Origin of the sequence: Streptomyces sp. NPDC058401 (genome assembly GCF_042722885.1) — a bacterium.
Lineage (GTDB): Bacteria > Actinomycetota > Actinomycetes > Streptomycetales > Streptomycetaceae > Streptomyces.
Genome location: NZ_JBHXKA010000004.1, coordinates 1 through 51,451, shown reverse-complemented (window position 1 = coordinate 51,451; position 51,451 = coordinate 1). Strand labels below are relative to the sequence as shown.

Here is a 51,451-nt window from a genome sequence, read left to right as displayed (position 1 = left end):
CCGGGCTCCGCCCCAGACCCCGCGCCTCCAACGCCGGCGGGGCTGGATGTGCCGCCGGCTGCGGCCCCGGCTGTCGGGCTGCGGTGGTCGTCGTCCGGCGGGAGGATGGCCGCATGTTGCTGGCCGAGGTTGCGCGCGTGTCCCGGGAGGTTGCCGACACCTCTGCCCGGTCGGGGAAGACCGCCCTGCTCGCGGAGCTGTTCGCCGCCGCGCCGCCCGAGGAGGCGGCCCTGGTCGTCTCCTACCTCGCGGGGCGGCTCCCGCAGGGCCGGCCGGGGATCGGCTGGCGCGCGCTCGCCGCGGAGAGCGCACCGGCCGCCGGGCCCACCCTGACCGTGACCGCCGTGGACGAGGCCGTGACCCGGCTCGCCGCCGTCGCCGGGGCCGGCGCCCAGGCCGAACGGCGCCGGATCCTGGACGCGCTGCTCGGCGCCGCCACCGAGGCCGAGCAGCGGTTCCTGCGCAGCCTGCTCGGCGGGGAGGTGCGCCAGGGCGCGCTCGACGCCGTGGCCCTGGACGGGGTGGCCGCCGCGGCCGGCGTGCCCGCCGCCGCCCTGCGCCGGGCCGCCATGCTCGACGGCTCCCTGCCCCGGGTGGCGGCGGCCGTGCTCGCCGACGGGGAGGCGGCCCTGCGCGGGGTCACCCTGCGCGTGGGGAGGCCCGTACAGCCGATGCTGGCGAACACCGCCAAGTCGGTGGCGGAGGCGCTGGGCGCGCTCGGGCCGTGTGCGGTGGAGGAGAAGCTCGACGGGATCCGGGTGCAGGTCCACCGCGAGGGGGACGAGGTACGGGTGTACACGCGCTCCCTCGACGAGATCACCGGCCGGCTGCCGGAGGTGGCGGACCTGGCCCGGTCCTTTCCGGGCGACCGGTTCATCCTCGACGGGGAGGTCATCGGACGTTCCGCCGCGGACGGGCGGCCGGTGCCGTTCCAGGAGGTGGCGAGCCGGGTCGGCTCCCGCGCCGACGTCGAGGCCGCCCGGCGGACCCTCCCGGTCGTCCCCTACTTCTTCGACGTGCTGGTCGCGGGCGGCCGGGTCCTCCTCGACCTGCCGGTGCGCGAGCGGTACGCGGAGCTCACCGCCCTGGTACCGGAGGAGTTCCGGGTCGGCCGGCTCGTGGTCGAGGACCCGGCGGCGCAGGCCGCCGAGGCGGCGGAGTTCTGGACGCGGACCCTGGGCCGGGGACACGAGGGCGTGATGCTGAAGGCCCTCGACTCCGCCTACGCGGCCGGCCGGCGCGGCAAGCACTGGCTGAAGGTGAAACCGGTGCACACCCTCGACCTGGTCGTGCTCGCCGTCGAGCGGGGCCACGGCCGGCGCACCGGCCTGCTGTCCAATCTGCACCTGGGCGCCCGGACCGCCGACGGCGGCTACGCGATGCTCGGCAAGACCTTCAAGGGGCTCACCGACGAGATGCTGCGCTGGCAGACCGAGCGGCTCGGCGAGCTCGCCGTCGAGGACGACGGCCACACGGTCCGGGTGCGCCCCGAACTGGTGGTGGAGATCGCCTACGACGGCCTGCAGCGCTCCCCGCGCTACCCGGCCGGGGTCGCCCTGCGCTTCGCGCGCGTCCTGCGCCACCGCCCCGACAAGCGGGCGCAGGACGCGGATACCGTGGAGACCGTGCTCGGCGGTCCGGCGGCATCGGCCCCCGGGCCCGGTCCGGGCGCGGCCCCGTAGGACGGATTTACCTCAGAGGCAAAGCGGATTGCCAGAGAGGTAAGTATCTGGCTCAATCGGGGCATGACAACCGGTCCTGCCCCCGGCGACACCACCCCCGACGCCGAGCTGCCCACCGTGGCCCCGCAGCTGCGCGATCTGCGCCGCCGGGCCGGGCTCACCCTGGAGGCCGCCGCCGCCCGGGCCCGGCTCTCGCCGGCGCACCTGTCGCGGCTGGAGACCGGCCGCCGCCAGCCCTCGCTGCCGCTGCTGCTCGGGCTCGCCCGCACGTACGGCACGACGGTCTCGGAGCTGCTCGGGGAGACCCCGGCCGTAGCCGATCCCATCGTACGGGCCGGCGGCCCGGGCGCCCGCGAGGCGGACGGCTGGACGTACTGGCAGGCGGGCGGCTCCGGCCGCGGGATGCAGGCGCTGCGCGTGCACGTCCCCTACGGGCGCAGCCAGGGCGAGCTGGTCCGCGTACATCCCGGGGAGGAGTGGCTGTACGTGCTCCAGGGGCGCCTGCGGCTGCACCTGGGGGAGACCGAGCACCTGCTGGAGCCCGGGGACAGCGCCCACTTCGACTCGCTCACCGCGCACCGGATCGGCGCGGCCTCGGCGGCCGGGGCGGACCTGCTGTTCGTCCACACCCTGCTGCAGAGCAGCCTCGCCGGCCTGTGCCTCGGCGGCGGCGCCGGTACGACCACACACGACCGATAGGCGAGGAGCCGTACGCCATGCCCGATACGCAGCAGACCCAGCAGGCTCAGCCGACCGACCAGGCCCAGCCGACCGAGCAGGCTCAGCCGACCGACCAGGCTCAGCAGCCCGAGCGGACCCAGCAGAAGCAGCAGTCGAAGTTTCCGCGCGGTCTCATCATCCGGCTCATCGCCTATTTGTTCGTGGGCCACTTGTTCGCGTTCTTCGTCTACCTGCTCTTCGTGCTGGGTGCGCAAAACCAGTGACAGCGGGCCGGAATTTCCGTACACGGCTCTAGGAACCTACAGGTCCTGAAGCTACCCTCCGCGCATGATTTCCACGGTTGTCTGGGGTACCGGCAACGTCGGCCGTTTGGCCATCCGTGCCGTAGAGGCCCATCCGGCGCTGAAGTTGGCCGCCGTCATCGTCCACAATCCAGAAAAGGTCGGCCGCGACGCCGGTGAACTCGGCGAACTCGACTACGAGACGGGCGTCGCGGCCACCGACGACATCGAAGCGGTCCTCGCGGCCCGTCCGCAGGCGGTCGTCTACGCGGCGTCCGGCGACATCCGCCCCGACGACGCCCTCGCCGACATCACCCGGGCGATCCGCTCCGGTGCCGTCGTCGTGAGCCCCGCCCTCTATCCGCTCTACGACTACCGCAGCGCGCCACCGGAGTTCCTCGACCCGGTCACCGCCGCGGTCGCGGAGGGCGGCGGTTCGCTCTTCGCCTCCGGCGTCGACCCCGGCTGGGGCAACGACGTGCTCCCGCTGCTGCTCAGCGGGCTCGGCACCCGGATCGACGTGATCCGCTGCCAGGAGATCTTCGACTACTCCACCTACGACCAGCCGGACTCCGTCCGCTACCTCATCGGCATGGGCCAGCCCATGGACTACGAGCCGATGATGCTCATGCCGTCCATCCCGACCATGGTGTGGGGCGGGCAGATCCGGATGATGGCCCGGGCGCTGGGCGTCGAACTCGACGACATCCGCGAGACCGTGGAGCGCCGCGCCCTCGACACCACCGTCACCACGCGCACGATGGGGGAGTTCGAGGGCGGCACCCAGGGCGCCATCCGCTTCGAGGTCCAGGGGATCGTCGAGGGCGAAGCGCGCATCGTCATCGAGCACGTCACCCGCATCCACGCCTCCTGCGCCCCCGACTGGCCGTCCCCGCCCGACGGCGGCGACGGCGCCCACCGGGTGATCATCGAGGGCCGCCCGCACATCGAGGTCACCATCGAGGCCACCGACGAGGGCGAGAACCGCTCCGCCGGCGGCAACGCCACCGCCGTCGGACGCCTCGTCGGAGCCATCGACTGGCTGGTGGAGGCCGAGCCGGGCCTCTACGACGCCCTGGACGTCCCGCTGCGCCCCGCCGTCGGCAAACTCGGAAGGAAACTGTCATGAGGATCGACATACCCGAAGGCCAGCACCCCATCGAGTACGTGTGGGGCGACCTGGTCCCCGGCATCGGGATGGCCGCCGCCAACTTCTCCCTGTCGGTGTACGCCCACACCACCCTGGGACTGCGGGAGTTCGAGGCGGCCCGGCTGCGCGTCGCGCAGATCAACGGCTGCATCTTCTGCCTGGACTGGCGCACCGACCGGGACGGGGAGAAGGTCGAGGACGAGTTCCCCGACGCCGTCACCGACTGGCGCACCACGGACCGGTTCGACGAGCGGACCCGGCTCGCGGCGGAGTACGCGGAGCGGTACTGCCTGGACCACCACGGCCTGGACGAGGAGTTCTGGGACCGGATGACGGCCCGCTACAGCCAGGTGGAGATCGTGGAGCTGACGATGAGCATCGGCTCCTGGCTGGCCTTCGGCCGGCTCAACCACGTGCTCGGCCTCGACAGCGTCTGCGTGCTGCCGGGCCACTGAGTGCGGGCCACCGAGCGCGCGGCGCGTGCGGTGCGCACACGGGGCCGGGGCCGTCGGAGGATCCGACGGCCCCGGCCTTCGTGCTGTCCGCGCCAGGAACGACCTAGAGGTCGGTGGCGATGATCTTCTCGATGTTGCGCTCGGCGAGCGCCGTGATGGTGACGAACGGGTTGACGCTGGTGTTGCCGGGGATCAGCGCCCCGTCGATGACGTACAGGCCCGTGTAGCCGTGCAGTCGGCCGTAGTTGTCGGTGGCCTTGCCCAGGATCGCGCCGCCGAGGGGGTGGTAGGTGAGGTGGTCGCCCCAGATCTTGTTGGTGCCGAAGAGGTCGGTCCGGTAGATCGTCCCCTCCTTCTTGTTGATCTTGTCGAAGATGGTCTTCGCCATGTCGATCGACGGCTGCTTCCACGCCGTCTGCCAGTTCAGCTCGACCCCGCCCGTGGAGGCGTTGTACGTGAACTCCGCGCGGTTCGGGTTCTTCGTGATGGACAGGTAGAACGAGGCGTAGGTCTCGATGCCGGTGGGCAGCGGGGCCACCTCGGCGAACGCGCCGCCCGCGTCCCAGTTGTCGATGCCGCCACAGGGGATGGAGGCCTGCACCTTGCCGGTCGCGTCCCACATGTGGTTGGCGCGGCCGACCATGACGTTGCCGTTGTCGCCCCAGCCCTTGCCGATCTCGCCGTTCAGGTTGGGCAGGGCGCCGGTGGCCTTGAGCCGGACGAGCAGCTTGCTGGTGCCGACGCTGCCGGCCGCGAAGAACACCTTGTCCGCGACGACGGTCTTGGTGCCCACGGTGTCGCCGGTGGTGTTGATCTGGTCGATGACGACCGTGAACCCGCCGCCGGAGGCGGGGGAGACCGAAGTCACCTTGTGCAGGGGCGAGATGGTGACCTTGCCGGTGGCCTTGGCCTGGGCGATGTAGGTCTTCTGGAGGGACTTCTTGCCGGCGTTGTTGCCGTAGAGGATCTCCCCGGCGACCGCGGACTTCGGGACGGTCCCGGCCGATTCCTGCTTCATGTAGTCCCAGTCGTACACGTCCGGGACGAAGACGAACGGGAACCCGGCGCGCTGGGCGTGCTTGCGGCCGACACGGGCGAACTGGTAGCAGTCGACGGTGTCGAACCAGGCCGGGTCGATCAGGCCGACGCCGAGGCCCGCGTTGGCGCGCGGGTAGTAGGTGCTGTACATCTCCTCCGCGTCCACGGTCGGCAGGACGGCGCCGAAGTTCTCGCGCTTCGGGGTGACCGCCATGCCGCCGTTGACCAGCGAGCCGCCGCCGACGCCGCGGCCCTGGTAGACGATGATCCCGCCCATCTCCTCGGCGTCCAGGATGCCGGTGTAGCGCGGGACGGCGGAGTCGATGGGGAAGCCCAGGAAGTTGCTCAGGGGCGCCTTGGTCTTGGTGCGGAGCCAGTAGGCGCGGTAGTCCGGCTTGGTCGTGTTACAGAAGATCTTGCCGTCCGAGCCGGGGGTGTCCCAGGCCATGCCCATTTCGATCATGTGGACGTCGACACCGGCCTGGGCGAGCCGCAGGGCGGCAACGGAGCCGCCGTACCCGGTACCGATCACGAGGGCCGGTACGTGCGCTCCGTTGTCGATCGGGCCGGCGGCGGCCGCGCCGGCCGTGGCGGCCTGGGCCTGGGACGGGGCGATCTGACCCGCAAGGGCCATTGCTCCCAGGATGGAACCCGTTCTACCGAGAAATCCTCGACGCGAGACGCCGTTCTGGCTCGTTTTGTGCAGGCCTTTGTCGCTCATGTGAGCTTCCTCACTCTAGGCGGAATGAGAACGAGTTCTACTGCCGAGTGCTTGCGAAGTCACTAGATACGTCAAGGCGTATTTCGTCGGCGGTGGTCGTGGGCGGCCCTCGTTCACGGCCCGCGGAAAGGGCTCGAAGGTCCCATCGGACGCTGGGAACGACCACCCGCTGTGGAGGGATGGTGATCCCGGAGTGACCGTGGAGCCCCGGGCGAGGCGGCTCGCGGGGGAGCCGCATCCGCGCGAATCCACCACGTCAGAAGTCGAACGCGTTACGGGACGCCGCGCCGGGCCGGGCCGCCCGGGCCCTCGGCGCACGCCGCCACTCCGTCGTGGCTGCATCCCGCGGGCCCCGAGGCCGAAAAGCGACAAACCGCAAGGTGGGCCCGTGGCCGGCGCCCGAATCTTTTTACCTTCGCCGCACGTTCCTGTTCCGGACCCCGACCGGTGTTACAGGTCCGGCGCACCCCGTCCCGCGCCCTCGCGTACAGAAGGGGAACGCGCGCGGTCGCCGGTCCAGACCAGGATCAGCGTCGAGGCGGCCGCCGCGAAGGCGCACCAGGTGGAGGCGAACTCCAGCCGCCACAGCGCGGCGCAGACGAGCGCCCCGGCCCCCATGAGGAGGCCGAGCAGGCGCAGCCGGCGGTCCCCCGCGAGGAGCAGGGCGCCGAGCGTGGCGAACAGGTAGCCCGCCAGGGCCAGGGGCATCCACGGAACGTTCACGCCGTAGCCGAGGGTGTGGCCGCGGACCTCGGCGCTCACCGGGCGGGTCGCCAGGCAGTACGCGAGGTACGCGCCGGTGGCGAGCCCGACGGCGGCCGGCGGGCGCAGCCGGGCTCTGACCTCGGGCGCGGCGGCGAGCAGCACCGCGAGCGGCACCCATACGGGCAGCAGCGGGAGCGCGATCACCGCCCAGGCGGTGGTGGCCGGGCCGCAGCCGCCGCCGGAGCGCCAGACGGCGGCTTCGATCAGCTGGTGCGCGCCCAGGATCAGCGGGAGCGCCGCGACGGGCAGGTCCCGGGCGCGGCGGGTCCGGGCGAGGCAGGCGATCCCGACGGCGGTGATGACCGTCCCCGCTGTCAGATCGGCCGTCGCGCTCCAGCACATGGGGCCCTCCCGGTCTCACGGTAAACCGAGGTGCGGACGTCTGCCACACCACGGATCATTGGAAAAACTCGACAAGATGCAGAAGAATCCTGCACGAGTCTTGCCGTGTTTCCGTGCGGGGTCCTACTGTCCCGGCCATGCCCCCAAGAAGAGCCGCACGAAGAGCCGCAAGCCGAGCCGCAAGCCGAGAAGCAGGCCGCTCCGCAGCCGGCGCAGCGAGCAGAAGAGCCGTTCCCGCACGGGCCGCCGCCGTCCTGGCGGTGTTCACCGCCTCCGCCCTCGGCCTCGGCGCCCTGGGCGCGGGCGCGGCCGAAGCCCGGCCCGCCGCTGCGGACCCCGCGGCGCCCACGGCCGTCACCCGGGCCGCCCTCGACCCCGCACTGGCCGAGGGTCGGGGAGCCAGGGTGGACTTCGCCGAGCAGGAGGCGGAGAACGCCGCCACCTCCGGCACGCTCATCGGCCCCGACCGCACCGCGTACTCCCTGCCCGCCGAGGCCTCCGGCCGCAAGGCGGTGAAGCTGGCGCCGGGCCAGTACGTGGAGTTCACCCTGCCCGCGGCGGCCGACGCCCTCACCGTCCGCTACAGCCTCCCCGACGCCCCCGCCGGCGGCGGCATCACCGCCCCGCTCGACGTCACCGTCAACGGCAAGAACCGCCGCTCCATGACGCTGACCTCGCAGTACTCCTGGCTGTACAACCAGTACCCCTTCAGCAACGACCCGCAGGCCGGCCTCCTGCACCCCGACTGGTGGATCACCGAGTGCGCCTGCGTCCCGGCGGCCACCACCCCGGCCCCGGTCATCGCCAAGCCCTTCCGCCCCACCCACATGTACGACGAGCAGCGCCTGCTCCTGGGCCGCACCTACCGGGCGGGCGACAAGGTCCGGCTCACCGTCCCGGCCGGCAGCCCCGCCGCCTGGACGGTCATCGACCTGCTCGACTCGCAGCGCGTCGGCGCCCCGCACGTGGAGGCGGTCGCCGCCAACGCCCTCCTGTTCGGCGCCGACCCGACGGGCCGACGGGACTCCGCCGACGCCATCGACCGGGCCATCGCCTTCGCCAAGCGCCACCGGCTCCCGGTCTACCTGCCGCCGGGCACCTACCAGGTCAACCGGCACATCATCGTGGACGACGTCACCGTCACCGGCGCCGGCAGCTGGTACACCACCGTGAAGGGCAAGGGCGTCGGCTTCTACGGCAAGGAGGCCGCCGACGGCGGCAGCCGGAACGTCCACCTCTCCCGCTTCGCCATCGAGGGCGACGTCCGCGAACGCGTGGACACCGACCAGGTCAACGGGGTCGGCGGCGCGATGAGCGACTCCACCGTCGACTCCCTCTACATCCACCACACCAAGGTCGGCCTCTGGTTCGACGGGCCGATGCGCAACGTGAAGGTCACCCGCAACGTCATCACCGACCAGATCGCCGACGGCCTGAACTTCCACACCGGAGTCACCGACTCCCTCGTCCAGGACAACTTCGTGCGCAACACCGGCGACGACGGCCTCGCCATGTGGGCGGAGAAGACCACGAACACCCGCAACACCTTCGACCACAACACCGTGCAGAGCCCCACGCTGGCCAACGGCATCGCGATCTACGGCGGCGCCGACACCACCGTCACCGCCAACCTTGTGGCCGACCCGGTCCGAGAGGGCAGCGCCCTGCACGTCGGCTCCCGCTTCGGCGCCGAACCCTTCACCGGCAGCCTGCGGATCGACGGCAACACCACGGTGCGCGCAGGCACGTACGAGCTGAACTGGAACATCGGGCTCGGCGCGATCTGGTTCTACGCCCTGGACCGCAGCATCGACCAGGCCGACATCCAGGTCACCGGCAACTCCTTCCTCGACAGCACCTACAACGCGATCATGCTGGTCAGCGACTGGCCGGTGAAGGACAAGGTCCGCATCGAGAACGTCCACTTCAAGGACGTCCGCGTCGACGGCACCGGCACCTCCGTGGTCAGCGCGCGCGTGGCCGGGTCGGCGAGCTTCGAGAACGTCGACGCCCGGGGCGTCGGGGCCGTCGGCGTCAACAACTGCGGCTCCTTCAACTTCCCCGCCACCGGCTCGGAGTTCACCCTCGCCGACCGCGGCGGCAACGACGGCGGCGGCACCACGGGTCCCTGGCTGGCCGGCTGGGAACTGCCCAACACCATCACCTGCGACGACCGCCCGCCGGTCGTCGCCCCGCCGGCGCCGAGCCCCTGGTGAACGCCGGTTGATCACCGCTCCGCCGCTCCCGGGGGTTCGAGCGGCGGAGCGGTCACCGCGCAGTTCGTGCGGCACTGCGGGTGACAGGCCCCGGGCGCGGGGGAGCGTACGGTCGTCCAGGCCAGGGCCGCCCCGGCCACCAGCACCCCGGCGCACCAGAACATCGCCCGCCCGAAGGACGCGTCGAAGGCCCCGGCCGAGAGGTACGCGTCCGGCCCCATCCCGGCCAGCAGCGGCAGCGCGGCCACCGCGAGGAGCCCGGCGGCGCGCGCGGCCGCGTTGTTGATGCCGCTGGCCAGGCCCGCCCGGCCGGGGTCCACCGAGGACAGGACGGTCGCCGTCAGCGGGGCCACCAGGGCCGCCATGCCCAGGCCCATCACGAGCAGCGCCGGCAGCACGTCCCGTACGTACGAGGCCTCCGGGCCCACCCGCACCATCAGCAGCATCCCGGCCGCGCACAGCAGCGGCCCCGCGGTCAGCGGGATCCGCGGCCCGATCCGCTCCCCGAGCTGCGCGGAGCGGGCCGACAGCAGCAGCATCAGGGCCGTGGTGGGCAGCAGGGCGGCGCCGGCGGCCAGCGCCGAGTATCCGGAGACCACCTGGAGCTGGAGCACCACGAGGAAGAAGAAGCCGCCGAAGGCCGCGTACACGCACAGGGTGACCAGATTGACGGCCGTGAACCGGCGCGAGGCGAAGATGTCCGGGGGCACCATCGGATCGGCCCGCCGCCGCTCGACCACCACGAACGCCCCGGCCAGCAGTACGCCGCCCACGGCGGCGACCGCCACCAGCGCGGTGCCGGAACGGGCCTCGATGAGCGCGTAGGTCAGCAGCGCGAGCGAGGCCGCCCCGAGGACCGCCCCGGCCACGTCGAACCGGCCGTGCGCCACCGGATCGCGCGACTCCGGTACGTGCCGCAGCGCGACCGGGACGCAGAGCGCGGCCACCGGCACGTTCAGCAGGAAGACCCAGCGCCAGCCGGGCCCGTCCACCAGCCAGCCGCCCAGGAACGGCCCCACCGCGGCGCCCACCCCGCCGAACCCCGACCACAGGCCCACCGCGCGGGCCCGGTCGTCCGCATGGATGGACCCCTGGATCAGCGCGAGCGATCCGGGTGTCAGCAGCGCCCCGCCGACGCCCTGAAGGGCTCGGGCGGCGATGAGTACCCCGGCGTTCGGGGCGATCCCGCACAGCAGGGAACCCACCGCGAACCACACCACCCCGAGCACGAAGATCCGGCGGCGCCCGAACCGGTCCCCGAGCGCCCCGCCGACCAGGATCAGGCCCGCGAGGGTCAGCAGGTAGGCGTTGACCGTCCACTGGAGCACCGCCAGGTCGGCGCCGAGATCCCGTCCGATGGCGGGCAGGGCCACATTGACCACGGTCGAGTCGAGCAGCGCCATGGCGGACCCGAGCACGGTGGTCAGCACGATCCACCGGCCCTGGGCGGTACCGAGCCGTACCCCGGGGGCGGGCGGCGGGACGGGGGCGGTCATTCCCCCAGGCTGGACCGCGGCGCCGGGAACAGCCACCCGGCGGGGCCGGGAACAGCCACCCGGCGGGGCCGGGAACAGCCACCCGGCGGGGCCGGTACGGCTCAATAGGCCCTCTTGTACGGAGCATGACACCTCCCGCACCATGGCCCGCGCACGTCACGCACACCCTTTCCGCACGACCTGCACACGGCGTACGAGGAGACCACACGTGGCACGAAGCGACACCCGACGAACCTCCGGCTCACGATTACGACTGCTGCGCACAGGGCTCGCCGCCCTCACCGCGGCCCTGCTGCTGCCCCTGGGCGCGGGAGTGGCCGCAGCCGCACCGGACCCCGGACCCACCCCGGGCGCGGCCGAGCGCAAGATCGAACCGAGCCTGCGCACCCAGCTCGACGGCTCCGGGAAGGCCGTCTTCTGGGTCTACCTCGACAGCGCCGCCGACCTCACCTCCGCGGCCCGGCAGCAGACCCGCACGGCCAAGGCAGAAACGGTTCTGCGGCTGAAGAAGGACCACGCCGCGCGCAGCCAGGCCGAGCTGATCAAGGCCCTGGACGGCGCGAAGGCCGAGTACACCTCGTACTGGATCGTGAACGCGGTCCGCGTCGTCGGCACCGAGAAGCTCGCCGGGGCACTGGCCCAGCGCCCCGAGGTCGCCCGGATCGACGCCGACGACAAGGTCGACCTCCCCAAGCCCGCGGAGGGCAAGCGGGAGAAGATCGCGGCCGACGCCGTCGAATGGAACATCGACCGCATCAAGGCGCCGCAGGTCTGGGACCAGCTGGGCGTGCGCGGCGAGGGCATCGTCGTCGCCAACATCGACAGCGGCGTCGACTACACGCACCCGGCGGTGGCCAACCAGTACCGCGGCAAGAACGCGGACGGGACCTACGACCACAACTACAGCTGGTTCGACCCGGCGGGGGTCTGCCCCACCGCGGCCCCCTGCGACAACAACGACCACGGCACCCACACCATGGGCACCATGGTCGGCGACGACGGCGGCGCCAACAAGATCGGTGTCGCCCCGGGAGCGAAGTGGATCGCCGCCAAGGGCTGCGAGACCACCTCCTGCTCCGAGGCCTCGCTGCTGGCCGCCGGCCAGTGGATCGTCGCGCCCACCGACCTCAACGGCCAGAACCCGCGCCCCGACCTGGCCCCGCACATCGTCAACAACTCCTGGGGCGGCACGGGCGGCGACACCTGGTACCAGCAGATCGTCGACACCTGGCGCGCGGCCGGCATCTTCCCGGCCTTCTCCAACGGCAACTCCGGCCCGGGCTGCGCCACCAGCGGCTCGCCCGGCGACTACGACAGCTCCTACAGCTCCGGCGCCTTCGACATCAACGGCGCGATCGCCTCGTTCTCCTCGCGCGGCGCGGGCCCCGGCGGCATCGTCAAGCCGAACATCTCGGCTCCCGGTGTGAACGTGCGCTCCTCCGTCCCCGGCGGCTACGCGTCCTTCTCGGGCACCTCCATGGCCTCGCCGCACACGGCCGCCGCCGTGGCCCTGCTCTGGTCCGCCGCGCCCGCCCTCGAAGGCGACATCGCGCAGACCACGGCCCTGCTGGACGGCACCGCGCTGGACACCGACAGCAGCCAGTGCGGCGGCACCGCCGCCGACAACAACGTCTTCGGCGAGGGCAAGCTCGACGTGCTCGCCGCCGTCAACGCCGCCCCGCGCGGCGCGATCGGCGCCCTCGGCGGCACCGTGCGCTCCGGCGGGCAGCCCGTCGCCGGTGTGAAGATCGTCGCCGACGGCCCGATCGACCGTACGACGACCACCGCGGCCGACGGCACGTACGGCTTCGCCTCCCTGTCCGTGGGCGACTACGCGGTGACCGCGTCGAAGTTCGGCTACGGGCAGCAGGCCGCGACCGTGTCGGTGACCGAGAACGCCACCGCGACGGGCGACATCGACCTCGTCCAGGCCGAATCCGGCAAGCTCACCGGCACCGTCTCCTCGGCCGCGGGCCCCGTCGCCGGCGCCGCGGTGAGCATCGCGGACACCCCGGTGACCGCGACCACCGACGCGCAGGGCCGCTTCGAGGTCACCCTGCCGCACGGCACGTACGACGTGAACGCCACCCACGCCTCGCGCTGCCTCACCGGCGGCACGGCCAAGGTCACCCTCACCGGGGACGCCACCGTCGCGGTGAACCTCCCCGAACGCACCGACACCTACGGCTACGCCTGCGCCACCTCGAACACCGGCCCGTACCAGCCGGGCGACCGGCGGCTCGCGCTGACCGGCGACAACACCACCGAGCGCGTCGACCTGCCCTTCCCGCTGCCGCTCTACGGAAAGACGTACGGGCAGGCCTGGATCGGCACGAACGGCACGGTCAGCCTCGGCGGGAACAACACCGGCGACATCAACGGGGACATCCCGAGCACGGCCACGCCCAACGCGGCGCTGTACCCGTTCTGGGACGACCTGGTCGTCGGCGCCGACGGCAGCGGATCCGGAGTCTTCACCGCGGTCACCGGCACGGCGCCGCACCGCAGTTACGTCATCGAATGGCGCCAGGTGTCGCACTGGTCGGCGCAGTCCGACACGTTCTCCTTCTCGGCCGCGATCGGCGAGGACGGCACCGTCCGGTACACCTACAAGGGCACCGGCGGCACCGGCATCAAGGGCGGCTCCACCGCCACGGTCGGCGTGGAGAACGCCACCGGCACCGACGCCTACAAGTACTCCTTCAACACCCCCGTGATCACGGACGGCCTGTCCGTCTCCTTCCGCACCACCAAGAGCGGCGTGGTCGCGGGCCGGGTGCTCGACGCGAACGACGGCAACGGGGTCGCCGGAGCCACCGTGACCCTCGGCACGGGCGCCACCGCGGTCTCCGCCACCACGGCGGCCGACGGCGGGTACGTGGTCCAGAGCCCCTCGGGAGTACGGGAACTCGCCCTGACCGCCGCCCAGTACGAGCCGGTGGCGGCCACCGTGGACGTCAAGGCGGCCGACGTCACCCAGGTGACCCGGTCCCTGCGCACCGGCAAGGTGACCCCGTCGAAGCCGGCGGTGGAGATCGTCCTGCCGCCCGGCCAGAAGCGGACGCGGACCCTCGACCTCACCAACCCCGGTCTCGGCACGGCCTTCACGGCGGCCGAGGACGCGGCCTGGCTGACCGCGACCCCGGGCACCGGTGACCTGCCGACGGGCGGGAAGGCCCCGCTCACCCTGTCCGTGGACACCACGGGCCTGACCCCGGGCACCGTCCTCACCGCCGACCTGAAGATCACCTCGGCCAGCGGCCGGACCCCGGTGCTCACCGTCCCCGTCAAGCTCGTCGTCCCGCGCTACCAGGTCGCCCTGGACGCCGGCGCCACGGCCGCGAGCACCGACTCGCTGGGCGACGGCTGGTCCCCGGACCGCAAGTACACGACGGGCTCGTACGGCTACCAGGGCAACGCCTCGGCCCAGTCCACCAGCCGCACGATCGCGGGCACGGACGACCAGAAGCTCTTCCGCAACGCCCGTGAGGGCATGTACGAATACCGCTTCGACAACGTCCCCAACGGCACCTACACCGTGGAACTGGGCTTCGCGGAGCTCTCCTCCACCAAACCGAACAAGCGCGTCTTCGACGTCCTGGCGGAGGGCGCCCAAGTACTGCCCTCCCTGGACATCGCCCTGGAGGCGGGCTCCTACACGGCCCTGACCCGCACCTACACGGTCACGGTCACGGACGGCACCCTCAACGTCCGCTTCGTCACCCACACCGGCTTCGGCAAACCCCTGCTGAACTCCCTGCGCGTGACGGACCGCCCCGACAAGACCTGACCGACAGCACGACCGACAGCACGACGGGCGGGGCGCCTCCGGGCGTCCCGCCCCCTGCTTTTCAGCCTCTGGGCCCGGCAGGCGGGAGCCGTCGGCGTGGACGAGTGCCGGGATGTCCTTGTCGTTCGGCGGCTTCACGAAGACGGGCCTGCGCAGCCCGTACGGCGTCATCCGGTTTCGGATCCGGCCGGGGCGTCAGCCGCGGCGGTACTGGTCCACCAGGATCGTGACGGATTCGCCGGCCGGGGCCTCGACCAGTCTGACGATCGCGACCTCGCTCCGGTCCGGGCTGCGCACGCAGAACGGCCGGGTCTTCGCGAGGGCGGCGAACGGCAGGGCGGCGGCCGGGCGGGTCCCGATGCCCTGGAGACAGGCGGCCACGGACAGTTCCCCGGAGTCGGAGACGAAGGAGTCCGACTCCTCGGAGGGCAGCAGGGACCGGCCGTCGTGCGCCAGGTACCAGGCGGCCGACTCCGCGGGCACCACCTTCCCGGCCCTCAGGTCGAACTCGTATCCGGAGTCGGGGGCGGTGAGCCGGGCCTTCGCGTAGCCGGGCAGGTACGCGGCGGCCGGGTCGGCGGGGTCGGCCGGGGTGGCGCCGGCCGTGGGCGTGGCGGAGGTAGGCGCGGAGGCCTTGGGGTCGGCGGGCGGGACGCTGGTGACGGGGCCGGGGCCGGGGCCGGTGCTCGGGGCCTCGCCCGTGGGGCCGTCCAGGTAGTACACGGTTCCGGCGGCGGCCAGCAGGGCGCCGGCCACCAGGAGGGCGGGCAGTACGGGAAATCGGCGTCCGCGGCCCGGCACGGGGGTGGACGGCGGTGCGGGGGCGGGGACGAAAGCAGCTGCCGGGGCCGGGGCCGGGGTCTGTCCGGTGGGCCGGGCACCGGCGTCCGGCCCCGGTCCGGGGGAGGCCGGGGCAAGGCCCGCCCGGCCCGGGGCCGCGGTGGCCGTTCTGGTCGCCTGGAACGGCGCGGGCGCCGGCGCGGGCCGGACGGTGTTGCCCCCGGCCCCGCCGCCCCCGCCGGCCCCGCCGCCCCCGAGCTCCTCCCGGACCGGCCGGGGCAGCCAGCCGTCGGTGAACTCCGGCTGCCCGCACACCAGCGGGTGGGCCCGTACGGAGGCGATCACCTCGGCCGGCTGCGGACGGTCCTCGGGGTGCTTCGCGAGGCACCACGAGACGAGGCCGTACAGCTCGTGCGGCACCCGGGTGAGGTCGGGGTGCTCGTGGACGACCCGGTAGAGGGCGCTGGACTCCGGCCCGTTCCCGAAGGGGGCGATCCCGCACGCGACGTACGCGGCCAGCGTCCCGAGCGCGAAGACGTCGGTCGCCGGCGTCGCCAGATGGCCGAGCGCCTGCTCCGGCGCCATGAACGCCGCCGTGCCGATGCGCAGCCCCGTACCGGTCAGCGCGGCGGCGTCGGCCGCCCGGGCGATGCCGAAGTCGATCACGCGGGGGCCGTCCCCGGCGAGGAGCACGTTCGCCGGCTTCAGGTCGCGGTGGACCACGCCCGCTCCGTGGATGGCCTGGAGCGCCTCGGCTATGCCCGCGAGGAGCAGCAGGACCGTGCGGGCCGGCAGCGGCCCGTGCCGCCGTACGACCTCGTGGAGCGAGGGGCCGGCCACGTACGCGGTGGCGAGCCACGGCGTGGGGTCCTCGACCCCCGAGTCGATGACCTGGGCCGTGAACAGGCCGTGGATCCTGCGGGCGCTGGCCACCTCCCGGGCGAACCGCCGGCGGAACTCGGGGTCGGAGGCGAGCTCCCTGCGGACGGCCTTCAGTGCGATGGGGCGGCCGCCGGGGGTGTGGGCCAGGTAGACCACGCCCATGCCGCCGGAGCCGAGCCGGGCGTGCAGGCGGTAGCCGCCGATCTCCCGGGGGTCGTCGGCGGACAGTGCCGTCGGGGCCGGCTCTGCGCCGGGGTGTTGCTCGGACATGCGGTGGCTCTTTCGACGAGGCGGGACGCGCCGCGCCGCGATTCGCCGCGCTGTGCCGCGATGCGATGCGATGCGCCGCGATGCGGCAGGGGCCTGCGCGCATCGTGCCATGAATTGACTGAATTTTCAGTCAGTGCCAGAGTGGGCGACACGTGCCCGCACCATCCGCCCGCGTGACGGCCCTTCGCGGACGGAGGGCGCACCCTTGTCTCAGGGGCCCGGGACGGTCGGCCCGTGCCGTGCCTCCCGCGCCCGTCCTGGCCGGATGCAGTGCGTCCCGTCAGCCCTTGATCGGAGCCCTCCCGTGTCCCACCTGCCCCCCACGCGCCGGACCGCCCTCCGCACCTTCGCCGGGATCGGCGCCCTCGCCTTCGGAGCCGCCGCCTGCGGCCCCTCCCAGAGCGCCCCGCGCTCCAACGCCCCCGAGGGCTCCACCCAGCCGTCCCCGGCCGGCGCCCAGCGCAGGCTCGGAGCCGAGTGGGAGAGCCACACCCGCACCTTCATGGCCTGGCCCGCCCTGGACGCGGTCTGGATGGAGGACCTGCGCTACGTGCGCGAGGACATCGCGCGGATCGCCCGGGCCGTCGGAGGGTTCGAGGAGGTCATCATGATGGCCCGCCCGGAGCAGGTGGCCGCGGCGCAGAAGGCCTGCGGTTCCGAGGTCGAGGTGATCCCGCTGGCCGTGGACGACCTGTGGGCCCGTGACACCGTCCCCGTCTTCGTCGAGGAGGGCGGCAAGGTCGTCGGCGTCGACTTCAACTTCAGCGGCTGGGGCAACAAGCAGGAGCACAAGAACGACGCCCAGGTCGGGCGGCTCCTGCTCCAGAAGTACGGGATCCCCCGGGTGCAAGCCCCCCTGGTGGCCGAGGGCGGCTCCTTCGAGACCGACGGCGAGGGCACCCTGCTGATCACCGAGAGCTCGATCGTCAACGACAACCGCAACCGCGGCAAGAACCGGGACCGGATCGAGGCCGAGCTCAAGCAGACCCTCGGCGTGGAGACGGTGGTCTGGCTGGCCGGCGTACGCGGCGAGGACATCACCGACGCCCACGTGGACAGCCTCGTACGGTTCACCGCCCCCGGCGTCGTCCTGCTGGACCGCGCACACCCGAACACCCCGAAGGACTCCTGGTCGCGCTCGGCGGACCAGGCGAAGTCGGTCCTGTCGAAGGCCACCGACGCCCGCGGCCGGAAGTTCGAGATCATCGACCTGCCGCAGCCCGACCTGGACAAGATCACGGGCCGGGGCGACGACTTCGTGTCGACCTACGCCAACTTCTACGTGGCCAACGACGCCGTCTTCATGCCGAAGTTCGGCGACCGCCAGGCCGACGACCGGGCCCGCGGCATCCTGCAGGAGCACTTCCCCAAGCGGGACGTCGTCCCCGTCGCGATCGACACGATCGCCTCGGGCGGCGGCGGCATCCACTGCTCGACCCACGACCAGCCCGGCAAGCCCGCCGCGTGAGCGCAGTGCGACGCCGCCCCTCCGGGCGGCGCCTCCCGCTGCTGCCCGGCCTGCTCCTGCTCGCGATCGTGGCGGCGGTCGGGGTGGGCGCCTGGCTGCAGTTCGGCGAACGCCAGGCCCAGGACACCGTCCACGCCACGGGACCGGCCGATCCGGACCGGGTGGACGTCGAAGCGACCGTCCAGCGCGTCGACGCAGCCGGGCGCGAGCTGGTGCTGCGGGTCCTGGTCACCCCGCGCGGGGCGCTGGCCGAGGCCGGCGGGATCGCACCCGCCGACGACCTCACGCTCCAGACCTCGACGGCCACCCGCGGCGACCTGGCCTTCAAGGCCCACCAGCGCATCTCCACCCTGGACGTGCCGGTGGCCCTGACGGGCGGGTCCATCACGGACTACCCCTTCGACGCCTACGGGGCGGACGTGGAGTTCGCGGCCGTACTGGGCCACGAGAAGGTTCCGGTGCGGGTCCGGTTCTCCAACAACGACGTGCTCTTCTCGTCCACGGTGGAGGCCACGACGACGAAGGACGGCACGGCCGTCCTCGACATCGGGCTGGCCCGCTCCAACAGCGTGCTCGTGTTCGCGGTGTTCATGATGATCGCGATGTGGGCGCTCGCCGTGTCCGTCCTGATCGGCGCGTGGTACCTCGTCACCCGCCGCAAGGGACTCACCTGGCCCGCCCTCGGCTGGATGGCTGCCACCCTGTTCGCCCTGGCCGCCTTCCGCAACACCGCCCCGGGCACACCGCCGATCGGCTGCCTGCTCGACTACCTCGCCTTCCTCTGGGCGGAGATCCTCATCGCGTTCTGCCTGATCACCGTGGTCGTCACGGGCATCCGCGCGGAGCCTCCGGCGGACACGGCGGAAGCACCGGCGACGGCCTGAACGGGCGTACGGGGCCCAGCGCCGGCCCGCCGTGTCCCGTGCGGGGCCAAGCCCCGCCCCGCCCCGTACGGCGCCGCGCGCCCGCCCGGTACGGCGGGGGCATTCGGGTGGCTCGGCGCGCCCTGACCGCGCGACGCGCGGAGCGGGTGCGGAGCGCGCCGTACCGTGGCTGACCATGACGCTCCAGAGCGACCGGGCCGGGCAGGCCGACGAGACCGGGTCCGCCGGGCAGCGCGGGCCGTGCGAACCGGTCACGCGGCAGGCTCCTGACGGGGGCGTCGACCGGATCGTGGCAGTCGTACGGGACGCGGACCCCGGGGCCGGCTGGGCCGTCGGCGGCGCGGACGGCCCGGAGGTGGTGGTGGAGGCCGCGACCGGTTTCCTGGACCGAGCCGGCGCCGAGGCCTCGGAGCCCGCCCTGGAGGGAGCCCGGACCTGGCCCGGAGCCGGAGCCGCAGCCGGAGTCGGCCCCCGGGCCGGAGCGCGGGGCGCCGCCGGTGCCTCCGACGGCGGTGGTCTCGTGGCCGTGCTGGCCGTCTGGCCCGTCATCGGGATGCTCGTGGACGCGGGGGAGCTGGCCCTGCACACCCCGCTCACCGCCTACGGGGCGGGCGACGGCCTGCCCGCCGGAACCACCGCGCACCATCTGCTCACCCACGGCTCCGGGGTGTCGCCCGCGCTCGTCGGACTCGCCGAGCGGCTGTGCGGCAGCCCCCTCGCGGGGTTCGCCGCCGAGCGGGTCTGGGGCCCGCTGGGCATGGCCCGGACGCGCTTCGCCGCCGACGGCACCCTGCGCGCGCCCGCCGCCGACCTGGGCCGGTTCCTGAGCCACCTCCTCACCCCGCAGGGCGGCGGCCCCGTCAGCCCGTCCTGGACGGCGCAGTCCCTCCGCATCCGCACCGGCGAACTCCTGCCCGCCCGCGGCCTCCTCTGGCACCCCGGCCCGCACGGATCCTGGTCCCACGGCGAAGGCCCGGCCCTGTGGATTTCCCCGCGCGCACGACGCTGGGCGGCCCTCCTGCCCACCACCCCGTCGCCCCCGCTCCGCACGGCCTTCCGCGAAGCGGTCTTCGGCTGAACTCCCCCCGAAATCAACGCTGTTGTATCTTCGGAGTCAGATGAAGAAGACCCGGCAGAAGGACCGTGACGTACCCGGTCCACAGAGTCCCTGGGACGAGATCATTCCCGGTCTGTGGATGGGCGGCCACTACTGGACCGACCCGGCCGGGGAACTGCGGCCGGTCGTCGTCGGAGCCGAGTTCGACCTCGTCATCAGCCTTTTCACCTGCCCGGGCCACGGCCCCGACCCGCGCGTGGAACACCTGGTCGGCGAGATTCCCGACGCCGCCCTCACCGGCGCACAGCTGCACACCGTCCTCCGCCTCGCCGCAGCCGCCCGCGCGGCACTCGACTCCGGACGGCGGATCCTGGTGCGCTGCCATTCCGGTTACAACCGCTCCGGACTGGTCGTCGCCCAGTGCCTCGTCGAGGGAGGCCTCGCCCCGGCCACCGCCGTCGGCCTCGTTCGCCTCGGACGGTCCCCCTGGGCCCTGCACAACGAGACCTTCACGGACTACCTCGCCGCAGGTCCGGACATCGCCGCACTGCTCGTCGACCTCGATCCCGGCTCCGGACTCGATCCCCGCCCCGGCCCCGAACCGGGCGCGCCCTCGCTTCCGTAGGCCGCCCGCGGGCCGCCCGTACCCCCCTCGTGGTCCTCGGGGCGCGGAGCCGGGGTGGTCGACGTACGGTGAGCGCGAGATCACCCACCGTCGAGTCCAGGCTGCGCGGAGGTACACGGATGCGTACGGCACACGAGACCGCCCGCGATGCGCGCACGCCACCGGCCCCGGCCGCGGAGGCGCCCGTATGACGGCGGGGGCGGGGCGCGGCGAGAGCGCCCGGTTCGCCGCCGCCCACACCCTGCCCGCCCTGGTACGGGGCTTCGTGAGCGTCCGCCCCCGTGCGGTGCGGGGGCACGTGGGGCCGGGCCGGCCCCGCTGGTCCGCCGCCACCCTGCGGGCCCTGCGCGAGCGGCACGGCGGGGCCCCCGTACTCGTACGGGGGCTGACCGGCACCGTCCTGCTCATCCTCGATCCGCAGGACATCCGGCAGTTCTACGCCGAACCCGTCGGCACGCCCGCCCGGCCCGCCGCCGGAACGGGCGGCTGCGCCCACACGGGACTCCCCGACGGGCGGCGGTCGGTCGACGACTCCGTGCTCGCCGCGGGGCTGACCGTGCACCCCTCGTGCGGGGCGTTCCTCTCGGTCCTCGCCGACGAGGCCCGGCGCCTGACGGCCGGCGGCTCCCTCGAACTCGCCCGCGTCCGCCACTGCGTGGCCCGCGCGGCCCGCCGCATCGTCCTCGGCGACGCCGCCGCCGAGGACGCGGAACTCGGCCGCAGGCTCGGGCGTTTCCACGACAGGGCCGGCGCGCGGATCGCCGCGTACGCCGACCTCGCGGAGCCGCACACCCTCGTCGGGCGGGCCCGCCGCCACGCAGAGCCCTTCCGCGGGCCGGCCGGGCCGGACCGGGCCGGACCGGACCCGGTCGGACAGGTCCGCCAGTGGCTGGCCGCCTTCGACCTCGTCCCCGGCGTCCTGCTGCGCACCCTGCTCCTCCTCGGCGCGCACCCGGCCGAACAGGACGCCGTCGCCGCCGAGGCCCGGGCCGCCGGATGGCCGCAGGGCAGTGCCCCGGGCGCGCTGCCCCGGCTGCGGGCCTGCGTCCGGGAATCGCTGCGCCTCTATCCGGCCGTGCCCGACCTGATACGGATTACCCGGGCCGAGACCGAATGGCGGGGCGTGCGGCATCCCGCCGGTACCTGTGTGGTGCTGCCCGTGCTGTTCCACCAGCGCGACCCCGAACACGTGCCCGCCGCGCACGTCTTCGTACCCGGACGGTGGGCCTCGCGCGAAGCGGACCTGGACGTCCGGATGGCCCCGTTCAGCCATGCCGGCGGACGCTGCCCCGGCGAACAGCTCGGACTGCTGGTCACCGCGGCGCTCTGCGCGGAGGTGCTCCGCGGACACCGGGTCGGGCCCGTCCGGCCCCTGCTCGACCCCCTCGGCCCGCTCCCCGCGGGGCTGGACCCGCAGGGCATCCGCCTGCGCCTGACCCGCCGCTGAATCCGCGGATTCCGTGCCACCTGCGGAATCCGCTACCGGCCCTGCCCGGCCGACGCCCGACCCGTTCGCCCGCCCCGTCCTGCCCGAAGTTCACCCGACCCGACGAGGAATCCATGTCCGACGCCGCGACCCCCGGGACCTCCGCGACCTCCGCGCCCACCGACCCGGACGCCGATCAACTGGACGCCCTGTGCCGGGAGCTGGCCGAGGCGGCCGACGCCGTCGGCGAAGCCGCCCGCTACGCCTCCCGGCTCGCCCTCGGCTCCCGGCTGCCGGTCACCGCGCTGGGCCTCGGCAGCCGCCGCCGCGCGGCCTGGCGCACGCTGCTGCGCGCCCTCACCGACCCGGAGGGGCTCGGCTGGGCCGCCCGGGGGCGGGGCGTGGCGCGGGCCGGCTGGCTCGCGGGGGTCTTCACCGGCCGGGAGAACCTCGCCGTCAGCCTCGCGGTGTGCGGCCTCAAGGGCCGGATCCGGGCCGAGAGCACCCGTAACCCGGCGAGGTCGGCCGACCCGGCCGCCGCCGAGGTGTTCCTCGCGGTGGAGGAGGACCGGCAGGCGGACGCCGCCAGGGCGTTCCGCGAGCTCGTGCGCCGACGCGGCGAGGGGCCGGCCTTCGCGCTGCTGAACCCCTCCTTCGCCGACATCCTGGCCTGGAACGCGCTGACCGACGACAACCCGTTCAACGACCACGCCGGCTGGCAGGTCGCCACCGGCAGGGCCGCGGCCGCCGAACCGCTCCTCGGGATCGGCGCCGCCCTGCGGGCCTTCTTCGACCGGGGCCCCGCCTGCTCCGAGCCGGGGAGCCGGCTGCTCGCCGAACTGGACACCACCGGGACCCCGGCCGGGTACCGGGGCAATGCCGAGCGGATCGGCGGCTCCCCGGGCGCGGTGCTGATCCAGCAGGTCGTCGGCCCGGACGGGGTCGAGCGGTGCGTGCTCCAACTCGCCGGACCGCCAACGGAGTCCGGCCGTGGCGAAGCCCCGTACGCGGAGTTGATCGAGCCCATCGAGCCCGTCGAGCCCGTCGAGCCCGCCGCGCACGTCCGGGACGTGGCCGCGACCGTACGCCGCCTCGTGCCGTCCGGGACCGAACTCGCCCTGCTCGGTCACGGCCCGGGCGCCCGCACGGCCGGACGGCTCGCCGCGAGCCGGGAGTTCACCACCGTCTACCGGGTCACCTGGGTGGGTTCCGGCACCGAGCCGGGTCCGGCGGCGGCCCTCGCCGCCTTCGGGGGCCGGATCACCGGCAGCCACCTCGTGCGACTCCCGGGCCATCCCGACGTCTACGTTCCGGGGCGGCCCCAGTGACCGACACCGACGGGCCCGCAACCCGGGCCGAGACCGGCCCGGCCGAGGGCCTGCGCGCCCACTCGGCCGCCCTGCGTTCGCACGCCGAGCGACTGCGCCGGGCCGCCGGAGACCTGCGCTGGCAGGGCCCGGGGGCCGACGCCTTCCGCGCCGAGGTGGCGTCCCTGGCCGACCGCTGCGCCACCGCGGCCGGCGGCTTCGACCTGGCGGCGGCCCAACTGGCCCGCCCCGGGCCCCGGGAGGGGACACGGGGCAGGTACCGGCGGACGGGCTGACCTGCTGACCTGCTCACCGGAAGAAGGTGGGGAGGGGCCGGTCAGAGGACCAGCGACAGCAGGAGGACGAAGCCCAGACCGACCACCGAGATGATGGTCTCCATCACCGACCAGGTCTTGAGGGTCTGGCCGACCGTCATGCCGAAGTACTCCTTCACGAGCCAGAATCCGGCGTCGTTGACGTGGCTGAAGAAGAGCGAACCGGCGCCGATGGCGAGGACCAGCAGGGCGGTCTCGGTGGACGGCATGCCCGCTGCGAGCGGGGCCACCAGGCCGGCCGCGGAGATGGTGGCGACCGTGGCCGAGCCGGTCGCCAGGCGGATGGCCACCGCGATGAGCCAGGCCAGCAGGAGGGTCGGTATCGCCCAGCTCTCGGACAGGTCCATGATCATCTGGCCGACGCCCACGTCGATCAGCGTCGCCTTGAAACCGCCGCCCGCGCCCACGATCAGCAGGATGCCCGCGATCGGGGCCAGCGACTTCTCCACCGTCACGGACAGCCGGTCCTTGGTGAAGCCGGCCGCCCGGCCGAGGGTGAACATGCCCACGAGCACCGCCGCGAGCAGCGCGATCAGCGGGGAGCCCGCCACGTCTGTGACCCGCTGGACCCCGTTGGCCGGGTCGTCGACCACGATGTCGACGAGTGCCTTCATCAGCATCAGCCCCACCGGCAGCAGCACGGTGAAGACCGTCGCCCCGAAGCGCGGGCGGTGCTCCAGCTCCGCCGAGGGCCGCTGCGGGATCATGTGCTCGGGTGCCGGGATGTCCACCCAGCGGGCCGCGTACCGGGAGAACACCGGACCCGCGATGACGACGGTCGGGATGGCGACGAGCACGCCGAGCGCGAGGGTGAGGCCCAGGTTCGCGTCGAGCGCGTCGATGGCCACCAGCGGGCCGGGGTGCGGAGGGATCAGCCCGTGCATCACGGACAGGCCGGCCAGCGCGGGGATGCCGATCCGCATGAGCGAGTAGTTGCCCCGCTTGGCGACCAGCAGGACCACCGGGATCAGCAGCACGATGCCGACCTCGAAGAAGAGCGGCAGGCCGATCACCGAGGCGATCACCACCATCGCCCAGGGCATGGCCCGGCCCTTGGCGCGCGCCAGGATGGTGTCCACGATCTCGTCCGCGCCGCCCGAGTCGGCGAGCAGCTTCCCGAGGATGGCGCCGAGCGCGATGAGGACGCCGACACCCGCGACGGTGGAGCCGAGTCCGGCGGTGAAGCTGGAGACGGTCTTGGCCAGCGGGGCGCCGGCGAACACCCCGAGGGCGAGCGAGGCGAGCGTCAGCGCCAGGAAGGCGTGCAGCTTGAGGCGGGTGATGAGCAGGACGATGACGGCGATGCCCGCGAGGACGGCTATCCCCAGCTGGGTGTTGCCGGCCGAGGTGATCGGCTCGGTGGCGGCCGCTGCCAGAGTCTCGACGCTGAGACTGGTCACGGTGACGGTTCCTTCGTTCGTTCTCGTTCAGGGACGGGGCGGGGCGGGGCGGGGGCGGGCTCGGCGGGTCGCGCGACTGCCTGGTTGCGTGACCGTCTGGTTACGCGACCGGCGCCGGGAGGTCGCGGAGGGCGGCCAGCGCCCGGGCGGTGATCTCCTCCGGGGCTCCGGACACGTCGACTAGTACGCCGAGTTCGTCCGGCTGGAGCGGCTCCAGGGTGGCGAACTGCGAATCCAGCAGCGTGGTGGGCATGAAGTGCCCCGTGCGCGCGGCCATGCGCTCCTCGATCAGCGGACGGTCGCCGGTGAGATGGACGAACACGGTGTCCGGCGCGACGGCCCGGAGCCGGTCCCGGTAGGCCCGCTTGAGGGAGGAGGCGGAGATGACCCCGCCGCCGACGCGGGCCCGGTTGCGCATCCACTCGCCGATCGAGTCCAGCCAGGGCCGGCGGTCCGTGTCGTCCAGCGGGGTGCCGGCGGACATCTTGGCGACGTTGGCCGCCGGGTGGAAGGCGTCGCCCTCCGCGTAGGGGAGGGCGAGCGCGTCGGCGAGCAGCCGGCCCACGGTCGTCTTCCCCGTCCCGGCCACACCCATCACCACAATGACGCGCGTCATTGCGCACCTCTTTTTCGTCGTGCCTGTCCTCGTTGACATCGGCCCGGAGGGCCTGGGCACCACTGAAACCCATTACGTAGTACTTATTCAAGGGCTCGGAGGTAAAACGTCACATCTTTTGTCCGTTCGGTGGTCACCGTACGCTTACGCCATGACCACTGAAGGGCCGGGCGGACCGGACGGGCCGGGCGGCCAGGGACTCCACTCCCGCGTACTGGACACCATCGGCCTGGCGATCACGGCCGGGGAGCACCCACCGGGCAGCGTGCTGCGCACCGACGAGATCGCGGAGCGCTTCGGCGCCTCGCGGACCGTGGTCCGCGAGGTGGTCCGCGTGCTGGAATCGATGCAACTGGTCGAGTCCCGCCGCCGGGTCGGCGTCACCGTCCGCCCCACCGAGGAGTGGAACGTCTACGACCCGCGCGTCATCCGCTGGCGCCTGGCAGGCGCGGACCGCCCCCGGCAACTGCGCTCCCTCACCGTGCTGCGCTCGGCCGTCGAACCGGTCGCGGCCGGACTCGCGGCGGTCCGGGCCACTCCGGACCAGTGCGCCGAACTCACCGAGGCGGCTCTGGGCATGGTCCGCACCTCACGCGGCCACCAGCTCGAGGGGTACCTCCACCACGACATCGCCTTCCACCGGACCGTCCTCAACGCCTCCGGCAACGAGATGTTCGCGCGGCTCGGCGACGTCGTCGCCGAGGTCCTGACCGGACGCACCCAGCACGCGGTGATGTTCCACGATCCCGACCCCGCGGCCGTCACCCTGCACGTACGGGTGGCCGAGGCCGTACGGGAGGGCGACGCGGCCGCCGCGGAGGCGCTGACTCGGCAGATCGCGGTGGGCGCGCTGGAGGAACTCGACGTACTGGCGCCCTAGGCGGTCTCTTTCGGAGCCTTCGCCGGGGGACGCGCGGCGGCGGCGTCCGGGCCCAGGCCCGCGAGCAGGCGCAGGCCGTCCTCGGCGGGGGTGCCCGGGGCCGCGGACAGGACCAGCAGTTCCATGCCCGACTCGCCGGGCAGGGCGAAGTTCTCCTGGTGCAGTTCCAGCAGCCCGACCAGCGGGTGGCTGAACGCCTTGCGGCCGTGGGTGCGGGCGCGCACGTCCGCGCGGGCCCACAGGCGGCGGAAGCGCTCGCTGCCCATGGCCAGTTCACCGATGAGCGAGGCCAGCCCGGGGTCGTCGGGGTACTGGCCCGCGGCCAGCCGCAGGTGCCCGACCACGTCGAGGGTGCACTGGTCCCAGTCCGCGTAGAGGCCGCGCTCGGCCTCCTCCAGGAACAGGTGCCGGGCCGTGTTCAGGCCCGGCATCGGCCGGCCGAAGAGGAGACCGGCGAGGCGGTTCCCGGCGAGCACGTCCAGGCGGTGGTCCATGATCAACGCGGGCGCGCCGGCGACGAGGTCGAGGACGCGCAGCACTTCCGGGCGGATCCGCCCGGAAGGCGCCTTGGCGCGGCGGCGGCGCTGCCGGGCGAGCCGGTACAGGTGCTCGCGCTCGGTCTCGTCGAGGCCGAGTACGCGGGCGAGCGCGTCCAGCACCTGCTCGGAGGGCTGGGTCGCGCGGCCCTGCTCCAGGCGCACGTAGTAGTCGACGCTGACCCCGGACAGGTGCGCGACCTCCTCGCGGCGCAGGCCTTCGACCCGGCGGCGGCTGTCGGTGGGTATGCCCGCGGCCGCGGGGTCGACCCGAGCGCGCCGGGTCCGCAGGAAGCCCGCAAGATCGTCCATGAGCCCAGTATGGCCGCGGCGGCGCCCGCGGCGGAGCCCGCGAGGGTGGCCCTGCCGGTACCAGGAAGGCCGGTCCGACGGAAGCGGCGCCCCTGAACACCGGGCGTCGCGGCGGCCAGGATCGAAGCATCCGATCCCGATTCCGAGGAGTTCCCGTGAAGACGCTGATCGTCCACGCCCACCCCGACCCGCGGTCGCTCAACGGCTCGCTGAAGGACCTGGCCGTGTCCACGCTGGAGGCCGCCGGCCACGAGGTCCGGGTGAGCGACCTGTACGCCATGAACTGGAAGGCCGTCGTGGACGCCGGGGACTACGGCCCCCACGCGTCGAGCCCGCTGAAGGTAGCCCTGGACTCGGGCCGGGCCTTCGAGGCCGGGGAGCTCACCCCGGACGTGCTCGCCGAACAGGAGAAGCTCCTGTGGGCCGACACGGTCATCTTCCAGTTCCCGCTGTGGTGGTACTCGATGCCCGCGATCCTCAAGGGCTGGGTGGACCGGGTGTTCACCTACCGCTTCGCCTACGGAGTCGGCGAGCACAGCGACACCAAGTACGGGGAACGCTTCGGCGAAGGCACCCTCGCGGGCCGCCGGGCCCTGCTGTCGGTGACCGTCGGCGGCCCCGAATCGCACTACGCCGCCCGCGGGATCAACGGCCCCATCGACGACCTGCTGTTCCCGATCCACCACGGGATCCTCTACTACCCCGGCATCGAGGCACTGCCGCCGTTCGTGCAGTACGGCAGCGACCGGATGAGTGACGAGGACTACGCGGACGTGGCCAAGGCGTGGGAGGAACGCCTGCTCACCCTGGAGTCGACCGAACCCATCGCCTTCCGGCGGCAGAACTTCGGGGACTACGAGATCCCCTCGCTGCACCTGAAGGAGGGCCTGGAGCGGTCGGGCCGGACGGGTTTCGGCCTCCACGTACGGTGACCGCTGGCCGCGGGGTGGACTGGGTGGGGTGGTCGGGCTGGTCGTGCCGGCCGGGCTTGTTGGGCTGCTGTGCTGGCCGCGCTGGTCGTGCCGACCTTGCTGGGCGGGGCGACCGGACTGGCCGTGCCGGCCGTGCTGGTCGTGCCGACTGGACTGGTCGAGCTGACCGGGTTTGTTGGGCTGTCGTGCGGACCTGGCTGGTCGGACTGGCGTGCTGGGCGTGCTGGTTGGGCTGCTGTGCGGACTGCACTGCCGGGTTGGCCGGGTTGGCCGGGTTGGCCGGGTTGGCCGGGTTGGTCGTGCCGGCCAGCGGGCCTGTGGGCCAGTTGGGCCGGTGGGGCCGGTGGATCGCTGGGCCGGTGGGCGGCTGGGACCAGTGGGTCGGTGAGCTGGTGAGCCGGTAAGCCGGTAAGCCGGTGGGCCGGTGGGCCGGTGGGCCGGTGGGTCGAAGTCCCGGCGCCCCGGAGTCCCGGCGCCCCGGCGCCCCGGCGCCCCGGCGCCCCGGTGGAGTCGGCGGGCTTGGTGGGTCGGTGGAGCCAGCGGGCTCGGTGTGCCGGCGTCCTGGAGTCCCGGTGTGCCGGCGTCCCGGCGTCCCGGCGTCCGGGTGGAGTCGGCGGGCTTGGTGGGCCGGTGGAGCCAGCGGGGTCGGTGTGCCGGCGGGGTCGGTGGGTCGGTGTGCCGGTGGGCCGGTGGGGCCTGTGCGTTGGTTCGGGCGGGCCAGGTGGGGCCGGGGTGCTGGAGGGTTCGGGGCGGGTGGCGCGGGTGCCCCCGCCGTCCGGCGTACCGGTACCGCGTGTCGTTGGACCAACTCGTTGACGCTGTGGCGGCATGAGCGTTTTTGATCTTCGTCGGGCCGTCTTCCGGGAGATGCTCCCCCTCGCTTCGGCCGGAGCAGATGACCATTTCCGTGCGGCGAAGGGGTACTCGCATGTCTTCCACAGCAAGAACCGGACGAAGGGCCCGGCTGGCCGGTGGCCTGGTACTGCCCGTGGCCGTGGCGCTCGGCGGATTCACGGTCCCGGCGGTGGCCTCCGACGGCGGTGCGGTGACCTCCGGTGGTGGCGCGGTGTCGGCCGCCGAGGCCGGCGCGCGGGCTTCGAACGGTGGCACGGCGCCGGAATCCGGGCGGAGCGCGGCGCAGGAGCCCGGGCGGGGCTCGGAGCAGGAGGCGACCAGGGGTGCGGTGCCGGAGTCCGGGCGCGGCACGTCGCCGGAGTCGGCGAGCGGCGCGGCGCAAGGGTCCGGGTGGGGCGCGGTGGCCGAGTCGGGGAGGGCCCCGTTGCCGGAAGTTGGTACGGGCGCGGAACAGGTAGCGGCGAAGGGCGCGGTGCCCGAGGCCGGGCACGGCACGGTGCGCGAGGCCGGGCGGGGCTCGGTGCCGGCCCCGGCGAGCGGCGCGGTGCGCGAGGCCGGGCGGGGTGCGGTGCTGGCCCCGGCGAGCGGCGCGGTGCCCGAGTCCGGGCGGGGCTCGGAGTCGGCCTCAGTGAGGGGCACGGTGCGCGAGGCCGGGCGGGGCTCGGTGCCGGATAAGGCGAAGGGCGCGGTGCGCGAGTCCGGGCGGGGCTCGGTGCCGGATAGGGCGAAGGGTGTGGAGCGCGCGGCCGGGCAGGGCTCGGAGTCGGAGGCGGCGGAGGGTGTGGGACGCGCGGCCGGGCGCCGTGCGGTGTCGGGGTTCGGACGGGGCGCCGTGCCGGTGTCCGGGCGGGGGGCGGCGGGTGTCTCCGGGGAGGGGGTGTCGGAGGCAGGGGGGTCGGCTGCCGAAGGTTCGGGGGTGGTGGTCGGGGCTCGTGGGGGGTCCGTTCCGGATGCGGTCCCGGTGTCGGGGGCTGCGCTTCGTGCACCGGGGGCGGCTTCCGGCGGGCCCGACGGGAATTGTGGGCGGCGGCGTGCCGAGGCGGTGACCGAGGGGGGTCACCCCTGCCCGGCTCCGGACGGGGCCCAGGGGCCGAAGGGGCCGAAGGGTGCGAAGGGGGAGAAGGGTGGCGTCGGGCCCAAGGGGGACGCGGGTCCGCCGGGGCCGAGGGGTGAGGCCGGTGGGAAGGGGAACACCGGGGCCAAGGGCGATGCAGGGCCTCCGGGACTCCAGGGCGAGCCGGGGGAGAAGGGGAGTGCCGGGCAGCCCGGTGCCAAGGGAGAGCAGGGCGAGAGGGGGCTCGCCGGGCCCAAGGGAGAGCAGGGCGAGAGGGGGCTCGCCGGGCCCAAGGGGGATCGCGGGGCCGTCGGGCGCAAGGGCGACCCGGGGCCCAAGGGGGACATCGGGCGGACCGGAGACGTCGGGGCGGCCGGGCCGCAGGGGCAGCAGGGGCCCGCGGGTCCGGCCGGGCCGGCGGGCACGCAGGGGCTGCCCGGGCTTGCCGGAGCGGGGGGCCCGCAGGGGTTCGCGGGACCGCCCGGGCGGGAGGGCGCTCCGGGCCCGACCGGTACCATCGGGCTGGTCGGGCCGCTGGGCCCGGTGGGGCCGCAGGGGGTGCAGGGCCCGATGGGTCCCTGCTCCTCGGTGGACAACCAGATGCCCAACAACTCCGAGGAGTTCGCGCTCGTCCTCAAGGACGGCAAGACTTACCTCGGCCGCCGCACCCGCGATATGGCGGGCCAGTGGGGCGACTTCGCCTGGACCGACCTCACCGTCGCACCGGTCACCGGCTACCCCGCCGACGTCTGTACGGTCGCCCTGGCCATCCACGGCAACGACGTGAAGGTCAAGGCCGTCACCAAGACGGGCACGCTTTACCACACCCACTGCGTCACCAACGGGCGCTCCGTCACCTGCGACGCACCCTGGGCGGCCGTACATCCGCAGCCCGGAACGGTGCCGCCCCCGCCGCCGGCGGCCTGACCCGGGGGACGCCGCCCCATCCCGACCGCTGCCCGACACCCGCCCCGTACGCCACACTGGGCGGGTGCTGGGACATGGCGACGGGTACGAGGCCGCGGACTCCGCCTCCTTCGTGGGGCGTACCGGTGAACTGGCCGCGCTCGAACGGGCTTTGCTTGAGGATCGGCTGATCACCCTGACCGGGCCGGGAGGCGTCGGCAAGACCCGCCTGGCCCGCCGCGCGGCCGGCCGGGCGGGCCTGGCGGAGGCGGGCCTGGCAGAGGCGGGCCAGGCAGAGGCGGGCCCCTTCCCCGACGGGGTGCACTGGGCCGACCTCTCCCCGCTGCCCGACGAACGGCTGCTCGTGGCCACCGTGGCCGACGCCCTCGACCTCGCCGACCACACCGCCCGCACCCCGGCCGCAGCGGTGCGCCAGTGGATCGGCGGGCGCCGGCTGCTCCTCGTACTGGACTGCTGCGAGCACCTGGTGACCGCCGTACGGGACCTCGTGCGGGAGCTGCTCGACGCGGCCCCGCACCTCGTCCTGCTGCTCACCAGCAGGCAGCCGCTCGGGCTCCCGGACGAACGCGTCCTGGACATCGGCCCGTTGCCGCACGCCGTCGACCCGTCCGGCGCCGAGGAGGCCCTCGCCCTGTTCACCCGGCGGGCCGCCGCTGCCGCCCCCGGGCAGGCCCCGCCCTGGACCGAGGCCCGGCTCGCGGCCGCCCGCTCCGTGTGCGCCCGCCTCGAAGGAATCCCCCTCGCGCTCGAATTGGCCGCCGCGCAGCTGACCGACCACACCGTCGAGGAGCTGGCCGTGCGGCTCGCCCGCAGGATCGGCCCGCTGTCCGCACCGGCCCCCGCCCGGCCGCCGCGCCACGGCGCGCTGCGCACCGCCATCGGCTGGAGCCACGAGTGGTGCACCCCGCGCGAACGGCTGCTGTGGCTCAGGCTGTCCGTGTTCGGGGGCGCCTTCGACCTGGCGGCCGCGCGCGCCGTCTGCGCCGCCGCCCCGCTCGCCGGGACGGACGTCCCCGCGCTGCTCGACGCCCTGGTCGCCAAGTCCGTCGTACGCCGGGGCGCGGACGGCTCGTACCGGATGCTGGACACGATCCGGGAGTACGGGGCCATGTGGCGCGACGAGGCCGGGGAGCGCGAGGCGCTGCGGGAGGCGCACGCCGCGTACTTCACCGAGCTCGTGCGCGCCGCCGAGCGGGACTGGCTCGGTCCCGACCAGCGGATCGGGTACCGGCACGTGGAGGCGGTGCACGGAGACCTGTGCGCGGCCCTCGACCACTACCTGGCCACCGCCCCGGAACGGGCACTGGACCTGGCCTCCCGGGCCGGTTTCTACTGGGCCTGCTGCGGCCATCTGCACGCCGCACGCGGCTACTTGGAGCGGGCACTGGCCGCCGCACGGCCCGAGGAGGTGGCCCCGCGGGTCCGGGTGCGCGCCCTGTGGGCCCTCGGGGTGACCCTGCTGCTCCAGGGCGAGCAGGAGCAGGCCCACCGGATCGCCGTCGGCTGCGAGGCCCTGGCCGCGGGGCTCGACGGGGACCCCGGCCCGGCGCTGGACGCCGCGTACCTGCTGGGCCTGAGCCACCTGCTGGCCGGACGGCCGCTGGCCGCGCGGATCGTCTCCGACAACGCCCTGGAGGCCTTCCCCGGCACGCCCTTCGACTCGGGGCCCCGGATCCGCTGCCACCTCGTACGGGTCTTCGCGCTCACCGGCACGGGCCTGTTCACCGACGCCCGGGACGAGGCCGAACTGCTGCGCGCCGGCTGCGCCGAGCGGGGCGAACACTGGACCCGGGCCTACGCCGACTACCAACTGGCCCTGATCTGCCTCTTCGAGGGCCGCCCCGCCGAGTCCGCCGTCCACGCCCGCGCCATGCTGGAGAGCAAACGGGAGCTGGGCGACAGCTTCGGCACGGCCCTGGGCCTCGACCTGCTCGCGGCGGCCCGCGCGGCGACCGGGGACGGGGCCGGCGCGGCGCGCGCGTACGGCACCGGCCACGCCTACTGGCAGGCGGTCGGCCACCCGCAGCGCGGTACGCCCGAACTGGCCTCCGTACGGGAGGAGTTCGAGCGGACCGCGCGCGGAGCGCTCGGCGACCAGGCGTACGAGGAGGCCTTCCGCGAAGGCCTCCGGCACGGCCACGCCCTGCGCACCCGCCCGCACCCGTACGGGAGTTGAGCGGCCGGGCTCAGGGCTGGTCGGGGAAGCCCGCGAAGTAGCCGGCCGCCATGTCCTCGCCCCCGTGCCCCAGGGCGTCGGCGCGGTGGAAACGGGCCCGTGCGGCCACGGCCAGATCCACGGACACCCCGGCCGCCTCCGCGGCCTCGGCGATCAGGCCGGTGTCCTTCTCGGCGCCGCGCACCGTGAAGCTCGGCGTGAAGTCCCGGTCCAGTACGGCCTTCATCTTGGCCTGGAGGTACGGGTTGTCCATCGGGCCGCCGGTCACGGCCTGCGCGAACAGGTCCGGGTCCACCCCGAGCCCCTCGGCCAGCGCCAGGGCCTCGCCGAGGGCCGCCGTCACGGTGATCGCGTACCCGACGGTGGCCAGCTTCAGCCGGGTCGCCGCTCCCGGCTCGTCCCCGGCCCGCAGCACCTTGCTCCCGACGGCGGCGAAGACCGGGTCCAGCCTCGGGTCGGCCGGGCCGCCGACCAGGACCACCAGGGTTCCGGCCTCGGCGGGCTCGCGGGTGCCCTGCACCGGGGCGTCCACGAAGACCAGTCCGTGTTCCGCGGCGAAGGCGGCCAGTTCGTCGAGGGAGGCGATGCCGACCGTGCCCATCTGCGCCCACACCTGACCGGCGCTCAGGCCTTCCACGGCCGCGGCCATGGCCCGGCTCACCGCCGCGCCGTCGGCGAGCATGGTGATCACCACGTCCGCCCCGGCCACCGCCTCGGCCGGGCTGTCGGCGACCACCGCACCGTCGGCGGCCAGCGCGGCGGCCTTCTCCCGGGTGCGGTTCCAGACCCGGACCTCCTGCCCGGACCTCAGCAGGTTGCGGGCCATGCCCGACCCCATGATTCCGGTCCCCAGCAGCGCGACGGTGCTCATGGCGGTACTTCCCTTCCGGTGATCCCTCAGGTGTCCCCGGGGGACAGTCTCCACGGGCGCGGGATCCGATCCCGTCACCGGGGCCTCAACTCACCGCCGGGGGAGCCGCCGAGAGCACCGCTTCGAGCAGCCCGGGAAACCGGCCGGCCAGGTCCTCGCGGCGCAGCGAGACGGCCTTGTAGCGGCCGATCTTGTGCTCGCGGGTGATCCCGGACTCGCGCAGGACCCGCCAGTGGTGGGTGGCGGTCGCCTTGGTGACCTCCAGGGGGAGGCTGCCGCAGGTCCGCTCGCCGGGGGAGGAGGCGAGCTCGCGCACGATGCCGAGGCGCACGGGGTTGCCGAGGGCGGCGAGGACGTCCTCGATGAGCAGCTGTTCGCGGACGGGGTGGTACGTGGACATGGGGTCGATGGTACGACGCCTTCCGTACGGACGGCCGGGCCGATTGCCCGGTTTGCCCCAAAGCATCGTATGACTGTACGTTGATATTCGTACAGTCACCGAACGAGAGGCCCCTCCCGTGAGCACCACCCCCCACCAGCCCGTCGCCATCGTCACCGCCGCGGGCTCGGGCATCGGCCGCGGCATAGCCGCCGAGCTCGCCGCCGGCGGACACCTGGTCTCGCTGTTCGACATCGACCCCGGCGTCGCGGAGCTGGCGGCGGAGCTGGGAGGGACGGCCACGATCGGCTCGCTCACCGAGCCCGCGGACCTGAGCCGGCTGGTCGACGGGACGCTGGCCCGGTACGGGCGGATCGACGCGGTGGTCAACGGCGCCGGGCACGCCCGCAACGACGAACTCCTCAAGGTCACGGACCAGGACTGGCACGAAGGCCTCGACATGCTGCTGCTCAGCGTGGTCCGCATGGCCCGGCTCGTCACGCCCCACATGGAGGCGGCGGGCGGCGGAGCCTTCGTCAACCTCTCCTCCTACACGGCGTTCGAGCCGATGGGCCTGATCCCGGTCAACTCCAGCCTGCGCGCCGCCCTGACCTCCTTCACGAAGCTGTACGCCGACCAGTACGCGGCGGCCGGCATCCGCATGAACAGCCTGATGCCGGGCTTCGTGGACAGCTGGCCGGAGGATCCCGCCTTCCTCGCGAAGATCCCGGCGGGGCGCTACGCCACGGTGGCCGAGGTGGGCAAGCTGGCCCGCTTCCTGGTGTCCCCGGACGCCGCCTACGTCAACGGCGAGTCCATCCGCATCGACGGCGGCGCGGCCAGGTCCCTCTGACGGGCACGACCCCGCCCGCTCAGCCGGTGTCGGCGCGCCACGCCGCTTCGGCGTCCTGTGCGGTGGGGTGGGTGGGGAAGACCTGCTGGAGGCCGACGATGCGGAAGATGCGGCTGACGCGCTCGGGGACGGCGGCGAGGGCGATCCCGGCGTGGGCGGCGAGGGCGCGATTGCGGGCGGCGATGATCACGGTGATGCCGCTGGAGTCGCAGAAGGTGAGACCGCCCAGGTCAAGGACGAGCAGCCGGCCGGTGCCCAGGTCGAGACGGGCCAGGGTGGCACTGACGTCGGGAGCGGTGTGGTGGTCGAGCTCCCCCACGAGTTCGATGACCGCTCCGGCGGTGGTGGTACGGGTGCTCACGCTCAGCTGCCGGGTCACGGGCCCTCTTCACTGGGGGTCGGGGGCACGTGGACGGCCAGGAGCGCGGTGTCGTCGTCGACTCCGGTGCCGAAGGAGTCGAGGAGGCCGCTGATCGCCGCGACGGCCCGCGATGCGGTGGTGGGGGCGAGGGAGCGGGCGAAGCCGAGGAGGGCCTCGTCGCCGTAACGGCCGTCGCCGGCCGCTCCGGGAGCGTGGGCTTCGGTGAGGCCGTCGGTGTAGAGGAGCAGGGTGTCGCCGGGGGCGAGGTGCACGCTCGTGGTGGCGATGTGGGCGTCGGCCAGGACTCCGATGAGCTGGCCGCCGGGCGTGGGCAGGTAGTCGGCGGTGCCGTCGGCGCGCATCAGCAGGGCCGGGGGATGGCCGCCGCCGGCCAGGGTGACGTGGAAGCCGCCCTGCACGGGTTCGGGGGTGAGGAGGCCGAAGACGACGGTGCAGTAGCGGGGGTCGGCGCCGTTGTACTCGTGGTTGAGGACGGTGTTCAGGTTGGCCAGGACCGCCGCCGGCTCCGGATCGTAGACGGCGGCCGCGCGCAGCGTGTAGCGGGCCAGGGAGGTGACGGCCGCGGCGGCTGCGCCCTTGCCGCACACGTCGCCCAGGAACATCCCCCAGGTGCCGCCGGTCAGCGGGAACAGGTCGTAGAAGTCGCCGCCGACCTCGTCGAGGGAGGCGACGTGGTAGTGCGCGGCCACCTCCAGTCCGGGTACGCCGGCCAGCGTCGGTGGCAGCAGCGTCCGTTGCAGGGTGGTGTTCAGGCGCTGGAGGCGCTCCCGCTCCCGCTCCGATTCCTGGCGGGCGCGCAGCAGCTCGGTCTCGTAGGCGCGGCGGTCGCGGGCGTCGAAGACGGTGGTGCGGATGAGCAGGGGCTGCCCGTCGCTGCCCGTTTTGACGGTGGAGGTCACCAGCACCGGAAGGCGGGTGCCGTCGGCGGCCTTCATTTCCAGGGCGATGCCGCTGATCTCGCCCTGCATGCGCAGCAGCGGCGCGAAGTGCGTCTCGTGATAGAGGCGCCCGCCGACGGTCAGGAGATCGGAGAAGTTCCTGCGGCCGACCAGGTCCTCGCTGCGGTGGCCGAGCCAGCCCAGCAGGGTGGTGTTGATCTTGGCGATCCGGCCGTCGAGCAGGGTGGAGAGGTAGCCGCACGGCGCGTGCTCGTACAAGTCCTCGGCACTGTCTTCCAGCAGTGCCGAGAAGCGCGCCTGTTCGGTGGCCGGCTCCGGGTCCCTTTCAGGGGTGCCTTCGTCTTCCTCGTCGCTGGTCCTGGACATCACCGGGCACTCGACACGAGGGCGGTGAACTCGGCGATCGCCGCGGCGGTCTCCTCCGGGGCGGCCAGCTGCGGGCAGTGTCCGGTCGCGTTCAGCGTCACCAGGCGGCTGCCCGGGATCTCGCCCTGGACGAACGGGCCGACCTCCGGGGGTGCGATCGCGTCGCTGGAACACTGCGCGACCAGCGTCGGGACCGTGACGCCGGCGAGGTCGGCGCGATGGTCCGACAGGAACGTCACCCGGGCGAAGACCCGCGCGATCTCCGGATCGGTGCGGCAGAAGCTGTTGGTCAGCTCCTCGCCCAGCTCGGGACGTTCCGGATTGCCCATGATCACCGGAGCCATGGCGCCCGACCAGCCGAGATAGTTCGCATCCAGCGAGTCGAGCAGTTCTTCGATGTCCTCCGCGCTGAACCCGCCCCGGTAGTGGGTGGCAGGATCGTCGATGAAGCAGGGGGAGGGGGCGAGCAGCACCAGGCCGGCGAACGCGTCGGGCTCCCGCGCCGCGGCGAGCACACCCATCATGGCGCTCACCGAGTGCCCCACGAAGACCACCTGGCCGAGTGCCAGGTCCCGGCAGATCTCCAGCACGTCGTCGACGTAGCCGTCGAGCGTCGCGTACCGCTCGCGACTCCACGACGACAGGTCCGAGCGCCCCGATCCGACGTGGTCGAAGACGACCACGGTGAAGTCGGGCTCCAGAAGCGGCACCACCAGGCGCCACATGTTCTGATCGCACCCGAACCCGTGCGCCAGCACCACCACCGGCCCACCAGACCGCCCGGTGACCCTCACGTGGTTCCTGCTCCGCACATCCATGCGCCCCATCCTCGCAGACCTCCACGCGCGGCCCCGAACCGTGAACGATCACCGGGGAAGGCTCCCGTCCGCCGGTCGGGGCGGGTCGTGCTTGCCGCCGGGACGAAGGAAACCGTCCCGAGCCGGGTTTTGTCGCGCTGAGGGGGAAGAAGGGAGGGGTGAAAGGGGTGAGCGGAGTGGTGATGTCAGGACTGGAACGGCTGCCCGGGCTCAGGTGTGCGGATGCCCGGCGGGCCGCCCGGGAGGCTCTCGCCGGGCTCGGGCTGGGTCAGCGTGTGCTGGACGACGTGCTGACGGTGGTCGCGGAGCTCGTGACCAATGCGATCCGGCATGCGGGCGGTGTGACGGGTTTCCGGATCCGCTCCCTTCCCGAGGCGGTGGCGATCGAGGTGTCGGACGCGTCCCCGCTCCTGCCCTGCTCGCCGGGAACACCGGTCTCGGTGCCGGGAGGGTTCGGCTGGCTCCTGGTGAACAAGCTCGCCCACCGTACGGAGATCCGGTCGGGCCGCGACGGGAAGACGATCACCGCCTATCTCCCCCTCAGCGCGCTGGCCGGGTAATCCGCGCGGTCTCGACACCGTCGACGACGGTGAAGATCCGGTCCGCCGAGGTGAGCTCGAAGAGCCGCGCCATCTGCGGGCTCAAGGGGCCGGCCAGCACCAGGGGGCGGCCGGTGCGCCGCAGGCGGAGCAGCTCGTTGAGCATGGAGGAGTCGGCGAACGCGACCTCGCTGACGTCCAGCACGATCGTGCGCACGGGATCGGCGAGGGCGCCCGCGATGGCCTGACGCAGCGGTTCGAGGGTGTCCTGGTCGAACTCGCCGGCGCAGGCGATCACGCGGACGCCGTCGACGTCCGGCGAAACCTTCACGTGTTGATCCATGGGAGCCCCCTGTTGCGGCTGGTCGGGGAGGCCGAGGGGTCCCCGGGACGGTCCGGCCTCAGGCGAGGGAAAACATTCCGTCTGCCCGGATCGGCGAATGGGAAACACATAGGGGCAGAATGCATGCCCCCGGAAGGGTGGGGCAAGAGCGGTTCTGGAGGTTGATAATCATGGTTCCCCTGCTTCTTGTTCTTCTGCTGATTCTTGTCCTTGTCGGTGCGGGTTTCGCTCTCAAGCTTCTCTGGTGGATCGCCATCGCGGTCCTGGTGCTGTGGCTGCTCGGTTTCGTCGCCCGCCCGAAGGGTGGGAGCGGCCGCTGGTACCGCTGGTAGACAACCGGCATAGGTGCAGTTCAGGCAGTGCGTGGCGGTGGCCCGCAGTCCCCATGGCGGGGGCGGCGGGCCACCGCCATGCCGTCCCACCGTCATGCCGTCCCACCGCCATGCCGTCGTGGAACATGATGGTTTTCCGGTAAAGGGTGAGATCGGATAGTGCGGATGGCGATCCGGATCCGAATGCGCCGGAACCGCCGGGAATTCGCCTATCCGATTCAGTAGCGGTCCGCGGCGATCAGGTCTCCGTAGTACCGGCCGGGGATCGGGCGGTGGGGGTCGCCGAAGAAACCGTACCCGGGGTCGGCCGTGTTGTAGCGGCGGGCGTCCTGGAGGAGGGTGCGGAGGTTCCGGGCCGGGGTGGAGTCCCCGCACCGGCCGGCGTCGATGCACAGGGCCAGGACTCCGGCGACGACGGGCGAGGCGAAGCTGGTGCCGTCACCGACCGCGTGGTGGTTGGGGAGGGGGATGGTGCTCTCCATGCAGACGCCGGGTGCGGCGAGGGTGTGCTTGCGGTCGGCTGCCGAGCGGGCGAAGTTGCTGAAGCTCAGGGCTGCTTCGTCGTCGGAGTCCCCGAAGAAGCCGTTGTCCCTGCCGTAGCACACGGGGGGAACCTTGCCGTGGGGCTTGCCGTCGAAGTCGGCCATGGCGGTTGCCGTGATCACCTCGTCATAGGAGGCGGGGAACACGCGGGCCAGATCGAGGTTCTCGTTGCCCGCGGCGGCCACGGGCGTGACGCCGGCCGTGACCGCGTTGCACACGGCCAGGTGGAACGGGTCGTGGTTGACGGTGCCGCAGTGGTGGTCGTCGGCGTCCACGGGGGCTGTGTGGTCGGAGGCGAGGCTCATGTTGTAGACGGCGATGTCGTTCGAGGGGTCGGCGTCCGTGCGGGTGGAGGTCACCCAGTCGATCCCGCAGAGCAGGGCCGCGTCCGAGATCGTTCCGTCGGGCACGGCGACTTTCACCGCCCAGAGGGGGGTGCCCGGCGCGACTCCGACGAGGCCCTGGTCGTCGTCCCGGGCCCCGATGATCCCGGCCACCATCGTGCCGTGGCCGTCCTCGTCGAGGAGGCTCGTGCCGGGTGTGACGGGGCTGCCGGTCAGGCAGTCCGCGCCGCCGCGGACGTTCAGGTCGGGTACGTCGCCCGCGATTCCGCCGTCGAGGACCGCGACGTTCACATCGACCGATCCCTTGCCGTCACCGGAGTGCGTCGAGGAGGCCTCCGCATTGACCCGGTCCAGGAAGACGGGCCGGCACTGGGGCGTGAAGGACGCTCCGTCGCACGACGACGAGGACGCCGGCTGCCGGCGAGGGGGCGAGGTCCTGTACGTCCGCTGCTCGGACACGAAACGCACCTGCGGATCCTTCCCCAGGGCGGTGGCCTGGGCGCTGGTCATGATCGCCGCGTAGCCCTTGAGCGCGTGCCTGTACACCGCGGTGGCTCCCGAACCACCGCGGCTCCGGGTCTGCTTGTTCGCCACGGCGCCCGGGTCGGTCACCGAGTCCTTGAGGACCACGACGTAACCGCGCGGGTCCTCGGCCGCCGCCGCAGGGTGCAGTGGCAGGCCGGTCAGACCGATCAGGAGGAGGCAGGAGGCGCTCAGGGCAACCCTGTGGCCGGGACGGTTCACGCGGAGTCCTCCGAGGTCGTACGTACGGGCTCCTGGGACCCGGAGACCGAGCAGGGGCATCATCACCGGGCCCGGGCGGCCGAAGCCGCCATTTTCCCCCGCACGAGGGCGCGCCCTTGGCCGAAACGGCTCACTCCGGCCCGTCCCGTGCACTCCGGCTCGTTCCGTGCCCGGGGTCGCAGCCCGGTGAACCCTGCCCATCACGGCATCAGGTCCACCGAGGGGTGAATGGAACCTGCGGCGCCGGTCATACGGACGTCAACTGGCCTGAACGCACGAGCAGTCGGGCCGCTGCCGCCACACGCCGAGGAAGCGAGACGCCATGCCGCTCACATTCCGCAAGAGCTTCAGGATCCTGCCGGGCGTCCGGCTCAACATCAACCGCAAGTCGTGGTCGATCACGACCGGCGGCAAGCACGGCCCCCGCCGCACGCGCAGCAGCACCGGCCGCCGGACGACGTCGTGGAACCTGCCCGGCCCCTTCGGCTGGCGCAAGACCAGGACGACCCGCCGCGGCTGATCGACGGACCCGCGCCCGTCGCACGGGAGTCGCACCGGAGCCGCACGGGAGTCGCACCGGAAACGATCAAGCGCCCGGGACGTTTGGAATCCTCCGCACGGCGCAGACGATCGCTGACACCAGCTTTATCCACCGAGGTAGGAGACGCATCATGGGCATTCTTGCCTGGATTCTCATAGGGTTGCTCGCGGGCATCATCGCCAAGGCGCTCATGCCGGGCAGGGACCCGGGCGGCATCATCATCACCATGCTCATCGGTATCGCGGGCGGTCTGCTCGGCGGCTGGCTGGGCAAGGTGATCTTCGGTGTCGACTCCATCGACGGGTTCTTCGACCTCTCCACCTGGATCGCCGCCATCGTCGGCTCCCTCATCCTCCTGGTGCTCTACCGACTGGTCGCCGGCAACAGGCGCCACGCCTGACCGGAGAGTCCGCTTCGGCGGGTCCCCTCCGGCGCGTTCCCTTCGGAGCGTCCCTTGCGTACGGAAACGGCTCCCCCTCTCCCGAGGGCGGAGCCGTTTCCGTGCGAAAGGGAAGGTTTCAATCCACTTTTCGTTCGATCCTCCGGAGATCGCCGATTCCGCGGATGGGAAGCCCCGGTCAGGGCAGGCGCACTACCTCATCACCATGTGGCTCGAACGGGGGTCGCGTAACACCGGAGGTATGAGTGCCCAGTACCGCACTGTCCGTGTCCCCATGGCCCGCGGGCCTCATGGCCCTGCCGGGCGTCTACCAGCCGCAAGCGGACACCCGGCTGCTCGCCGAGGCCCTGGCCCACGAGGACCTCGGGCCCGGCACGGACCTCCTGGAAATCGGTACGGGCAGCGGCGCCGTGGCCCTCCACGCAGCGGCCAGGGGCGCCCGGGTCACGGCCGTCGACGTGTCCTGGCCGGCCGTGGCCACGGCCCGGCTGAACGCCCTGAGGCGCCGGCTTCCCCTGCGGGTCCTGCACGGCGACTACGAGACACGCGCGGCGGGGCGCAGTTTCGACCTGGTCGTCTCCAACCCTCCGTACGTCCCGGCCCCCGAGAGCCGGCTGCCGTCGCGCGGGTCGGCGCGGGCCTGGGATGCCGGACGGGACGGGCGCGCGGTCATCGACCGGATCTGCGCGGACGCCCCGGGCCTGCTGCGCTCCGGAGGGATCCTGCTCATGGTGCACTCGGGAATGTGCGGAGCCGGAGAGACCCTCGGCCGACTGGCGGGGGCGGGGCTCGCCGCAGAGGTCACCCTGACGGCCACCGTCCCGTGGGGACCGGTACTGCGCTCGCGACGGGCCTGGCTGGAAGGGCAGGGCCTGGCGGCCGAGGCCGAGGAGTGGGAAGAGCTGGTGGTCATCCGTGCCCAGCGCACCTGACGACACCACCGGCACCTGTGACGGCACCTCTGGCGGCTGCCAGGGCCCCGCCACCGAGGTGCCCGCCCGCGCCCGGGAGGCGCTCGCTCCCGCCACCGAGGTGCCCGCCCGCCGGGTGGCGGTCGAGCCCCGGGGGCCGGTGCTGATCGAGGGACCGGTCGAGATCGTCCTGGACGACGGGACCGTTGCCCGGTCCGACCGCTTCATGGTCGCCGTGTGCACCTGCCGCCGCAGCCGTACGTACCCCTGGTGCGACACCAGCCACCGCCGCCGAGAACGAGCCGATTCACCGACCGAGGACAGGGATCCGCGATGACCTTGACGACCCCGCCCGGCCCGGGCACCACCACGACCCCCGCCGGCCCGCGCCTCGTCGAAGGGCGGGGCGCGCTCTCCGACGCCGTGGTCCGGGCCCTGCGGTCGGGCGCCGCGCCCGTGTACGCCCCCGGCGCGGTACTGAAGGCCGATCCGTGGGGCGAGGATCTCCAGCTCGCCCTGTACCTGATGTACGAACCGCACTACCGGGGCTTCGAGGGAGTGGACGACGCCCGGGAATGGGACCCGGACCTGCTGCGCCTGCGCCAGGCCCTCGAAGCCCGCTTCCTGCACGCCCTGCGCACCGAGCTCCCCGATGCGCCCCGGACCGTCGAGGACGCCTTCGCCCCCCTCCTCGTAGAGCCCGTGGACCTCTCCGGCAGCCTCAGCCACCACCTCGAGACCGAGGGCGAGCTCTGGCAGCTGCGCGAATACGCGGCCCTGCGGTCCCTCTACCACCTCAAGGAGGCCGACCCGCACGTGTGGGTGATCCCGCGGCTGACCGGCCGTGCGAAGGCCGCGATGGCGGCCATCGAGTACGACGAGTTCGGCGCCGGGCATGCCGACCGCATCCACGCGCGGCTCTTCGCGGACCTCATGAGCGACCTCGACCTCGATCCCGCCTACGGCCGCTACGTGGAACAGGCGCCGGCGCCCCTGCTCGCGACGGTGAACCTGATGTCCCTCTTCGGTCTGCACCGGGCGCTGCGCGGCGCGCTCGTCGGTCACTTCGCGTGCGTCGAAGTCACCTCCTCACCCGGTTCCCGGCGCCTGGCCAATGCCATGCGGCGCTGCGCGGCCGGTCCGGCCGCCGTCCACTTCTACGCCGAGCACGTCGAGGCCGACGCCGTCCACGAACAGGTCGTGCGCCACGAGGTCGTCGGCGGTCTCCTCGCGGACGAACCGGCCCTGGAGGAGGACATCGCCTTCGGCTGCGCGGCCACCGGCTTCCTGGAGGACCGCCTGGAGACCCACATCCGCACGGCCTGGCAGCACGGGCGCAGCGCCCTGCGCAACCCCCTGCCCGAGTCCGCAGCGACCCCCGCTGCCGGCGGAAGCGCGCCGTAGCCGGGCCGGAAGCGGCGACGACCGGCTACGGCGGAGGCTCAGGAAGAAGCTCAGGCAGAGGTTCCGGCGGTGATCTCCGCGCAGCGGGTGGTCATGGCGCCGAGCGTGCCCTCCGTATGCAGCAGCGCGCGCTGGGCGCGGGCCCCGTTGCCGTGCTCCAGGAGCCGGGTGATGCCCTCCCGGACGCGTTCTTCGTCGCCGTGGTCGGCCAGGGCTTCGCGCACGTGGGCGTGGAGCGCTTCGACGGCCACGTCGGGCGAGGTCTCGCGCATCGTCCGGGGGTCGACGAGCGGGCCGTCCAGCCCGGAGCGGCCGGCGCGCCAGGACGCCAGCCGCAGCAGGCCCGTATTGATCCGGGCCGGGGGCCGTCCCTCCTGCCAGTCGCGGGCGGCCGTCTCGACCAGTCCGCGTACCAGGGCGGCCAGGAGCACCGGCGTCGACGCCTCCAGGCAGACGTCCGCGACCCTGACCTCCACCGTCGGGTAGGCGGCGGACAGCCGGGCGTCGAAGTACATCATCCCCTTGTCGCGCAGCACACCGGTGTCGAGCATGGCGCGCACCTGCTCGTGGTAGCGGTCGGCGGACCCGAAGAGGTCCGTGGGCCCGGCCGACGGCAGCCGGTTCCAGACCCGGCTGCGATAGCTGGCGTACCCGCTGTCCTCGCCCTGCCAGAACGGAGAGTTGGCACTCATCGCGGTGAGTACGGGCAGCCAGGGGCGGATCCGGTCGAGGACGGCGACGCCCTCCTCGTCCGACTCGACGGAGACGTGGATGTGGCAGCCGCAGGTCAGCTGCTCCTGCGCGGTCAGCCCGAACTGCTCGCCGACCCACTCGTACCGCTTGCCCGTGCTCAACGAGGGCCGGACCGGCAGCGGGGAGGTCCCCAGGGCCGCGACGAGCGCCCCGGCGGACGCGGCGTGCCGGGCGGCCTCACCCCGCCAGCGGGTGATCTCCTTCAGGAGCTCGCCCATCTCGGTCACCGGCTTGGTGGCGAACTCCAGCTGCTCCTCCTGGAGTTCCTTCTCGAAGGTGTGCCCCTGCGGTTCGCCCCCGTTTCCGTCGCCGTCGCCCTCCGGCTGCCGTTCGACGGACCGGTCCGCGGCCGCCAGCAGCGCCCCCGACAGGGCCAGCGGCTCACCGCTGCGGGCGTCCACCAGCAACAGCTCTTCTTCTACGCCTACGCTCCGCATGCCGCCGCCCATCGGTCCGCCGTTCACATCACCCCCCGCCTGCCCCGCCCCGTCCCGGGCATGCGGGCGCAGGCCAGGGGGGCCGCCCGGGTGATTGAGGCCTGGGTGTTTGAGGCCGCCGTGTTTGAGGCTGCTGTGTTTGAGGTCCGTGATCCGGGTCAGACGAGGACGGGCAAGGAGTTCCCCGTCCCTCAGGGAGTGATCAGCTGTGTCGAACGACGAGAAGAGCCAGGCCAAGACCGAGCAGGCCAAGGGCAAGCTCAAGGAGACGGCCGGCCGGCTGGTGGGCAACGAGCGGCTGACGGCCGAGGGTCGCGCCGAGCAGGCGAAGGGCGACGCCCGCCAGGCCAAGGAAAAGATGAAGGACATGTTCAAGCACTGACCCGCACGCCCGGCGTCCACCGCCGCGGTCCCGGACCCCGACGGGTCCGGGACCGCGGCGCGTCCGGGACCGTAGCGCGTCCGAAACGATCGAGGGAGGGCTCCCGCATGACGTTGCCGGGGGAAGGCGCAAGGAAGGCCGGGAGAGGTTCCGCGCCGCTCGGGCGCGATGTGGTGCTCGCCGTGGGGCTCGTGGGGATCTGTGTCGGCGGCCTGGCCGTCTTCCTCAAGACCGCCGCCGGGGCTTGGGCCGTGCCCCTCGCCTGTGCGGTGGTCCTCGCGGTCGGGGTGGCGCTGGCCAGGTGGAGCGCGTCGCCCGTCCGCCGGCGCCCCACCGCGCCTCCGGCGTCCGTCCCGCCCGCGCAGGGGGATCCGTACCCGCTCGAAGTGACGGCGGTACTGGACGTCCCCGCCGCCGCAGGGGTGCCGGACGTCGATGCCGGCGCGCTGGACCACGCCGCGGTCGACGCCGACGGGTTCGAGCACGCGATAGCCGCGCTGTGCGCGCGCGACGGCTGTACGCCGGTGGAAGTGGTGGGCGGCGCCGGGGACTTGGGTGCCGATGTGATCGCCACGACCCCGGACGGGCTGCGCGTCGTCGTCCAGTGCAAGCACTACGCCGATACCAACCGCGTCGGCTCGCAGGACCTCCAGCGCTTCGGCGGCACCTGCTTCGCCGTGCACGACGCCGACGTGGCCGTCCTCGTCACCACGAGCTCCTTCACCGCCCCGGCCCTGGAGTACGCCGCCGCGTGCGGCATCGTCTGCGTCGACGGCGAGGACCTGGCCGCCTGGACCGACTCCGCCACGGCCCCGCCCTGGGAAACGGGCAGCCGCGACGCCGCCGCGCAGGTGTCCACCGCCTGACGGGCGGGACCGGCTCGCCTCGCGCCCCGTAGGACCGGTCTCCCGGCCCCGGCCCTTTCAGGCCCGTCCGCGGGCAGCAGCCCTGTACGGCAGATGGCGGACGGAACTTGTGGACCGGCCGCGCGCTCAGCAGGCTTGCCCCATGCTCTCACCCGCGCCCGGACCGGTCCGCTCGTCCGCGGCAGCGGCCCGGCGGGCCGGTTCCCGCCGGGCGCTGCTCGCCGGCTGCGTCGGCAACTTCATCGAGTGGTACGAGTTCGGCGTCTACGGCTACCTCGCCACCGTCATCGCGGCCCACTTCTTCACGCCCGAAGGCGGGAGCGAGGTGGAGGGGCTCGTCAAGACGTACGCCTCCTTCGCCCTGGCGTTCTTCTTCCGGCCCGTCGGGGCCGCGGTGTTCGGGCGGCTCGGTGACCGGATCGGCCGGCGGCCGACGCTCGTCCTGGTCATCTGCCTGATGACCGGCGCCACCACGCTCATCGGCGCGCTCCCGACGTACGCGACCATCGGCGCGGCCGCACCGTGGCTGCTGACGCTGCTGCGGATCGTGCAAGGGCTGTCGGCCGGCGGGGAGTTCGGGGGAGCGGTCTCGGTCATGACGGAGAGCGCGCCGCCGGGCCGCCGCGGGCGGTACGGGGCGTGGCAGTCGTTCACCGTCGCGCTCGGCCTGCTCGCGGGCGCCGGCACGACGGCGCTCCTCGCGACCGTACTGACCCCCTCGGCGCTGAACGACTGGGGCTGGCGGGTGCCCTTCCTGCTGACGCTGCCGCTCGGACTCGCCGCACTGTGGCTGCGCGTGCGCCTGGACGAGACGCCCGCCTTCGTCTCGGCCGTCACCGCGGCGGCCGTCGCCCCGGCGGGCGGACCCTCGGCGGGGAGACGGCCCCCGCGGCGACCGCCCGCCGGGGAGACGGTCAGGGCCGTGGCGCTGGGCGCAGGGCGGGTCATGGGCTGGTCGGCGGCCGGGTACACCTTCCTCGTGGTCCTGCCCTCCTACCTCCAGAACACGCTGAACGCCACGTTCCAGCAGGCCCTCGTGGCGACCGTGCTGGCGAACCTGGGGTTCGCGGCGGCCATCCTGCCCGCCGGCGCGCTGAGCGACCGGCTCGGGCGGCGCACGGTGATGCTGGCCGGAGCCCTGCTGGTGGCGGTGCTCGCGCTGCCCCTGCTGAACCTGGTCCAGGACCCGGGCACGCCGCTGTACGCGAAGGGTGCCGCGCTCTTCGCCGCCGGAGCCGCCGTCGGGCTGATGGCCGGACCCGGTCCCGCCATGCTGTCCGAGATGTTCCCGACCACGGTGCGCTACACGGGGCTGGGGCTGGCGTACGCGCTGTCCAACGCCGTGTTCTCCGGATGCGCGGGGCTGATCATCACCAGGGCCGTCGCATGGACCGGGGACGCCGACATCCCGGCCTACTACGCCGCGGCCGCCTGCGCGGTCAGCGCCGCCGCGCTGCTGACCCTGCGCGGCGACGACCACGAGCGGGCCCTCCGGTGAACGGCCCTCCGGTGAGCGGTCCGCCGACGGGTATCCGCAGGCCGGGCACCCTGCGCGTGGTGGGACTGATGTCGGGCACCTCGTACGACGCCATCGACGCGGCCGCCGCGGACCTCGACCTGGACGGGGACACGCTGGTGATCACGCCCCTCGGCATGATCAGTACCGCGTACGAGGACGGTCTGCGGGCGGAGCTGGCCGGGGCCCTGCCACCCGCCGCGACGGATCTGGCCACGGTGTGCAGGCTCGACACGCGCATCGGACAGGCCTTCGCCGCGGCGGCCGTCCGGGCCGACCTCGAACTGTGCGACGGGCGAACCGACTTGATCGCCTCGCACGGGCAGACCGTCTACCACTGGGCCGAAGCCGGCCGGGTGCACGGCACGCTCCAGATCGGCGAGCCCGCCTGGATCGCCGAAGCGACGGGCCGGCCCGTCGTCTCCGGCTTCCGCACGCGCGACGTGGCCGCCGGGGGACAGGGCGCGCCCCTGGTGAGCGTCTTCGACGTCATGTGGCTGCGCGGGCGGCCGGGCGTCCCCGTGGCCCTCAACCTGGGCGGCATCGCGAACGTGACGGTGGTCGCGGACGGGGCGGGCGGCGCCCCGCTGGCCTTCGACACCGGACCCGCGAACGCGCTGATCGACGCGGCGGTACGGGAGCTCGCAGGCGGGGCGCGGTCCATGGACGTGGACGGCGTGCTCGCCGCACGCGGAACCGTAGACCCGGGGCTGCTGCGGAAACTGCTGGACGAGCCGTACTACGCCCTGCCCGCACCGAAGACCACGGGCAAGGAACTCTTTCACCTGCCCTATCTGCGCGCGGCGCTGGACACCTGCGGGCCGCTGCCCGCCGAGGACGTCGTCGCCACCCTGACCCGGCTCACGGCACGGACCGTCGCAGAGGCCGTCCGGCCCTTCGGGGCGACGGAGGTGATCGCCTCGGGCGGCGGCACCCGCAACCCGGTGCTGATGCGGTGGCTGCGGGAGGAACTGGCCGGGGACGGCGCGGGCGTCCCGCTGCGGACGTCGGACGGGCTCGGACTGCCGTCCGGCACGAAGGAGGCGTACGCCTTCGCCGTCCTGGGCTGGCTCACGGCGCACGGTCTGCCCGGGACCCTCCCCTCCTGCACCGGCGCCCGGCACCCGAGCGTCCTCGGCTCGCTCACCCCCGGCGCGGCGGGCCGGCCCTTGCCCGCACCGCCGGCGACGGCGCCCGACCGCCTCGTCGTCCGAGCCCCGCGCACGATCTGAACGGCTGAACGGCTGAACGGCTGAACGGCTGAACGGCTGAACGGCTGAACGGCTGAACGGAACGGTGCGAGCGGTCTACCGGGTCCAGGAGTGTGCCGCACCGCACCTCCGGCTCACTGTTTGAGCTCCGCCGTACAGGCCAGACGGGAAGGGATCGCGCCACCGAAGGCGGTGCGCGTCCCGAGGGAGGTTCCGAGGTGGGAAAAGCGTCTCGTCTGCCCGGCCGTGCCGGGCACCACTGGTTGTGGCAGGAGGAGGCCGCCTGCCAGGAACTGGGCTCCGGCCTGTTCTTCCACCCCAGGGGCGAGCAGGGTCCGGACCGCGAACGGCGGGACGAGGCGGCGAAAGAGGTGTGCGCGCTGTGCCCGGTGCAGCGCGACTGCCTGCGGCACGCGCTGAAGGCCGCCGAGCGGTTCGGGATCTGGGGCGGTCTCACCGAGCGCGAGAGGCGCCGGCTCCGTACCGAGGAAGCGGAGCGCCCGTCCCTGCCTTCCACCGCTTGACCGGGAATGTCCGCGGCGGAATTTCAGGGCCGATCGACAGCTACGGACGAAATTCTCGGGTACACGCAAACCGAAGCACCCCGGCGGATCAACCGTTTCGTCGAATTCCCCGACTGAGAACGAGGACAACATGATTTTCGTCGGACTCATCCTCCTGCTGGTCGGATTCCTGACCGGAATCTCCATTCTGTGGACCATCGGAATCGTTCTGCTCGTGGTGGGCGCAGTGCTCTGGATCCTGGGCTCCGTCGGGCACGCGGTCGGCGGACGACGCCATTACTGGTAACCGGGTGTGCGCCGCGGCCGGGCCGGTAGCCCGTGCGCCGCGGCGCACGGGCCCGTAGCCTGGCCCGATGCGTCAGCACGATCTTGTCGTCGTCGGTGCGGGATCCGGTAACGCCGTCATCGGCGATGCGTTCGCCGGTCTCGACGTGGCGATCGTCGAGGAGAAATGGTTCGGCGGAACCTGCCTGAACGCGGGCTGCATCCCCAGCAAGATGTTCGCCTACGCCGCGCACGTGGCCCGCACCGTCGGCGAAGCCGATACGTACGACGTGGGCGCGGAGCTGCTCGGAGTGCGCTGGCGGGCGATGCGCGACCGGGTGTTCCGACGCCTGGACGCCGAGCGCGAGGAGGGCCGCCGGGGGCGCCGGGCGGATGCCTCCGTCACCGTGTACGAGGGAACGGCCCGTTTCACCGGCCCGCGGGAACTGCGGATCGAGCGCGCCGACGGCTCCGGCTCCGTCGACGTCGGCGCCCGGCAGATCGTCATCGCCGCCGGAGGCCGCCCGCTGGTACCCCCACCCGTGCTCCGCTCCTCGCTGCCGTACGAGACCTCCGACACCGTCATGCGGATCGAAGCCCCGCCCCGGCGCCTGGCCGTCCTCGGCGGCGGCTACATCGCGGCCGAGCTCGCGGAGGTGTTCGCGGCGGCCGGCAGCTCCGTGGTCATCGTGGAGAAGGAGGAGCGTCTCCTCGGCCCGCAGGACGAGACGGTCGCCGAACGGTTCACCGAACTGGCCCGTTCCCGCTACGACCTCAGACTCGGCCGGGAGGTGACCGCCGTGGGCGGCCGCCCGGGCGCCCTGCGGCTGACCCTGGACGACGACACCACGGTCGAGGCGGACCTCCTGCTGGTCGCCGCGGGCCGCGTGCCCAACAGCGACCGGCTGAACCTCGACGCCGCGGGCGTCGCCACCCACGACGACGGACGCATCGTCGTCGACGCGTACCAGCGGACCACCGCCGAAGGCGTCTTCGCGCTCGGTGACATCTGCACACCGGTACCGCTCAAGCACGTGGCGAACCGCGAGGCGCAGGTCGTCGCCCACAACCTCCGCCATCCCGACGACCTGATCGCGGCCGACCACGAGCTGGTGCCCGCGGCCGTCTTCACCAGCCCCCAGATCGCCTCGATCGGCGCCACCGAGCAGGACTGCCGCGACCGGGGCATCGATCCGCTGGTGGGCGAGGCCCGGTACGCGGACATCGCGTACGGCTGGGCGATGGAGGACACCACCGGATTCTGCAAGGTGTTCGCCGAACGCGGCACCGGCCGGCTGCTCGGCGCCCACCTCATGGGCCCGCAGGCCGCCACCCTCATCCAGCCCCTCGTCCTGGCGATGACCCTGGGCATCGACGCCCCCACTCTGGCCGGATCCGCGTACTGGATCCACCCGGCGCTCACCGAGCTGGTGGAGAAGGCCCTGCTAGACCTCGACCTCGACCTCGACCACGACTGACGGGCCACATGC

At 73.3% G+C, this 51,451-nt stretch carries 48 protein-coding genes and 1 pseudogene; 33 read left to right on the top strand and 16 right to left on the bottom strand.

Translation table 11 applies throughout. The annotated features are described in order from the left end of the window. Positions 1-113: 113 nt before the first annotated feature. The 5 genes from ACFWNV_RS02485 to ACFWNV_RS02465 all read left to right on the top strand — a co-directional run bounded on the left by ACFWNV_RS02485 (position 114) and on the right by ACFWNV_RS02465 (position 4,249). Entirely contained in the window at positions 114-1,682 is a 1,569-nt protein-coding gene (locus tag ACFWNV_RS02485) for an ATP-dependent DNA ligase (RefSeq protein WP_383939291.1), read from the top strand. Positions 1,683-1,745: 63 nt separating this feature from the next. Beyond that, positions 1,746-2,381, top strand: a complete 636-nt coding sequence (locus ACFWNV_RS02480; protein ID WP_383939288.1) for a helix-turn-helix domain-containing protein — start codon at positions 1,746-1,748, stop codon at positions 2,379-2,381. 17 nt (positions 2,382-2,398) lie between these two features. Continuing rightward, positions 2,399-2,626, top strand: coding sequence for a DUF6126 family protein (locus ACFWNV_RS02475; protein ID WP_383939286.1), 228 nt, complete (start codon positions 2,399-2,401; stop codon positions 2,624-2,626). Positions 2,627-2,690: 64 nt separating this feature from the next. Then, entirely contained in the window at positions 2,691-3,773 is a 1,083-nt protein-coding gene (locus ACFWNV_RS02470; protein WP_383939283.1) for a dihydrodipicolinate reductase, read from the top strand. After that, the gene (locus ACFWNV_RS02465; protein ID WP_383939280.1) at positions 3,770-4,249 is read left to right on the top strand and encodes a carboxymuconolactone decarboxylase family protein; all 480 of its coding nucleotides are present in this window, start codon (positions 3,770-3,772) and stop codon (positions 4,247-4,249) included. The genes ACFWNV_RS02470 and ACFWNV_RS02465 overlap by 4 nt, the downstream gene beginning before the upstream one ends. A 103-nt stretch (positions 4,250-4,352) precedes the next feature. Here ACFWNV_RS02465 and ACFWNV_RS02460 read toward each other — a convergent pair whose 3' ends face one another. Further along, positions 4,353-6,008, bottom strand: a complete 1,656-nt coding sequence (locus tag ACFWNV_RS02460) for a GMC oxidoreductase (RefSeq protein ID WP_383939277.1) — start codon at positions 6,006-6,008, stop codon at positions 4,353-4,355. Positions 6,009-6,458: 450 nt separating this feature from the next. Further along, a complete protein-coding gene (locus tag ACFWNV_RS02455) occupies positions 6,459-7,115 on the bottom strand; it encodes a DUF6629 family protein (RefSeq protein WP_383939274.1) in 657 nt (218 codons plus the stop codon). A 137-nt stretch (positions 7,116-7,252) separates the two neighbouring features. Here ACFWNV_RS02455 and ACFWNV_RS02450 point away from each other — a divergent pair, with 137 nt between their 5' ends. After that, complete coding sequence (locus ACFWNV_RS02450) at positions 7,253-9,331, top strand: glycosyl hydrolase family 28-related protein (RefSeq protein ID WP_383939271.1); 2,079 nt, start codon at positions 7,253-7,255, stop codon at positions 9,329-9,331. An 11-nt stretch (positions 9,332-9,342) separates the two neighbouring features. On the opposite strand, the gene ACFWNV_RS02445 is transcribed toward ACFWNV_RS02450, so the two are convergent. After that, complete coding sequence (locus ACFWNV_RS02445; protein ID WP_383939268.1) at positions 9,343-10,827, bottom strand: MFS transporter; 1,485 nt, start codon at positions 10,825-10,827, stop codon at positions 9,343-9,345. Between the two features lie 208 nt (positions 10,828-11,035). On the opposite strand from ACFWNV_RS02445, the gene ACFWNV_RS02440 reads away from it, so the two are divergent. Continuing rightward, positions 11,036-14,617 carry a S8 family serine peptidase gene (locus ACFWNV_RS02440; RefSeq protein WP_383939265.1) on the top strand — a complete coding sequence of 1,194 codons (3,582 nt, stop codon included), beginning with the start codon at positions 11,036-11,038 and terminating at the stop codon, positions 14,615-14,617. Positions 14,618-14,680: 63 nt separating this feature from the next. Here the strand turns inward: ACFWNV_RS02440 and ACFWNV_RS02435 are convergent. Then, positions 14,681-14,779, bottom strand: a pseudogene (locus ACFWNV_RS02435) (DUF4343 domain-containing protein); the annotation flags it as partial. Positions 14,780-14,812: 33 nt separating this feature from the next. Next, positions 14,813-16,549: a serine/threonine-protein kinase gene (locus ACFWNV_RS02430; RefSeq protein WP_383939262.1), complete on the bottom strand. Its 1,737-nt coding sequence runs from the start codon at positions 16,547-16,549 to the stop codon at positions 14,813-14,815. Between the two features lie 304 nt (positions 16,550-16,853). Between ACFWNV_RS02430 and ACFWNV_RS02425 the strand changes: the two genes are divergently transcribed. The 7 genes from ACFWNV_RS02425 to ACFWNV_RS02395 all read left to right on the top strand — a co-directional run bounded on the left by ACFWNV_RS02425 (position 16,854) and on the right by ACFWNV_RS02395 (position 23,612). Continuing rightward, positions 16,854-18,017 (top strand): agmatine deiminase family protein, encoded by a 1,164-nt coding sequence (locus tag ACFWNV_RS02425; RefSeq protein ID WP_383939259.1) that lies wholly within the window; start codon positions 16,854-16,856, stop codon positions 18,015-18,017. Continuing rightward, positions 18,014-18,901, top strand: a complete 888-nt coding sequence (locus ACFWNV_RS02420) for a DUF4436 family protein (RefSeq protein WP_383939256.1) — start codon at positions 18,014-18,016, stop codon at positions 18,899-18,901. Before ACFWNV_RS02425 ends, ACFWNV_RS02420 begins: the two co-directional genes overlap by 4 nt. A gap of 175 nt (positions 18,902-19,076) precedes the next feature. Beyond that, the gene (locus tag ACFWNV_RS02415; protein ID WP_383939254.1) at positions 19,077-19,979 is read left to right on the top strand and encodes a hypothetical protein; all 903 of its coding nucleotides are present in this window, start codon (positions 19,077-19,079) and stop codon (positions 19,977-19,979) included. Positions 19,980-20,019: 40 nt separating this feature from the next. Continuing rightward, entirely contained in the window at positions 20,020-20,583 is a 564-nt protein-coding gene (locus ACFWNV_RS02410; protein ID WP_383939251.1) for a protein phosphatase, read from the top strand. A gap of 187 nt (positions 20,584-20,770) precedes the next feature. Beyond that, positions 20,771-22,030: a cytochrome P450 gene (locus tag ACFWNV_RS02405; RefSeq protein ID WP_383939248.1), complete on the top strand. Its 1,260-nt coding sequence runs from the start codon at positions 20,771-20,773 to the stop codon at positions 22,028-22,030. 113 nt (positions 22,031-22,143) lie between these two features. Continuing rightward, positions 22,144-23,337 carry a hypothetical protein gene (locus ACFWNV_RS02400; RefSeq protein WP_383939245.1) on the top strand — a complete coding sequence of 398 codons (1,194 nt, stop codon included), beginning with the start codon at positions 22,144-22,146 and terminating at the stop codon, positions 23,335-23,337. Beyond that, positions 23,334-23,612, top strand: coding sequence for a hypothetical protein (locus tag ACFWNV_RS02395; protein WP_383939242.1), 279 nt, complete (start codon positions 23,334-23,336; stop codon positions 23,610-23,612). The genes ACFWNV_RS02400 and ACFWNV_RS02395 overlap by 4 nt, the downstream gene beginning before the upstream one ends. Before the next feature lie 41 nt (positions 23,613-23,653). On the opposite strand, the gene ACFWNV_RS02390 is transcribed toward ACFWNV_RS02395, so the two are convergent. After that, entirely contained in the window at positions 23,654-25,051 is a 1,398-nt protein-coding gene (locus ACFWNV_RS02390) for a gluconate:H+ symporter (RefSeq protein WP_383939239.1), read from the bottom strand. Between the two features lie 100 nt (positions 25,052-25,151). Next, complete coding sequence (locus tag ACFWNV_RS02385) at positions 25,152-25,667, bottom strand: gluconokinase (RefSeq protein WP_383939236.1); 516 nt, start codon at positions 25,665-25,667, stop codon at positions 25,152-25,154. Between the two features lie 151 nt (positions 25,668-25,818). Between ACFWNV_RS02385 and ACFWNV_RS02380 the strand changes: the two genes are divergently transcribed. Then, positions 25,819-26,547 (top strand): FadR/GntR family transcriptional regulator, encoded by a 729-nt coding sequence (locus ACFWNV_RS02380; RefSeq protein ID WP_383939233.1) that lies wholly within the window; start codon positions 25,819-25,821, stop codon positions 26,545-26,547. Here the strand turns inward: ACFWNV_RS02380 and ACFWNV_RS02375 are convergent. Continuing rightward, on the bottom strand, positions 26,544-27,395 hold the full coding sequence (locus ACFWNV_RS02375) for a helix-turn-helix transcriptional regulator (protein ID WP_383939231.1): 852 nt from the start codon (positions 27,393-27,395) through the stop codon (positions 26,544-26,546). The genes ACFWNV_RS02380 and ACFWNV_RS02375 overlap by 4 nt on opposite strands. 155 nt (positions 27,396-27,550) lie before the next feature. Here ACFWNV_RS02375 and ACFWNV_RS02370 point away from each other — a divergent pair, with 155 nt between their 5' ends. The 3 genes from ACFWNV_RS02370 to ACFWNV_RS02360 all read left to right on the top strand — a co-directional run bounded on the left by ACFWNV_RS02370 (position 27,551) and on the right by ACFWNV_RS02360 (position 33,339). Continuing rightward, positions 27,551-28,327, top strand: coding sequence for an NAD(P)H-dependent oxidoreductase (locus tag ACFWNV_RS02370; RefSeq protein WP_383939228.1), 777 nt, complete (start codon positions 27,551-27,553; stop codon positions 28,325-28,327). A 2,509-nt stretch (positions 28,328-30,836) separates the two neighbouring features. Further along, positions 30,837-31,163: a hypothetical protein gene (locus ACFWNV_RS02365; RefSeq protein WP_383939225.1), complete on the top strand. Its 327-nt coding sequence runs from the start codon at positions 30,837-30,839 to the stop codon at positions 31,161-31,163. A 64-nt stretch (positions 31,164-31,227) separates the two neighbouring features. Further along, the gene (locus ACFWNV_RS02360; protein ID WP_383939222.1) at positions 31,228-33,339 is read left to right on the top strand and encodes an ATP-binding protein; all 2,112 of its coding nucleotides are present in this window, start codon (positions 31,228-31,230) and stop codon (positions 33,337-33,339) included. 10 nt (positions 33,340-33,349) lie between these two features. Here ACFWNV_RS02360 and ACFWNV_RS02355 read toward each other — a convergent pair whose 3' ends face one another. Beyond that, entirely contained in the window at positions 33,350-34,210 is an 861-nt protein-coding gene (locus ACFWNV_RS02355; RefSeq protein WP_383939219.1) for an NAD(P)-dependent oxidoreductase, read from the bottom strand. 85 nt (positions 34,211-34,295) lie between these two features. Beyond that, on the bottom strand, positions 34,296-34,610 hold the full coding sequence (locus ACFWNV_RS02350; protein WP_383939216.1) for an ArsR/SmtB family transcription factor: 315 nt from the start codon (positions 34,608-34,610) through the stop codon (positions 34,296-34,298). A 118-nt stretch (positions 34,611-34,728) separates the two neighbouring features. On the opposite strand from ACFWNV_RS02350, the gene ACFWNV_RS02345 reads away from it, so the two are divergent. Next, the gene (locus ACFWNV_RS02345) at positions 34,729-35,442 is read left to right on the top strand and encodes an SDR family oxidoreductase (protein ID WP_383939213.1); all 714 of its coding nucleotides are present in this window, start codon (positions 34,729-34,731) and stop codon (positions 35,440-35,442) included. A 19-nt stretch (positions 35,443-35,461) separates the two neighbouring features. Here the strand turns inward: ACFWNV_RS02345 and ACFWNV_RS02340 are convergent, their stop codons facing one another. Genes ACFWNV_RS02340 through ACFWNV_RS02330 form a run of 3 tightly spaced genes read right to left on the bottom strand, consistent with a single transcriptional unit; the run spans position 35,462 to position 37,907 of the window. After that, complete coding sequence (locus ACFWNV_RS02340) at positions 35,462-35,821, bottom strand: STAS domain-containing protein (RefSeq protein WP_383939210.1); 360 nt, start codon at positions 35,819-35,821, stop codon at positions 35,462-35,464. After that, entirely contained in the window at positions 35,818-37,089 is a 1,272-nt protein-coding gene (locus tag ACFWNV_RS02335) for a SpoIIE family protein phosphatase (protein WP_383939206.1), read from the bottom strand. The genes ACFWNV_RS02340 and ACFWNV_RS02335 overlap by 4 nt, the downstream gene beginning before the upstream one ends. After that, entirely contained in the window at positions 37,089-37,907 is an 819-nt protein-coding gene (locus ACFWNV_RS02330) for an alpha/beta fold hydrolase (RefSeq protein WP_383939203.1), read from the bottom strand. The genes ACFWNV_RS02335 and ACFWNV_RS02330 overlap by 1 nt, the downstream gene beginning before the upstream one ends. A 182-nt stretch (positions 37,908-38,089) precedes the next feature. On the opposite strand from ACFWNV_RS02330, the gene ACFWNV_RS02325 reads away from it, so the two are divergent. Next, a complete protein-coding gene (locus ACFWNV_RS02325) occupies positions 38,090-38,467 on the top strand; it encodes an ATP-binding protein (protein ID WP_383939200.1) in 378 nt (125 codons plus the stop codon). Here the strand turns inward: ACFWNV_RS02325 and ACFWNV_RS02320 are convergent. Next, positions 38,448-38,789 carry an STAS domain-containing protein gene (locus tag ACFWNV_RS02320; protein WP_383939197.1) on the bottom strand — a complete coding sequence of 114 codons (342 nt, stop codon included), beginning with the start codon at positions 38,787-38,789 and terminating at the stop codon, positions 38,448-38,450. The two genes, ACFWNV_RS02325 and ACFWNV_RS02320, sit on opposite strands and share 20 nt — an antisense overlap. 170 nt (positions 38,790-38,959) lie before the next feature. On the opposite strand from ACFWNV_RS02320, the gene ACFWNV_RS02315 reads away from it, so the two are divergent. Next, positions 38,960-39,121, top strand: coding sequence for a hydrophobic protein (locus ACFWNV_RS02315; protein ID WP_383939194.1), 162 nt, complete (start codon positions 38,960-38,962; stop codon positions 39,119-39,121). 218 nt (positions 39,122-39,339) lie between these two features. Here the strand turns inward: ACFWNV_RS02315 and ACFWNV_RS02310 are convergent, their stop codons facing one another. After that, the gene (locus ACFWNV_RS02310) at positions 39,340-40,752 is read right to left on the bottom strand and encodes a S8 family serine peptidase (protein ID WP_383939191.1); all 1,413 of its coding nucleotides are present in this window, start codon (positions 40,750-40,752) and stop codon (positions 39,340-39,342) included. A 322-nt stretch (positions 40,753-41,074) separates the two neighbouring features. Between ACFWNV_RS02310 and ACFWNV_RS02305 the strand changes: the two genes are divergently transcribed. From ACFWNV_RS02305 to ACFWNV_RS02285, 5 genes are all read left to right on the top strand, one after another. After that, complete coding sequence (locus ACFWNV_RS02305) at positions 41,075-41,272, top strand: DUF4236 domain-containing protein (protein ID WP_383939188.1); 198 nt, start codon at positions 41,075-41,077, stop codon at positions 41,270-41,272. Between the two features lie 151 nt (positions 41,273-41,423). Continuing rightward, on the top strand, positions 41,424-41,693 hold the full coding sequence (locus ACFWNV_RS02300; protein ID WP_383939185.1) for a GlsB/YeaQ/YmgE family stress response membrane protein: 270 nt from the start codon (positions 41,424-41,426) through the stop codon (positions 41,691-41,693). Positions 41,694-41,983: 290 nt separating this feature from the next. Further along, positions 41,984-42,625, top strand: coding sequence for a HemK2/MTQ2 family protein methyltransferase (locus ACFWNV_RS02295; protein ID WP_383939523.1), 642 nt, complete (start codon positions 41,984-41,986; stop codon positions 42,623-42,625). After that, on the top strand, positions 42,609-42,941 hold the full coding sequence (locus tag ACFWNV_RS02290) for a CDGSH iron-sulfur domain-containing protein (RefSeq protein WP_383939182.1): 333 nt from the start codon (positions 42,609-42,611) through the stop codon (positions 42,939-42,941). The genes ACFWNV_RS02295 and ACFWNV_RS02290 overlap by 17 nt, the downstream gene beginning before the upstream one ends. Then, entirely contained in the window at positions 42,938-44,008 is a 1,071-nt protein-coding gene (locus ACFWNV_RS02285) for an iron-containing redox enzyme family protein (protein ID WP_383939179.1), read from the top strand. The genes ACFWNV_RS02290 and ACFWNV_RS02285 overlap by 4 nt, the downstream gene beginning before the upstream one ends. Positions 44,009-44,058: 50 nt before the next feature. Here ACFWNV_RS02285 and ACFWNV_RS02280 read toward each other — a convergent pair whose 3' ends face one another. Next, positions 44,059-45,198 carry a glutamate--cysteine ligase gene (locus tag ACFWNV_RS02280; protein WP_383939176.1) on the bottom strand — a complete coding sequence of 380 codons (1,140 nt, stop codon included), beginning with the start codon at positions 45,196-45,198 and terminating at the stop codon, positions 44,059-44,061. Positions 45,199-45,406: 208 nt separating this feature from the next. Here ACFWNV_RS02280 and ACFWNV_RS02275 point away from each other — a divergent pair, with 208 nt between their 5' ends. The 7 genes from ACFWNV_RS02275 to ACFWNV_RS02245 all read left to right on the top strand — a co-directional run bounded on the left by ACFWNV_RS02275 (position 45,407) and on the right by ACFWNV_RS02245 (position 51,439). After that, positions 45,407-45,580, top strand: a complete 174-nt coding sequence (locus ACFWNV_RS02275) for a CsbD family protein (RefSeq protein WP_383939173.1) — start codon at positions 45,407-45,409, stop codon at positions 45,578-45,580. Between the two features lie 107 nt (positions 45,581-45,687). After that, positions 45,688-46,446, top strand: a complete 759-nt coding sequence (locus ACFWNV_RS02270; protein WP_383939170.1) for a restriction endonuclease — start codon at positions 45,688-45,690, stop codon at positions 46,444-46,446. A 142-nt stretch (positions 46,447-46,588) separates the two neighbouring features. Further along, positions 46,589-47,944, top strand: a complete 1,356-nt coding sequence (locus ACFWNV_RS02265; RefSeq protein ID WP_383939167.1) for an MFS transporter — start codon at positions 46,589-46,591, stop codon at positions 47,942-47,944. Positions 47,945-47,994: 50 nt separating this feature from the next. After that, entirely contained in the window at positions 47,995-49,194 is a 1,200-nt protein-coding gene (locus ACFWNV_RS02260) for an anhydro-N-acetylmuramic acid kinase (protein WP_383939520.1), read from the top strand. A gap of 197 nt (positions 49,195-49,391) precedes the next feature. Then, positions 49,392-49,697: a WhiB family transcriptional regulator gene (locus ACFWNV_RS02255; protein ID WP_383939164.1), complete on the top strand. Its 306-nt coding sequence runs from the start codon at positions 49,392-49,394 to the stop codon at positions 49,695-49,697. A gap of 130 nt (positions 49,698-49,827) precedes the next feature. Further along, positions 49,828-49,983 carry a DUF6131 family protein gene (locus tag ACFWNV_RS02250; protein WP_383939161.1) on the top strand — a complete coding sequence of 52 codons (156 nt, stop codon included), beginning with the start codon at positions 49,828-49,830 and terminating at the stop codon, positions 49,981-49,983. 67 nt (positions 49,984-50,050) lie between these two features. Continuing rightward, positions 50,051-51,439, top strand: a complete 1,389-nt coding sequence (locus ACFWNV_RS02245; protein WP_383939158.1) for a mycothione reductase — start codon at positions 50,051-50,053, stop codon at positions 51,437-51,439. Positions 51,440-51,451: the final 12 nt, after the last annotated feature.

Bases quoted from the DNA above. Each gene is read 5' to 3' on its own strand.
- ACFWNV_RS02485 (WP_383939291.1), top strand. From the start codon at position 114: ATGTTGCTGGCCGAGGTTGCGCGCGTGTCCCGGGAGGTTGCCGACACC.
- ACFWNV_RS02295 (WP_383939523.1), top strand. From the start codon at position 41,984: ATGGCCCTGCCGGGCGTCTACCAGCCGCAAGCGGACACCCGGCTGCTC.
- ACFWNV_RS02335 (WP_383939206.1), bottom strand. From the start codon at position 37,089: ATGTCCAGGACCAGCGACGAGGAAGACGAAGGCACCCCTGAAAGGGAC.
- ACFWNV_RS02385 (WP_383939236.1), bottom strand. From the start codon at position 25,667: ATGACGCGCGTCATTGTGGTGATGGGTGTGGCCGGGACGGGGAAGACG.
- ACFWNV_RS02325 (WP_383939200.1), top strand. From the start codon at position 38,090: ATGTCAGGACTGGAACGGCTGCCCGGGCTCAGGTGTGCGGATGCCCGG.
- ACFWNV_RS02285 (WP_383939179.1), top strand. From the start codon at position 42,938: ATGACCTTGACGACCCCGCCCGGCCCGGGCACCACCACGACCCCCGCC.
- ACFWNV_RS02365 (WP_383939225.1), top strand. From the start codon at position 30,837: ATGCCCAACAACTCCGAGGAGTTCGCGCTCGTCCTCAAGGACGGCAAG.
- ACFWNV_RS02380 (WP_383939233.1), top strand. From the start codon at position 25,819: ATGACCACTGAAGGGCCGGGCGGACCGGACGGGCCGGGCGGCCAGGGA.
- ACFWNV_RS02305 (WP_383939188.1), top strand. From the start codon at position 41,075: ATGCCGCTCACATTCCGCAAGAGCTTCAGGATCCTGCCGGGCGTCCGG.
- ACFWNV_RS02250 (WP_383939161.1), top strand. From the start codon at position 49,828: ATGATTTTCGTCGGACTCATCCTCCTGCTGGTCGGATTCCTGACCGGA.
- ACFWNV_RS02280 (WP_383939176.1), bottom strand. From the start codon at position 45,198: ATGCGGAGCGTAGGCGTAGAAGAAGAGCTGTTGCTGGTGGACGCCCGC.
- ACFWNV_RS02270 (WP_383939170.1), top strand. From the start codon at position 45,688: ATGACGTTGCCGGGGGAAGGCGCAAGGAAGGCCGGGAGAGGTTCCGCG.
- ACFWNV_RS02455 (WP_383939274.1), bottom strand. From the start codon at position 7,115: ATGTGCTGGAGCGCGACGGCCGATCTGACAGCGGGGACGGTCATCACC.
- ACFWNV_RS02450 (WP_383939271.1), top strand. From the start codon at position 7,253: ATGCCCCCAAGAAGAGCCGCACGAAGAGCCGCAAGCCGAGCCGCAAGC.
- ACFWNV_RS02375 (WP_383939231.1), bottom strand. From the start codon at position 27,395: ATGGACGATCTTGCGGGCTTCCTGCGGACCCGGCGCGCTCGGGTCGAC.
- ACFWNV_RS02445 (WP_383939268.1), bottom strand. From the start codon at position 10,827: ATGACCGCCCCCGTCCCGCCGCCCGCCCCCGGGGTACGGCTCGGTACC.
- ACFWNV_RS02405 (WP_383939248.1), top strand. From the start codon at position 20,771: ATGACGGCGGGGGCGGGGCGCGGCGAGAGCGCCCGGTTCGCCGCCGCC.
- ACFWNV_RS02470 (WP_383939283.1), top strand. From the start codon at position 2,691: ATGATTTCCACGGTTGTCTGGGGTACCGGCAACGTCGGCCGTTTGGCC.
- ACFWNV_RS02315 (WP_383939194.1), top strand. From the start codon at position 38,960: ATGGTTCCCCTGCTTCTTGTTCTTCTGCTGATTCTTGTCCTTGTCGGT.
- ACFWNV_RS02460 (WP_383939277.1), bottom strand. From the start codon at position 6,008: ATGAGCGACAAAGGCCTGCACAAAACGAGCCAGAACGGCGTCTCGCGT.
- ACFWNV_RS02480 (WP_383939288.1), top strand. From the start codon at position 1,746: ATGACAACCGGTCCTGCCCCCGGCGACACCACCCCCGACGCCGAGCTG.
- ACFWNV_RS02245 (WP_383939158.1), top strand. From the start codon at position 50,051: ATGCGTCAGCACGATCTTGTCGTCGTCGGTGCGGGATCCGGTAACGCC.
- ACFWNV_RS02415 (WP_383939254.1), top strand. From the start codon at position 19,077: ATGACGCTCCAGAGCGACCGGGCCGGGCAGGCCGACGAGACCGGGTCC.
- ACFWNV_RS02410 (WP_383939251.1), top strand. From the start codon at position 20,020: ATGAAGAAGACCCGGCAGAAGGACCGTGACGTACCCGGTCCACAGAGT.
- ACFWNV_RS02400 (WP_383939245.1), top strand. From the start codon at position 22,144: ATGTCCGACGCCGCGACCCCCGGGACCTCCGCGACCTCCGCGCCCACC.
- ACFWNV_RS02320 (WP_383939197.1), bottom strand. From the start codon at position 38,789: ATGGATCAACACGTGAAGGTTTCGCCGGACGTCGACGGCGTCCGCGTG.
- ACFWNV_RS02475 (WP_383939286.1), top strand. From the start codon at position 2,399: ATGCCCGATACGCAGCAGACCCAGCAGGCTCAGCCGACCGACCAGGCC.
- ACFWNV_RS02300 (WP_383939185.1), top strand. From the start codon at position 41,424: ATGGGCATTCTTGCCTGGATTCTCATAGGGTTGCTCGCGGGCATCATC.
- ACFWNV_RS02330 (WP_383939203.1), bottom strand. From the start codon at position 37,907: ATGGATGTGCGGAGCAGGAACCACGTGAGGGTCACCGGGCGGTCTGGT.
- ACFWNV_RS02265 (WP_383939167.1), top strand. From the start codon at position 46,589: ATGCTCTCACCCGCGCCCGGACCGGTCCGCTCGTCCGCGGCAGCGGCC.
- ACFWNV_RS02430 (WP_383939262.1), bottom strand. From the start codon at position 16,549: ATGTCCGAGCAACACCCCGGCGCAGAGCCGGCCCCGACGGCACTGTCC.
- ACFWNV_RS02355 (WP_383939219.1), bottom strand. From the start codon at position 34,210: ATGAGCACCGTCGCGCTGCTGGGGACCGGAATCATGGGGTCGGGCATG.
- ACFWNV_RS02465 (WP_383939280.1), top strand. From the start codon at position 3,770: ATGAGGATCGACATACCCGAAGGCCAGCACCCCATCGAGTACGTGTGG.
- ACFWNV_RS02350 (WP_383939216.1), bottom strand. From the start codon at position 34,610: ATGTCCACGTACCACCCCGTCCGCGAACAGCTGCTCATCGAGGACGTC.